We start from the raw sequence: 57671 nt of genomic DNA, 5'->3' as shown, positions 1-57671 counted from the left end.
ATAAAGCACAAACTGGGTGAATATTTTATCCGTGAGGGCAAATCACTGACACGGGACTCTCTGGTATCTGTTTCGCGGGTTGAGATGTCTCCGGATTTGCAATATGCCAGTATTTATGTCAGCATCTATCCCGAAACTGCTGAGGGAGAGAGTGTTTTTAGGGAGATTCGGGAAAATACCAAGCAAATTCGCATGTTTTTAGCCCGGAATATCCGTCTCAGACTGGTACCGGAATTGAAAATATTTAAAGATGACTCCATGGAATATGCCGACAGAATTAATAAAATATTGCGAGATCTGGGAGAATAATATCAAAGGTATGACGGTCCCGATCCATAAACCTGCCGGATGGACATCTTTTGATGTGGTAAAAAAATTGAGAAAAGTAACAGGCTTTAAAAAAGTCGGACATGGTGGCACACTGGACCCCTTTGCATCAGGACTTTTGATTGTGGGCTTCGGGACACACACAAAAAAATTAAATACCTTTTTAAAGGCGGATAAGGTCTACGAAGTACTGATCCGGACAGGAGTGGAATCGGATACCATGGACAAAACCGGGACAGTTCGCCGGATTCAGCATTCTGCAGATTTAAATGAAGACATTTTGCGACAAGCCATCCAATCCTTTACAGGACCACAAAAGCAGGTTCCGCCGATGTATTCTGCAAAAAAAGTGGATGGGGTGCCCTTATACATAAGAGCCAGAAAAGGGGAAGTTGTTGAAAGAAAACCTCTTCCCATAGAAATATATGCAATAGACCTTCTGGATTTTACGGAGGATACATTCCGGATCCGGGTTTCCTGTTCCAGTGGGACATATATTCGGGTCTTGGCATATGATCTGGGTAAGGCCCTTGGAACTGGTGCTCTGGCTGAAGAGCTGATACGGCTTAGAATTGGTGACATAACTCTGGAACAGAGTCTGACAATTGAGGATTTTATCGAACAGTGGAAATTATTAGCAGCTTAGATAACTTACCCGGAAATCCGGAAGCATATATGACGATTGGGACTTTTGACGGATTTCATCTGGGGCATCAGGAAGTGATATCCCGTCTTGTGGAAAGGGCCCGTGACGCACAGGTGAAAAGCATCCTCTTAACCTTTGCCCCTCATCCCAGAGAGATTGTTCAGAACCCGTCACGTGAACCGGTCCGCTTTATTAACAGCCTGGAAGAACGAATTCAAAATCTTGCGATTACAGGAATCGATTATATTGTGATACAGCCTTTCAATCAGTATATGGCCAATCTGGAAGGCGAAGTTTTTCTGGAACGTTATATTTTGAAACGCATTCGCCTTAAAGGCTTTATAATTGGAGAAAGTCACACATTCGGAAAAAACCGGAAATGCACGGCATGGCGCCTGAAAGCGCTGGGAGAAGAGAAATACGGTTTTGATGTGGAAATTATTTCCCGTGTAAGTGACGGTGATTTTATTATAAATTCAACTAATATCCGACGTCTGATTGCCACCGGAAAAATGGAGTCGGCTAAAAAATACATGAATAAACCCTTTCACATGAAAGGACGTGTTATTTCGGGTGAAAAAAGGGGGAGAACACTCAGTTTTCCTACCTTGAATATTCTTCCTTCATCACCAAAAAAGATCATTCCGAAAGAAGGTGTCTACTGTGTGAAAGTCCATATTCAGAGAAAAACCTTCAGAGGGATGTGCAATATCGGTTACAGGCCTACCTTTGAAGGGAATCATCTCACTATCGAAGTCCATGTGATCGACCAGAAACTGAATAATCTTTATGGCCGTACACTGGATATGGAGTTTTTTCATTACATCCGTGAAGAAATGAAGTTTAACAGCGCAGATGAATTGAAAAAACAGTTGGAAAAAGATAAAAATTATTGTAAAAAATTAAAGTTGGAGGACTGATGTCAACGTTATCATCGGAAAAAAAGAAAGAAATCATTCAGGAATTTGGAAAAAATGAGCAGGACACCGGAAGTCCTGAAGTCCAGATTGCCATGCTAACAAAACGCATTCGGGATCTGACGGAACATGTCAAAATTCATAAGAAGGATCATCACAATCGGCGCGGTCTTCAGAAGCTTGTGGGACAGCGGCGCGGTTTGTTGAACTATCTTATGAAGAATGACTTCAACCGTTACAGAGACATTATTAAGAAGTTAGGTTTGCGTAAATAATTAGGAGTTTATTTTGATTGTAAAAGAACGAGAATTTCAGGGAATTAAAATCAGTCTTCAAACCGGCAAAGTTGCAAAACAAGCCCACGGGGCTGTCCTTGCCACAGCCGGCGAGACAGTAGTCCTTGCCACCGTTGTCTCACAAAAAGAGATACGGGAAGGTGCTGATTTTATTCCTCTGATGGTGGAATACCGGGAAAAATTCTATGCCAGTGGTAAAATCCCCGGTGGTTTTATTAAACGGGAAGGTCGCCCGTCTGACCGCGAAATTCTGTCTGCAAGGATAGTTGATCGTCAGATCAGACCCTTGCTTCCCCAAACCTGGTTTTATGAAACCCAGGTTGTTATTAATGTGTTATCCTATGACCAGGTGAATCAGGCTGATGTCCTGGCTGCCGTGGCTGCTTCTGCGGCCCTGACGATTTCCGATATCCCTTTTGCAGGTCCCGTTGCCTCGGTCCGGGTTGGACGCGTGGACGGGAAATATATCATCAATCCCTCGCTTGAAGAGATTGAAAAAGGGGATATGGATCTCTTTGTTGCCGGCTTGAAAGATTCCATCATCATGGTGGAAGGCGAAAGCAAAGAAATCAGTGAAAAGGATTTTCTCGAAGCGATCCGGCTTGCTCAGGAAGCCATCAACGAGCTGATTGACCTTCAGCTGGAACTGGCGGACGAGATCAAACCGGTCAAAAGAGAAGCCCCTGTTTTTGAAAAACTGGAAAACCTGAAACAGATTATCAGGGATAAAATCACCACGGAAATTGATGAACTCATCAGCATCCTGCCGAAACAGGAACGGGTCAATTTTGAACAGGAATTGGTAGCTAAAATTGCCGGTGAACTGGAGGAAGAGTATCCGGACAGCAAAAATGTAGTTGCAGGAGAAATCCACGACCTGATCAAGGATAAAATCCGGAAAAAGATTCTGAAAGAGGGTGTTCGGATTGATGGACGGAAGACAAATGAAATTCGTCCCATCTCCTCGGAAATTACTTTTCTGCCCCGTGCCCACGGTTCTGCGCTCTTTACCCGGGGGGAAACCCAGGCGCTCGTAGTAACCACCTTGGGATCAAAACAGGATGTGCAAATCCTGGATAATATTGACGGGGAGGGGGAGAAGCACTACATGCTTCAGTATAATTTCCCGCCCTTTTGCACCGGTGAAGCCAAAATGATCCGGGGTACCAGCCGGCGTGAAATCGGTCATGGGAATCTCGCGGAACGAGCATTGAAAAATGTGATTCCATCCCATGATGAATTTCCCTATACCATCCGTGTCGTCAGTGATATTCTTGAGTCGAACGGATCATCTTCCATGGCAACTGTCTGTGGTGGCTGCCTTTCCCTTATGGATGCAGGCGTACCCATCAAAAAGATGGTAAGCGGCATTGCGATGGGACTTATTACAGAAGAAGATGATTTTGCCGTATTATCCGATATCCTTGGTGAAGAAGATCATTATGGAGATATGGACTTCAAAGTTGCGGGTACCGATGACGGAATTACAGCCATTCAGATGGATCTGAAAATTCAGGGACTCTCCTACGATAAGATGGAAAAGGCCCTGTTACAGGCCCGTGAAGGCAGGGTTTATATCCTGAATAAAATGCGGGAAACCATTACCGAACCCAAAAAAGAGCTGAGTGTATGGGCGCCCAGAATTACAACGCTCCATATTCCCATTGATAAAATCGGGGCAGTGATTGGTCCCGGCGGAAAAGTGATTCGGGAAATCATTGCCGATACCGGTGTGGAAATCGATATTGAGGATGATGGAACCGTCAACATCTTCACACACGACAGCAAAGCATCCGATGAAGCTGAAAAACGGATTCTGGCCCTTGTAGAAGAGCCGGAAGTAGGTAAGGTTTACAAAAATGCCACCGTAACCCGCCTGATGGATTTTGGTGCGTTTGTTGAGTTTCTTCCTGGAAAGGAAGGACTTGTACACATTTCGGAACTGAAATGGGAACGGGTTGAAAAGGTCAGTGATGTCCTCAAAGTGGGCGATAAAACAGATGTTATCCTGTTTGAAATAGACAGACAAGGTCGGTTGAACCTCAGTATTAAGCGTTTGACTGACCCTCCTGAACAATATCGTCATTACGACCGAAATAAAAAGTCCCACGACTCCAAGCCGGGACATTACCGGAGAAATGACCGAAATAAACATCACTAAATCCGTTCTGAAAAACGGCCTGACAATTATAACAGAAAACGTCCCCGGTGTTTCTTCAACCGCCGTGGGCGTTTTTGTTAAAGCGGGATCAATTCATGAGCGATACGAAAAATCAGGTATCGCTCATTTAATTGAACATCTTGTATTTAAAGGATCTAAAAAGCGTTCTTCCTTTAATATTGTAGATGCCATAGAATCGAAGGGCGGGATTCTGAATGCCTACACGGAGAAAGATTTAACCACGTTTGTAGCCAGGGTTTTGCCAAGGGATGTGCTTTCTGCTTTGGATATCCTGTGTGATATGATACTGAATCCTGAATTTTCAGAAACTCATATCCGGCAGGAAAAGAGTGTGATTCTGGAGGAAATTAACGATTTCATGGATACACCCCAGGATTATGCCAATGAATCATTTATCCGGAAACTCTATCCTGATTCCAGTTTTGGCACCTATATTCTGGGAGATAGAAAGAGCATATCCAGAATCACGCCGGATGACATTCGTTCTTTTCATCGCCGGTATTATCGTCCGGCAAACATGGTGATTGTGGTATCCGGGGCTTTGAATCCCGGGGATATTGTTCCATTTTTAAATAAACACTGCGGAGGATCTTCAACAACAGAGAATGATGAGGATGAGAAAACGGTACCGGCAGTCATATCCCGTGGATTCGAATGGGAGGAAAAGGATGATATCGGACAATCACACCTGATTTACGGATGCCACTTTCCGGTGAAGGACCGTTACCAGAAGTACTCTTTTCTTCTGATTCAATTGATGCTTTCAGGTGGTATGTCATCACGTCTTTTTCAACATATTCGTGAAAAATTCGGGTTTGTTTATACCATTGAGTCCTTTCTGGATATATTTTCAGGATGCGGTGTTTTTGGAGTATATGCCGGTACAGACACAACTAAACGTTATTATGTGCGGGATTTAATTCAGCAGGAAATCATGAATATCCGTGCCGGATCAGTTACGGAATCGGAGTTGACACGTATCCGGATGCAATTTGAGGGACAACTGATCATCAGCCTGGAGAATCCGGAAAACAGGATGGAACGGATTGCCAGGCATTTTATAAGTTATGGAAATTATCTGACGCCGGTGGAAACCATGCAGTTGATTCAAAATATCCAGACAGATGACCTGATCCGAATGGCTCAAGAATTACAGGTTTTTAAAGATTACAATACGTATTTTCTCGTCCCCAGAAACTAAGTAAGAAAAAAGTATTTTCTTGATACAACCTGCAAGGCATATTTTAGGTAAAATATTCAATATTATTGATTCTCAGCTATTTAATTCGTACGTTTAAAGAAAAGGTTGATACGGAAATGGCTCTTCCAAAAATGAAAAAACTCTATTATTCCATTAGTGAAGTTAGTCGCATCACTGATGTAACCCAACCCACACTTCGATACTGGGAAAATGAATTTTCATTTTTGCAACCTGGAAAAAACAGTGCAGGAAACCGGATTTATAAAGAATCTGATATCAAATTAATATTTTTAATTAAACAACTGCTTTATGTACAAAAGCTGACGATCAACGGAGCTATAGATTATATTCAGGAACTTCATGATAAAAATATCCTGAATGAAACCCTGGATACATTCTATCCCAAAAAAAACACCGTTGAAAAAAAAGAAACTGTCCCCGATATGAATCCGTCCCGGTCAGATAATTCTGTCAAACCTCAGGAATCTGACATCAGACAAAATTTAGGTATAGTTAATCTTCTGATTAAAATCAAAGAAGAAATTGACACCCTCAATCATGAACTGGAAAAAATACAGCAGAAATTGGATTGATTTTAAAGAGAAAAAACTCTATTATAACAAACTTTCGGAGCGTAGCGCAGCCCGGTAGCGCACTTGAATGGGGTTCAAGGGGTCGTAGGTTCAAATCCTATCGCTCCGACTGAAGAGAAAAGGGGATATCCCCCTTTTTTTTTATCACACATTCACAGTTTTTTAAGGAAGTTTAAAAACTAAAAATATATAGTTAAACGAAAAAATAGTTGACAAATAGAAAAGTAAAATAATAGATTTAGGAAGAATGTGAAATAATACACTATATTAATTAATAAAAAGGAGGAAGTCTATGGGGGTTAGACGTCATAATGCGGAAAAAATGGAAGAGCCGATTTGTTCACCGGATGCTCTGAAGAAATTATCTTCAACCTTCAAGGTTTTAGGGCATCCTGCACGAATCAAGATCTTCCGGGTCCTGGACGGGAAAGAGTACAGCGTTTCTGAGATTCAGAATCTCATTGGGGAAGTCCAGCCTGTCACATCCCAGCATCTTAAGATCATGGCAGATCATGAGTTGCTTTTGTGCCGCAGGAATGGAACCCATGTTCTGTATTCCCAGAATACTTCCGAATTCAACCGGAAATTATCTTCCCACATTGTTCGCGAATTAATGAGCGAAAAAGCACAGGACTATTAATTGCCGCAGGGAGGGGGTTATACCCCTCCCATTTTCTTATTATTTTCGAAATTATCATATCAAGTTTCTTGTTGCTTAATATATAGTTTATGTTTACAATTCATCATGAATGATCTTTTCCATAAACTTGAAAATATCATTGAAACATATTCATTAAATAACACGGTACTTTGTCTTCACACATCGTTCAGCAGATTATCCCGACTTATTCCGAATCCGGATATATTCATCGATATTTTTAATGCATACGGCTCTACACTCATCGTTCCTGCACACAGCTATGCGAACCGTGTATTTTATATTCCAAAATTGGATATCCGGCAAAATGGTGATGACATACAACCGGAAAACACCAACTCACCGCAACCATTTACTGGGGTAATTGATCCGGAAGATATAAGCCCGGAGATGGGAATTATCGCCCGGCGGATTGCTGAACGGGATACGTCATATATCGGATTTCATCCTGAGAATGCCTTTGCAGGCTTTGGTCCTGAAGCGAAGAGAATTATTAGGGCCCAAACACCCTGGAATGTTTATGCTCCTTATGATATTCTTATGGATAACAAGCAGGCAAAAATTGTGCTGATAGATGTTGATTTAAGCAAGGCAACCCCTGTCCATTACGCTGAAATGAAGGCAGGCAGAAATTTGTTCATCCGGTGGTATAAAGACATCAATCACAAAGTGAAACCGATGCGGGTGGGAGGCTGTTCCGATGGTTTTGAACGCTGCAGACCTTATCTGAAAGACCTTGAAAGCCTGTGCCATACTGATTCTGCAACTTGGAGGATTTATCCCTTCCGACCTTTTATTGACCGGCTAACGGATATTATTCGTGATAAACCGGAGGTAACCCGGTGTGGAAAATCGGAATGCAGCCGTTGCCGGAATATGATATCCGGCGGTCCCTATTTTTCATTTCCACCACTCAGCCTGTCTCTCTGACTGACGAGAAGAAGGAAAATCATTCTTTTTGTAAGTCGGGAAAGGCGATGGGAATCACTTCTTCAAAGTAATCCACAAAATGAACCTTATCAATGCCTTCCGTGATTTTAGGATTCAGGTCTTCATAATCAGGACGGTTTTCAGATGGCAGAATCAGTTCCCGGATTCCCACCCGTCTGGCTGCAATGGTTTTTTCCTTAACGCCGCCAATAGGCAGGATCTTACCAGTCAGAGAAAGTTCTCCTGTCATGGCAATATCCCGCCTGACAGCTTTATTTAAAGCCAGGGAATAAAGGGCTAAAGCCATGGTAATCCCGGCGGAGGGACCATCTTTGGGAGTGGCTCCGGCAGGGACATGGAGATGAATGTGATTTTCACGGAAGAAAGTTTTGACGGATTTTTCGTGGTGATGTTTGTCTATATAAGATCTCACATAGGAATAAGCGATATGGGAGGATTCCTGCATGACTTTCCCCAATTGACCGGTCTGTTGGAATCCTGCGGATTTGCTCATGACAGATGAGGCCTCCACGTAGAGGGTTGTTCCACCCAGAGGGGTCCAGGCCAGCCCCAGAACAATACCAGGCTTTTGTCTTGTATAAAGTTGTTCTGTCTTATAAATCGGCTTTCCAAGAAATTCTTCAAGGTTTTTCTGATTTACCCGAACTTTATGTATCCCTTTTTCTGTCTGCAGGAGCGTGGTTTGTCGCATAATTTTTTTTATTTGATTTTCCAGATTTCTCACACCGGCTTCCCGGGCGTATTGACCGGCAATCCGTTTAATGGCTCCGTCACTGATAGAAACATCTTTCGTAAGCAAACCGTGTTCTTTCCGTTGTTTTGGAATGAGAAATTTCTTGGCGATTTCCACTTTATCTTCCAGGATATATCCCGGCAGTTTGATGATCTCCATTCGGTCCAGCAACGGAGATGGGATGGTGTCAAGCTGATTGGCTGTGGTAATGAAAAGGATGTTGGATAAATCGTACCGGACATCCAGGTAATGATCCAGGAAAGACTGATTTTGTTCAGGATCCAAAACTTCCAGTAGGGCAGAAGCCGGATCTCCCTGATAACTGATGCCGATCTTATCGATTTCATCCAGCATAATAACAGGATTGGAGGTTCCGGTGCGTTTCAGGCTCTGAATGATTTTTCCCGGCATGGCCCCGATATAGGTACGTCTGTGTCCCTTAATTTCCGCTTCGTCCCGCATTCCTCCTACACTGAATCGGTAAAATTTCCGGTTCAAAGCATTGGCGATGGAACGACCCACAGAGGTTTTACCCACGCCGGGAGGGCCGACCAGGCACAGAATAGATCCTGCAACACGACCCCTTTTTATGATGGTGCTGATGACTTCCAAAATGCGTTGTTTTACATCTTCAAGGCCAAAATGCTCCTTGTCTAAAATCTCCCGTGCTTTTTTAATATCCATATTATCCCGGCTGTAAAGACCCCAGGGCAGTTCTGTAAGGGTAGTAAGATATGTACGGGTTACGTGAAATTCTGCCGAAGCAGGCTCCAGAATGCGAAGCTTGTCCAATTCCTCCTGAATTACCTGAAGGGTTTCTGCCGGCAGTGTCAGAGATTTTATTTTTTTTTCAATTTTTTCAATTTCTGCCGTCTTGTCGTCTTTCTCCAGGCCGAGCTCTTTCTTAATGGCTTTCAGTTGCTCTCTCAGAAAAAACTCTTTTTGCTGTCTGTTGATTTTCTCATCAATCTGTTTCTGTATTTTTTCCTGAAGCTGAGCCAGTTCAATTTCTTTTCGCAAAAGCAGAAGGAGTTTTTCCGCTCGTCGGTTTAAATCATAGGTTTCAAGAATTTCCTGCAGTTCCGATGCGTCTGCCGACAACATCTGGGCAATCAAATCCATAACCAGCCCCGGTTTTTCATAACTGATTTGTGACAGGACTATCTTGAGTTGTTCTTTCATTAACGGATTTAAAGAGATGAGTTCTTTCACATTTGTCATGACAGACAGTGTATAAGCCTTAAGGGTATCCGATAATTCGCTATCGTCATCCCGAATGGGAGTTACAGTCCACCGGGTGAAGTCGGGATGACGTATCTCACGGACCTTTTTAAAACGGGAAATGGCCTGGACGATTAAATGGGCCGAATCATCCGCGATATGGATGATTTTAATGATTTTTAGAATAGATCCGGTTTCATGAAGACGGAATACCCCGTTTTTTTGTTGTTCACTATTTTTAACAAGGGAAACTCCAAGAAAATTACTGTCTTTCTCGATGGCATAGCGAATTTCCTCTGCATGAGATTCCCCGTTGAAAGTAATGGGAAGGGTAATGCCGGGAAAAACCGGGCGGCTGTAAAGCGGTAATATGTTCAGATTATCCGGAATGATATCCGAAACAAGGAGCAACCCCTGCTTATCCTTATCAGGAGGTGTGTTGATATCGAATTCTTTCATTGAATTTTCCTACATTTATTCAAGTATTCCTTTGATTAAAATAAAGCATAATTTGTGACAGATATATCGTTTCATCATGCCGTTTTTTTGTTTTTTTTCAAAAGATAACTTACAAACAGAACCAGCGCGCCCAAGAGGATAATCACAGGACCTGCGGATAGGTCCAGATAGAACGACAGGATGATTCCACTTTGGGTCAGGAGGATGCCGAACAGGACGGAAAAGAGAAGTACAAGCTTAAAATCATTGAAGAAAATCATGCTCAACAGCGGGGGAATTGTTAATAAGGCAATGACGAGAATAATCCCCACGACCTGAATCAGTGTTACAATCGTCAACCCTGTCAAAACGAAGAGAATCATCCGGAAAAGGCGGACAGGGATATCCTGAAGCTGTGAAAATTCTTCATCAAATGCGATGGACAAAAAATATTTAAAGAAGCCAAAAATAATCACCAGAACTGTAACCGTCAAAACCGACATCCAAACCAGATCCTGTGAACGGACCATTAAAATATTACCAAAAAGATAAGACATCAAATTAGGGGTATAGGATTTGGACGAGAGACTGATCATTAAAATACCTGCTGCCATTCCTACAGACCATAAAATACCGATATAGGCATCCTGTGAATTTATTTTTGAAGGTTTGTAATAACCGAGTATCAGAGAGGCAAGGACAGCGACAGTATAAGCTCCTAAAATGGGACTGAGTCCAAGCATGAAGAAAAGTCCAATACCACCAAAGGCAGCATGACTGATTCCTCCGCTGATAAATACAAGACGCTTTGTTACCACAAAGGTACCCATAACACCACACATAAGGCTGGCCAGGAAACCGGCAATCATGGCGTTTTTCATGAAATCATATGCAAAAATATCAAGTCCCATCATTCATGTCCGTTATGTGATTTTAGAACACGGTGTGGTACTCCGTGAGCGATGAGGTCAACAGGACATCCATAAACTTTTTCCAGCGTTTCCTCTGATACTTTTCCTACATCATGGATATAAAGTTCTTGGTTTATACAGGCAATATGTTTCACTTCCTGAGCAATGGCCGACGCATCATGAGTGACCATGACAATGGGGATACGTTTGTTCAATTCATGAATTACAGACTGGAAAATCTGTCTGGATTCAGAATCGATGGATGCTGTCGGTTCATCAAAAAGTAAAATGCCCGGATTCCCGATGATAGCCCGGGCAATAAGAACCCGTTGCATTTGCCCGCCTGAAAGTTCGCTGACCGGCTTGTTCAGGAGGGAATCCAGTTTTAATTGCTTTGCCAGCTCAATAGGTTCTCTGTCCGAATAGCCCCGGGACGGGCGTAAAAAGCAGTATTTCTTCAAATTCCCCATTTTTATCACATCTAAAACCCGGAGGGGAACATTCTGATCGAAGTTGGAAAACTGGGGAACATACCCGATTTTTTTCTTCAATGAAGAGGGGTAATAGATAATTTTACCCTTGGCAGGGGTCAGCAGACCCGCTATCAGCCTTAAGAGAGTTGTTTTCCCTCCGCCATTCGGACCAATAATCACCAAATAATCATGAGATGTAATATTGAAGCTGATATTTTTCAAGATCAGATTATTCTGATGATATCCGAAAGAGACATTGCGAATTTCAATGACAGTATTTGTATTTTTCATCAAGGTTTTACCAGAATTGTCGTCATCGTTCTGATGCTTTCCAGCCAGTCATAAGCCAATGGATCTGCTTCCACCAGTCCGGCCCCCGTTTCGTGAGCCAGCGCTTCAGCACTCTTTTGATTAAATCCTTTCTGTACAATAATCTTTTTATGATCATGGTCGTGAACCTGGCGGGCAATTCGCATTAAATGTCCAGGCCCCGGTTCGTGTCCCTGAGATTCTATAGCAATCTGTGTCAGATTAAAATCCCGGGAAAAATATCCCCAGGAAGGATGATAGATGAAGAATTCCTTTATCTGTCTTTCCCGGATCAGATTCTGTATGCTGTCCTGAAGTGCAGTGATCCTCTCCGAGAGATATTTTGCATTTTCACTGAACAGGAGGGAGTCCTCCGGATAAAATTCATTGAGAAAACGTGTTAAATCATCCAGAATTTTTGTCATCAGGATAGGAGACATCCAAAGATGGGGGTCGTGATCATCTGTGGGGTAAGATACTTTCCGGGCTTCCTGATACAAATTAAAAACAGGGATTTCCTTATTACTGTTTACATGAGGGAATATGTGTTTTGCTTCAAAAAGAAAGGCAGGATGCCCGATAAGGAAAAAGGCATCAGACCGGTTCACTCGCATCATTTGTGAAGGTTTGGGAGAATATACGGCCGGAGACTGGCCATTTGGGATCAGAATATTCACATCAAAACGGTCCGTACCCGCAATTTGGTGAATAAAGAATGCCTGTGGAGGAATACTGACAGTAATAACAGGGATTTCACCATATACCGTAGATATCCACATTAACAGAAGGAATACAATACCGGGAATCATTGTCTTTTTCATAGCATTTTTGTGATTGATCTGCTGTTCATTCGTTACAGAATTTAGTACATTTTAAAAATGAATAAAAAGATATGAGGCTTACAATAAAAAAAATTTTTGGGTTTGTTATCTTTTGTTTACTCTGGATTGACTTTTTGCAGGCATCTGTTTTGCTGATTCCGATGGATAATACCCAAACAAACCATTTGAAAGCATACGGCATTATGTATTGGGTCCTGGAAATGGGCAGGGAAGGGGATTGGTTGCTGAATTACCGGGGAGGTTCTTTCAGGACGGAAGATATCCCGTCAATCAGGGAAGAGTGTGTCATCAGGGGGGTTCGGTATGAAATTTTAAGTGATGGCCAAAACAAGCACATGGAACAGGAGATTGAAAACGAAAACATGGATATCATCAAACTGGAGGTAGCGCCCAAAATCGCTGTCTATACCCCACCCAATACCATGCCCTGGGATGATGCGGTCACCCTGGCCCTTACGTATGCTGAGATACCCTATGATAAGCTGTATGATTCGGAAATATTACAGGGGCGGCTGGCAGATTATGACTGGCTGCATCTGCATCATGAGGATTTCACGGGCCAATACGGAAAATTTTACCGTTCATATAAGAATGCCGCCTGGTATATTCAGGAAGTCCAGACTCAGGAACGTATTGCGGCGGACCTGGGTTTTTCCAAAGTGTCGGATTTGAAACTGGCTGTGGCGGAAAAAATTCGCAGTTATGTTCTGGAGGGAGGATTTTTATTTGCCATGTGTGCAGCGACGGACAGTTATGAAATTGCCCTGGCAGCTCATAGAACGGATATTGTCCCGCCGGTCTTCGATGGAGACGGGGTTGATGAAAATTATGAAGGGAAACTGGATTTTGATTATACTTTTGCTTTTGAAAATTTCACCATCATCACGGACCCGAATATCTACGAATTTTCAAATATTGATATTCCGCCGGGATATGATCCCTATGCCATCAACATGAATACGGATTATTTCTCTCTTTTTGAGTTTTCAGCCAAATGGGATCCTGTTCCCACTATGCTCACCCAGAATCATGAATCCCTGATTCGGGGATTTATGGGACAGACCAGCAATTTCAACCGGGATCTGATAAAAAAGCATGTGCTTGTGATGGGAGATACACCGGAAACCAAACGTGTCAAATACATCCACGGGAATGCGGGTAAGGGAACATTTACCTATTTAGGAGGACACGACCCGGCAGATTACCGCCATTTTGTGGGAGATCCGCCTACAAATCTTGATCTGTATAAGAATGATCCCGGATACCGGCTTATTTTAAATAACATTTTATTTCCCGCAGCAAAGAAAGAGAAACGAAAAACTTAATATCTTATTCCTTGAATTTGATTTTCATAAGAGTTATTATTAAACACATGAATAATAAACATACAATATTCTCAAGAGGAGAAAATGCAGCCATGATGGGTGAAAATATTGATTTCATTCGGTACTTTCAATATGGCTCATGTTTGATAAGTATAATCTATAAACAATCCAAAGAAGAAGGAGAAGTCTCATGAGAAAATTGCTATTTCTCTTGTTGGCTTTTGTCGTTGTTGGATATGCGGCAGAAGCTAACCTCGAAGGAGACGTGTTGCTTCTTCCGAAACCCATGCAGGATGCGGATTTTGCATTATCTATTGATGATGGTTTTACTATTGGAGATAATGCCGGATCCCAGGTCCGCGATTTATGGGTCGGAAGTGATATCAACGGAAACGGCGTATACGAAGTCATTTTGGCGACGTACGACGGTGGCGGTGGTAAAGCATACGTCTATGAGGTCATAGCAGATAATACGGTTCAACTCATTGGCGAATCTGATGCCTTTGCCCTGGGTGCAGGGACTGTCAGAGATGCCAAATGGGGTGACCTGGACGGAAACGGCGCCAATGAATTGCTTGTGAATGTAAACGGCACTAACCCTGCTATAGCAGGTATTTGGGTGTACGAATGGGATTCCACCGGTGATTCGCTTCTTTCCGGTTTTCATATCCAGGTTGATGACATTACAGGAAACCGCTGGTTATCAGAAAGTATGTATGTTGAAGATGTGGACCGGGATGGTGTACAGGAATTACTCGTTGGTAATAACGGTACAAGTACTTTCGACAATGTTTACATTGGTTCGATCACTTCAGGTACTTTTGCTGCCGGTGATGCGGTTTTTACTGTTGAGTTTGAGCATGGAAAAACCAGTGAATCCCTGGGTTTTGGCGGCTCAGCTTACGGTCCTGTCGTCGGTGATATGGATGGCGATGGAAATCTCGAGGCTCTTTTTTCCGTCTGGGATCACGGGGCACTATTCATCGTGGAAGCCAACGGACCGGATACCTATACCCCCCAAGCCTACGTGCAGACCGACCTGGATCGGAGAGATGATTTTGCTTTTTATGATTTCCGGGTTGCCGATCTGGATGAAGACGGCCGTGACGAAGTCTATGTGTCTCTCTATGACGCAGGAGCTTTTAATGTTGTGACCTGTCCGGAAGGGACCGATTTGTCAGCCCTGGTGGACACGATTAATGTTCATCGTATAGGACTGATGGGTTCCAGTGGCGGATTCGGGCAGAGTTTTGGTGATCTTGACGGCAATGGTCGCATGAACTACTATTCTGCCAACGGCGGATCCACCATTTACAACTGGGAATTCAAAGGTGGCGATCCCACCGATTCCACGAACTGGGTTGAGGTTGAACCCATAACCAACGAAAATTTTGACGGTATTATGCCTCTCCAATATGCCAATGATCTGGACGGAGACGGATACAATGAAATTTTTGTGGGTAACATGGGGACATCAACCCCAGCGCTGGCAGTCGCCATTGAGTTTATACCTCCCAATGTTTACTTCTCGGAATATATTGAGGGAAGCGGCTATAACAAAGCACTGGAAATTTACAATAACACGAATGAAGTAATATGTCTGGATGATTTTGCTTTCCCGAATGTCAGTAATGCTCCGACGACTCCCGGTGAGCATGAATATTGGAACACCTTCCCCGATGGAGCTACAATTGCTCCCGGAGACGTCTATGTTATTGCTCATCCAGATGCAGACCCTGCCATCCTGGCTGTTGCAGATATGACGCATAACTATCTGAGTAATGGTGATGATGGATTTGCACTGGCATACGGGACGGAAGACAGCTATGTTGTGCTGGACAGAATCGGAGACTGGGAAGCAGATCCGGGCGATGGCTGGGATGTTGCCGGCGTGACAAATGCTACAAAAGACCATACACTGGTTCGTAAAGAGACTGTTACAACGGGTAATCCGGACTGGACAAGCTCTGCCGGGACCGATGCCGATGATTCCGAGTGGATTGTGTATCCGAAAGATACATTCCGCTATCTGGGATCACGTGTCTGGGTCGCTCCGGCCCCAATCGCTTTGACCACCAGATGGGAAATTGGAGCCGATACTTATTCATTTTTTGCTAATGATAATAATACGCGCGGCATGGCTATGGCGCCCGACGGATCAAAAATCTATGTCCCAAGCAGAACCGGAGGAGCCAATATTTATATTTTGGATCCTGCAACCGGTGATTCACTGGGCAAGCTGGATATGACGGGTGTTACCGACGGATATTATGGCATTGTTTTGACCAATGTTGCAGTTGATACAACTGGTATAATATACGCGTGTAACCTGGCAAACGGCGGAGATTTTAAAATCTATCGCTGGGCCGATGAAACATCTGCGCCAACTGTAGCTTTTCAGGGTGCAGTAACAAATCGGATCGGTGATTCTTTCGGAATCAAAGGATCTGCTGAAAATACCGTTATTTATGCCAGTGGTGCAGCAAATACCGTCATTGAAGTTTTTACAACAAGCGATGGTATTAATTATACACTGGGGACACCCATTCCCGTTGCTGCCGGTACGGCTGACGGAGGTATAGCTCCTACGCCGGACGGTAATCTCTGGGTTAATGGCTCCGGAGAAGCTGCTTCTTTGATTACTTCTACCGGCACAGTCCTCGGAACACTGTCTTCGGCTGTTGTATCTTCAGCATATCATCATATTAATTATCTTGAACTCTCTACCGGCGAAAAACTGGTCGCCCTTGCAGGTGGTAATGTTGACGGAATATCTAACCAGGTTCAGGTTTGGGAAGTATCGGTTGTGAGCGATCCTTACCTGTATGCAAGTGGCTCGTTAACCGGTTCATGGAATGCCAATCTGAATGCAACTGCCGCAGCGTATATGTATGAAGAAACTGAAGGTGATTTGCATATTGCCCATATGGTCAGCAATAATGGAATTGCTTACTATACTGTTAAAAACACTCCGGTTGTACCGGGACAGTATGACATTGCCGAAGACTTCAATGATGATTCGGATATCGCCAACTGGCGCTCCGACAACAGTGGCTGGACCAGCAGGGCATACGTTGATAGCATGCTGTTCCTGAGAGATGGAGGTTGGACTTTTGATGCCCGCCGTGACGTGAAAGCAGAAGTGAATACCTTCTTTAAAGCTACGGCAACGGTGAAAACCATTGGTTCTTTCAGTCAGTATGACAATCAGTACCTCTATTTCGGTGTTGATGGACTTGGCGATCAGACATATCAGGTTTCCTGTGTGTCTGACGATGAATTCACAACATTCACTGTGATTGGTTATGCTGTCAATGCATCCGGGACTCTCTTTATTGCCGGACAGGGTGGTGGTGGAGCCGATACGGTCTATGTGGATTCTTATACATTCACAAATGATTTTATACCGGAATTGGATCAGATCTCCACGATTGCCGAGGCAAAAGCCATACCGGACGGAGAGATGGCGGCTACAAAGGGTGTTGTCACCTGTGCTACAATCGGTGCGCCGATTTTTATTCAGGATGATAATGCCGGAATCTCATTGTATGACTGGGATTTCATCAATGACGGCATCGTCAAGGAAGGCGATGAAATTCTGGTGATTGGTGAACGTTCCACATATAAGGGACTGGTTCAGATTCAGAGCACGAATGAAAATTACATTGTTCTCAGTGAGAATAATCCTGTAGAACCGATGCTCATTACCGTTCCCGATCTGGACAGCCGTCAGTATCAGGGCATGTTGATCAAACTGGAGGATGTGGATACAACCGCCGGTTTTGCCTGGCCTGAAGAAGGCAGTGATGCTACCATTACCCTGATGGATGCGGACAGCAATGAATTTGCTTTACGTATCGATAAAGATGGTAACATTGACGGTTCACCGGAACCCAATCAATGGCCGTTGGATCTGATTGGTGTTGTCGGCGAGTATAATGTACCGCAGGTTATGCCGCGTTACAGAGAAGATTTCATTGACAATCAGGCTCCGGCTCCTTTCTTTGTCCTGAATCCGGTAGACGGTGATACGATTACCTCTCTGGATGATCCGGCCTTTGTCGATGTAACCATAGATGGAAAGACTGTTAAAACATTGTTCTTCAACTGGACTGAAGCGACGGACACCGATGCAGGTGACACCGTTACTTATGAAATCATAATTTCACCGGACGGTCCGGAAGAAGCAATGATTACAATAGATACACTCTACTATCTGCCCATACCCGAAGACAGACCCTGGGATATGAACGGAACGTATGAAGCGTATGTAAAAGCTGTCGATGTACTCGGTAACACTACCATCAGTGACACTGTGACGGTGACATTTGAATTCAAGGCACCACCGGAAGTCAAATTTGACGATGTGGTCCTTGTTGACGGCGTACCAACATACTATGCCGAATTCAATATGCCCATTGTGATGAATGTTGCCAATTACAAACTGATTGACTGGGATTCAGGAACGGCAATCGATCCGACATCTATGGATTCCATTGCTCCCAATGCAATCATGCTGAATGCCAACCTGGCAGAGGATCATTTAGTATCCTTGGCTTACAATGGTGTTGCCGCAGCGGCTGATGATGCTGCCGAACCTATGACAATCAGCGATACAACTGACGCGAATGAAGTTCTGATTCCCTTCAGTGAAAACCATCCTGAAGATACTGAACATATCATTGAAACCTTTGAAGCCAATACAGGTACATTCTGGGCACCGACAGGTTCAGGATCAACCTATGGTATTCTGACAACGTCTACCTTCGCCGTTTCCGACGAAGAAGCCTTCAGAGGTGAAAAATCCGGTAAGTTGACTCTGCTTGATGATCCTGATAAGGATGGCGGCTGGTATGTAAGACTCTATCATCAGTTGAAGTACACAGCCCGGGCAGATGCCAAAATCATGCTCATGGTCAAAGGGACAAATGCCAATGTTGATATCCGCCTTTCTGTTAAGGATACAGGATATGAACAGGGGCCGTGGCAAACCGTCACACTGTCTGAAGATGATTGGCAGATCGTCACATTTGACCTGCTCAATGATGAAGCTGAAGGCTGGATTACCGGTAATGGTGAAATCGAAGGAAAGACAGTCCTGATTGAAGGAATTCACATGAGATGCAGTGAAGATACGGATGTCACACTCTATGTGGATGAATTCATGGAACGTCGGCTTATTGATGTTTCTTTCAATGTCAATATGAAGAAATATGTTGAAGCCGGTGATTTCAGTATTGAGAATGATTTTGTCGACATTGCCGGGTCTTTCAATAATTGGGAAGGAACAAAGATGAATGATCCCAATGCCGATACGATTTATACGGCTGTCATTCCATTGAAACAGTTCTCAACCCATGAATTCAAGTTCCGTATCAACGGAAACTGGGATACATCCGAATTTCCGGGCGGCGGCCCCAATCGGGTATATACAGTCGGTGATTCCGTGAATAATGTCGTGACCTACTGGTACAACAACGAAGTCTACGTTGGTATTGTAGATAACCTCATTCCCGATGTATATGAACTGGGTCAGAACTATCCGAACCCCTTCAATCCCACAACAACCATTCCGCTGGCTCTGCCGGAAGCCGGAATGGTGAAACTGGTCCTGTATGATATCTCAGGCCGCATGGTGAAAGAAATCTACAGTGGTGAACTGGATGCCGGTTACCATGATTTCAATTTCCATATCGGCAACCTCGCCAGCGGTATCTATATCTACCGCGTGAAGGTCAATGATTATCAAAAGGCCCATAAGATGACAATCCTGAAATAATTCTTGAATAAACAGGATTAAAAAAAGGGCGGGAAACCGCCCTTTTTTAATTATGAATTTTGAGTTCTGAATTCTGAATTGAATTTTTGAATGTAGAATTTGGTGATTTGAATATATGTGATAAATGATATAATCTTGCGTTTTTCTTATGGTGCTAACGTTTATGAAGCTCAATGTGCTGCATCCAGAAAAGACTTTAATAACAAATTAACGATAGCTTTAAAAGAAGCGAATGAAACACATTACTGGCTTAAACTTATAAATGAATCTCAATATTTACTCAAACTCAATATAAAAAAGAGATACCAACAAAACACCCAACAAAATTCAATAATTTAATAACTCAATTCAGAATCCAGGATTCAGAACTCAGAATTCTAAAAATGTATTGCCTGCTCCAAAATTCCTCTCGCCGCTTCCATCACAGCCTCCGATAGGGTAGGATGGGCATGGATCATGGTGGCGATGTCTTCAGGTAGCAGTTCGGCTTTACGGGCAAGAAGCACCTCATGAATGAGTTCAGTGGCATTTTTGCCGGCAATATGGGCACCCAGAATTTCATGGGTTTTTTCATGACAGACAAATTTTACCAGACCTTCAGGTTCTTCGACTGCCACGGCTTTACCGGCACCTCTGTAAGGGAAGGCAAAAACTTTCACCGGAAGTCCTGCTTCTTTTGCTTTGACTTCCGTATATCCAAAGCTTGCAACCTGCGGCTCTGTATAAACCGCTCCGGGAATGAGTGTGGGATCAATCCGTTTTTCATCTTCCTTTCCCGCCATGTGTTCAACGGCAATTTCACCTTCTTTGGAGGCCACATGAGCCAGGAAGGGCGTGTTAATTACATCTCCAATGGCATAAATGCCGGGGACCGATGTCTCGTAGTAATCACCGGTTTCAATGAATCCCTTATAGGTTTTAATTCCAAGCTTTTCTAATCCCAAATTTTCCGAATTGGGAGTTCTGCCAACAGCTACCAGTATTTTTTCGGTTTCAACGTCCTCTATTTCGCCATCCTTATGTTCCAGTTTGATCTTGTACGCATTTTTTTGTTTATCTGAAATAGATGCTTTTGTGGATGTGTATACTTTCACTTTATTCTTTTTAAAAGCCTTCAGAAGAACGTCCGATACGTCTTTATCTTCCATAGGCAGGATCGAATCCAACATTTCAACAAGATGGACCTGAACCCCAAAAGAGCTCAGGATATATGCAAATTCCACACCGATGGCTCCGGCACCCACAATGAGTATACTTTTTGGAAGTGATTTTAAGCTCAATGCTCCTGTTGATGAGAGTATTCCTTCTTCGTCAAATTCCAAACCGGGGATCACTTTTGGACGTGAACCTGTTGCTATCAGGATATTTCCGGCTGTGTATTTTTCTTTGCCAACCGTGATTTCATGTTTATTGCTTATTTCAGCAGTACCCTTTATCAGTTCTATGGAATTTTTCTTCAGCAGAAACTCAACGCCTTTTGACAGCTTTGTGGCAGCAAGACGCGATTTCTTGTAGACTTTTTCATAATCCAATGCGCTGGCATCAATCCTGACCCCCATTTTTACCAGATCTTTCAGATATGTGAATTTTTGAGCCTGTGATATGAGGGATTTAGAAGGGATGCATCCCCAGTTCAGGCACACACCGCCAGGACTTTCTTTTTCAATCACAGCCGTTTTCATACCCAGTTGAGATGCCCGAATGGCTGCAACATAACCGCCGGGACCGGAACCGATAATCAAAAGATCATAGTTGTAATCTGTCATGGTGTATCCTCAATTTTCTTGAAATTATACCTCTTATGAGTTGAGAGCAAGCCTTAGGTTAAGGCCGGAGCAGGATTTTCGATGAATGCTTTCAGGGTTTTCATGAAATCTGCCCCTATCCCGCCGTCAATAACCCTGTGATCACAGGATAGTGTCATGGGGTGAGACTGAGTTTGAGAATGAATGGGCTTCGTTCTGGTTAGATAATTAGAGCCCCATTTTTACTCATCCTTTCTTGTTTTCGTTTTCACTGATTCCTGTTCTTTAGGATCCATAGAATTTCTGTCTTTTCCGATTTCATCGTCATACATTTTAAGCATTAAGAGTTCATAATAACAAAATTGTTACAAGAACAGGACGGTGTGATATGAGAGATATTTTTCTGGAAGGTAAGAAAGTCATTCTGACACCCATGGAAGAGGAAGATGCAGAATTTATTCGGAAGATGGAGAATGATCCGGAGGTCCGGTATGCCCTGTTTCTCTACAAACCGTTAACACGTGAATCTGCCGAAAAAAAAGTACGGGAGATGATATCTTCGCCCGACATTTTCATGTTTATGATCATGGACAAAGAGAACCGGCAAATTATTGGACAATCAGGACTCGTTCGTGTTGATTTTGTCAGCCGGTCAGCAATATTTTTTATTGCCATTCATCATAAAGCAAGCCGTTCAAAAGGATTTGGCACGGAATCCACACGGCTTATTGTAGATTATGCCTTTCAGACTCTTAATTTGAACCGAATCCAACTTCATGTCAACTCAGAAAATACTCCTGCCATCCATATTTATAAAAAGCTTGGTTTTCAGATTGAAGGAACCATGCGCCAGGCAATGTATCATGGCGGGAAATATTGTGATTTTTATGTTATGGGAAAAATACGAGAGAGTGGAGAACACTAAGTCGTGAGTGAAGTGCCTGCTGATGCGGATTTTAGAGTCTAAGTTGGGATATATGTAATTTTTCCGGATGATGTCCTCATTTTTAAAGTACATCGTTTATTTTTTGTGATTTAAACAAAATAATGTTTTCACTTTGAATTAAATATATTTCATCAAGATCAGTCTCGATTTTTTCACACGGAAAAACTCATAACTTTCAATGCCAACTCAATACTTTCTCTTCAGTTTCAACCCTTTTCCATATTGATCAACATCAGCTTCATGGCTGTTCCACCTCCGTATTGCCCGGGACTTCCATCTGCTTTGACAACGCGGTGACAGGGAATAATAAAGGGTAAAGGATTGTTTTTCATGGCGCTGCCTGCGGCACGGGCTGCATGGGGATAACCGGACATTGACGCTAATTCCCCATAACTCACAGTATGACCGTATTTAATGCGGTTGTACAGTGTTTGGTAAACTTTTTGCTGAAAGTGTGTTCCGCTTAGTTGAAAAGGAAAAGAAAATACCTTCCGTTTTCCGTCAAAATACTCCCTTAATTCCCGTTCAGCCCAACCAAGAACGGGATTCATTTCATGGACGGGGTCCGGCAGATTATTTATTCGAACAAAATTTTCCAGAGCATTTTTACGAGATGTAATAAACAATATTTTCTCATCAGAAGCGAGAATGGAATGCTCGGGGATGCTCCTGTGTAAATAGGTATTAATGAGGAAACAACGCTTCTCTTCCGACATGGATATATTTCCTGTATTTAAAATAATCGATCAGAAAAATCCCAAGGAAAACAAGAATCATACCGATATAAGACTGGATATTTAAGGTTTCGTTGTAAAACAATACCCCGATAATCAGTGATACAATGGGTGTCAGATAAGCAGAAAGGGAAAGTTTTGTAAGCTGGACATGCCGCATCAGCCAGAAAAAGGCGATCAGTGTATAACAGGAAGCAAAGACGGATAAATAGCTCAGAACAAGCCAGAAACGAAAATCCGACGGAAGATGAAGTGGTGATTCAACAACAAAGGAGGTCAACAATAACAGGATACCCCCCAGAAACATCCCAAGGGAATTTAATACAAATACATTGAGATGAATGCTGTTTTTGCGGATAAGAACACTGGGAATAGCGGCAAATACAACGGAAAAAACCATAGTGAAAAAGGCAATTGATGAAATACGTGCTTCGAGGATAAGGGGATCGAAAAAGAGAATGAAAACACCCAGAAATGAAAGCAGCGTCCCTGCGATTTTCAGAAGTCCGGCTTTTTCTTCCTTTAAAAGGAGAAAACTTAGAATGAGCACCATCACAGGATAAAGGCTGAAAATAATGGAACAAAGACTGGAAGGCAAAAACTGCTGACTCCAAAAGACAAGGGCGTTGGATAACGCAACCAGGGAAAGCCCATAATACAGAATTGACAAATAATCCTTTTTTGTCAGGCTGATTTTTCTAAGCTGGTGAAGGGCAACAGGAAAAATCAGGACTCCCGCTAACAGGTATCGTAGTCCGGCTATATAGAAGGGTTTAGCAGTATCAAATGTTTCGGCATAATTTTCCAGTAAAAAACGGACTGATGCCCAGCTGCTTCCCCAGATCAGGACATTCAGAAGGAAAAGAAAGTAGTATAGAGGTTTTCTTTTATCTTTCATAAAAAAAGGCTCCGGGAACCGGAGCCTGTATAGTTGGATAAGGTATTATTTCTTTTTCATTTCTTTTTGTCTCACCTTTTTATCCCAGATGATGAGAAGGGGAGAAGCCACAAATGAAGAGGAATAGGTACCGACAATTATGCCGATCAACATGGCAATTGAGAAACCAAACAAAACTTCACCTCCGAAAAGGACAAGAATCAGCACCACAAGGAATGTGGTTAGTGAGGTAATAACCGTCCGAGACAAACTTTCGTTAATACTCAGGTTGATTACATCGGGGAAGGCCTTATTTTTATGGGTCAGCCTGTTCTCGCGAATTCTGTCATAAACGACAATGGTATCATTTAAAGAATATCCCACAATTGTCAGAAATGCTGCCAGAACCGGCATGGAAATTTCCCATTGGAAAAGAGAGAAAAGTCCCAGTGTAATTAATACATCATGAAACAGGGCCAGGACTGCACCGATGGCAAATTTCATCTCAAACCGAATGCTGATATAGACCAGAATAAGAAATAATGCCGCAAAGATAGCGCCAATGGCTTTTCGCCGTAACTCTTCACCGATTTTTGGTCCCACAATTTCGGCTCTGCGAACCTCAAACTTCTTTTCCTGAAGGTCTTTTTGGATGATTTCCTGAATTTCATCACCGGTACCAATACTCAACACGCGGATCATGTATTCATTGGGACCGCTGCGTTGAATCTGAGGTGTTCCCAGTTCGGGGTTTTTCAGAAGTGAACGAATCTCACCGGCCGTGATGGGTTCTTCAAATTTCATCTGAATCAGTGTTCCACCCCGGAAATCAATCCCATAATTCAAGCCCTGAAATATAAAGCTCAGGAGCCCTGCAAGGATGAGCAATCCGGAAATCCAGTACGCATAAACGCGTTTTCCGACAATGTTGTAATGTGTGTTGACAAATATCTGAAACAAGGTATGACTCCTTTCCTTATATACTCAGTTTTTTCAGTGTCCGCCCGTGGGTAACGGTTGTGAGAATTGTCTTGGAAATAAAGTAACCGGAAATAAAGTTGAAAACAATTCCCCAGAACAGAACCACAGCAAAGCCCCGGATAGGACCGGTACCGAACTGCCAAAGCACGAGTGCGGCAATCAGGGTTGTCAGGTTTGCATCCAGAATGGTTATGATGGCCCTTGAATAGCCGTTATCCACAGAAGCTTTCACGGTTTTCCCTTTTCTTAATTCCTCCCGGATTCTTTCAAAAATAAGCACGTTGGCATCCACAGCCATACCCACAGTCAATACCAGGCCGGCTATTCCCGGAAGGGTCAGGGTTGCCCGCAGAAGGGCAAGGATCGAAAGGACAAAAATGATATTGAGAACCAGTGTTACAAAAGCCACAATTCCTGATCCGCGGTAATATATAGCCATGAACAAGACAACAAGAAGGAGACCAAATAATGCACTCATGGTACCTTTCCGGATTGAATCAGCACCCAAAGAAGGACCGATAGTCCTTTTTTCAATGATATCCACTGGTGCGGGTAAGGCTCCGGCTTTCAGGCAGATTTCAATATCCTTGGCTTCTTCAATGTTTGCAAGTCCTTCGATGACGGTTCTTCCACCGGAAATTCGATCCCGGATAACCGGTGCAATCTGAACTTTGTCATCCAGAACAATTGCAATCCGTTTACCCACATTGGCACCTGTCATTCTGGACCATGTTTTGGCACCTTCACTGTTCATGCTGACATTTACAATGGGTTGGCCCATGTTGGAACCATTCATGCCACCCAGCCTCGCCTGGGCATCCGTTACAACTGCTCCGGTCAAGCCGGGATCACGGTTAACAAAATAAAGCCTGTAAAATTTTTTTTGTGTCCCATCCTGAGTTGTGAATGTCTCGGGGGCATTGGACCACAAGATACGGATATCGGCAGGGAGGACCCTTTGAACTTCAGGATTTTGTAAAACCCGATTAACGGCATAGTAATTTTCAGCGGGAACACCGATATCATTGCCGAGGTTTCTTAAAAGCGCACTGAAAGGTCTGTCTTTAAAAATCTTTTCATCAACAAGTGCAGTTGAATCCCCTTTGGTGTCAGTCTGATTCTCTGTCAATCCGAATAATTCCTCTACAGAGACTTCCTTATTCTGACTTACCCTGTCTTCAACGGTTGTTGAATCCGTTAAGGTCTCAGGTTCTACTTTTTTCATAACGGCATCAATCCGTGATATGGCATCCTGAACCACTTCGGGATCTTTTAAGAGGATGAATTCCAGCTGGGCTGTACTTTGAATCAGGTTAGTTGCCCTTTCAGGATCGGTCACACCAGCCAGTTCGACAATGATTCGCCGGTCACCCTGGCGCTGAATCGTAGGCTCACTTACACCGAATTGATCCACACGATTCCGGATGATTTCTTCTGCCCGAAGCACTGCATCAGCGGCTTCTTTACGGAGAGACGCAATGATTTGTGAATTTTCATCGCCCCTGCCGGGAAAATGTCTGGCCAGACGGAAATTTTGAGCATTGGCCATTTCTTCCAGAATGTCAAAATAATCACGGTCGGTCTGTGCTGTGAAAATTTCTTCCACTTGGTTCATGAACTGATAGTAAGACTGACTTTTATTTTGGGCAATATTTTGTGTCAGTTTGGATACATTGACTTCCAAAACAAGGTGCATCCCACCCTGAAGATCCAGACCTCTACGGATTATCCGGTTCTGAATGGGTTCCAGATCGCCTTGCATGCGGAGTTCTTCTTTCCGCTCTTCAGACATTGTTTCATAGCGCAAAGTTGGAAGCAGCTGCCAGGCAGCCCAGACAAGAAGAACACCAATGATGACATAGTTTAACACGAATTTTTTCTGCATTCTGTATTTTACCTCCTAAGTGCCGCAGGGACTTTGTTTCGTTTAAAGCAAGCAAATTTAACCTGACACAGGGTGAAATTCAATCCCAAAAGATATATTGGGAAAAGGCCATTTAGCTCATATACATTCAGGATTCAAATTTAGTCAGGACGGACAAAACGGTATCTATATCCTTTTCAGTATGTTCAGCTGATATCTGGAAACGGATTTCTTCATCCCCCTTGGGAACTACAGGAAAATTGAGTCCCGTTGCCAACACCCCCTCTTGATGAAGCCAGCGGGTCAAGCGTACGGTTTTTTCCGTATCACGAACCATGAGAGGTACAATAGGATGGGGGCCGGGAATGGTTTCGTAACCGGCTCCGGTGATGCCGGATTCAAAACGGCGGGTTAATTCACCCAGATGTTTGAGAATTTTTATCCCTTCTGGTGAATCAACAATATTCAGGGCAGCTTCTGCTGCGGCTGCCTCAGGAACAGTGATGGGATTTGAGTATATGTACATGGGTGCGGTTTCGCGAAGGTAACGGATCAGAGTTTCGTCACCTGCCACATAACCACCGTTTACACCAAATGCCTTCCCCAGTGTTCCAATGAGAATGTCTACTTTGCTTCCGGTGTATTCTTCCGTTCCCCGACCGGTGTCCCCAAAAGCACCTACACCATGGGAATCATCCATAATGCTGATTACACCTTCTTCAAAATGATCATTATACGAATGACAAAGGGAAACCAGTTCATTTAAAGGTGCATAGTCCCCGCGCATACTGAAAATGCCATCCGTCACAACCAATACCCGTTTTCCTTTTCCAACAGATGCTTTCAGTTTGCTTAGCAGATCATCCATGTCATTATGGCGGTAAATGTATTTTTCTGCCGGGCGGGAAAGACGAATTGCATTGATGATACAGTTATGATTCAGTTCATCACTAATGACAATAGTATCAGAAGTTATAAGTGGATAAATGACTCCCATACTGGTGACATAAGCCGAACTGAATATCATGGCTGCCTGTTTTCGGTGAAATTGTGCAATCCGGTTTTCCAATGATATATGGTGTTTGAAAGTACCGCTGATAAATCGGACAGCACCCGGCCCGCTCCCAAAAGTCCTGGCAGCTTTTTCTTCAGCTTCTATTACTTTTGGATGGCGGGACAGTCCCAGATACGAGTTGGAATTCATCCGTATAAAGGGTCTGTTTTCATCCCCCTGGATAAAATACCGGGTTCCATGACCGTTTTTCCCCTCTTCAACCCGGTGAATGACCATCTCATGTCCCTTTACCGTTCCCTTTTTTTCAAGATCATCAATGATAGCTTGTAAAGGATATTCATATTTTTTCATGATGGTGTCTCCTCATGATGTCATCGCTTTTTTTTTAAGTGTTACGAGCATATCTTCCGTCATTTTGGGAAGATCATATTCATGTTTCCAGTTCCATTCCTGACGGGCGGCACTGTCGTCCATATTATCCGGCCAACTGTCGGCAATAGCCTGTTTTTCCGGATCCGGTTTGTATTCCACCCTAAAATCCGGAATGTGTTTTTGGATTTCTGCACTTAATTGACGTGGGTTAAAACTCATAGCCGAAACATTGTAGGCGTTGCGATGCACCAGCTTGTCCGGATCAGCTTCCATGACTTCAATGGCAGCCCTGACAGCGTCGGGCATATACATCATGTCAAAGTAGGTGTCCTCTTTCAGGTAGCAGGTGTACCGACCCTCTTCTAAAGCTTTATAGAAAATCTCAACAGCATAATCCGTGGTACCGCCACCCGGCTGGGTAACATTTGAAATAATCCCCGGATAGCGAAGTCCCCGGACATCTACACCATACTTTTTAAAATAATAATCCCCTAACATTTCACCACACACTTTGGTGATGCCATAAATGGTCGTTGGCCTCATGAGGGTATCCTGAGGCGTGTTTTTTTTCGGCGTAGAGGGACCGAAAGCGCCAATTGAGCTGGGGATAAAAACCGATAAATGAAGTTCACGGGCAATTTCAAGAACATTCATCAGGCTGCCCAGATTGATGTTCCAGGCCATAAGCGGTTTGTGTTCTCCTACAGCGGATAAAAGAGCCACCAAATGATATATCCGTGTTATTTTGTACTTTATAATAATCTCAACTAAACGGTGTTCATCCATGCAATCCAGAACTTCAAAAGGGCCTTCATTCAGAACATGTTCACAAATATCAGATTTAATGTCTGATGCAACAACATGCTCAGCTCCATACACTTTTCGTAAGGCCGGTGTTAACTCCGAGCCGATTTGACCACCGGAACCGATAACCAGAATTCGCGTCTTTTTCATGCTTCTCTCCCAAAATAGTATGATCAAATTCTAATGCGGACAGGCTTGTTTTATGCTAATCCTCACTTTCTTTCATGGTTAAAATCATTGTATTAAATTTAAGAGGATACGACTAAGAATCAAAAGGGACAATTAATCATAGGCTCCTGAATTGAACATAACTTTCTGAATTGACTAATGTTCAATCTATCAGTAACTTCACAAGCTTAAAAGGTGAGTATCGGATATGAAATTTTCAATGTCTTTGTACTCAAGTTTTTTTCAGATTACAAAGCAAAAACATGACAAAATTTTTCTCACTCATGGTGAACAAAATGATACATACCATGATGTTCTGGATAAATCCCTGCAAATTGCAGGATATTTGCTGGATTCCGGTGTAAAAAAGAGGTCCCGTATTGCACTCATGCTTCCTTCTTCACCGGAGTTCTTCTATATCGTACTGGCTTTATCCCGTCTGGAATGCACGGTTGTCCCTGTAGATCCACATTTTAAAGCTTTGGCTCTCAGACATGTTTTGAGTGATGCCGATATTCCGGTGATCATCTACCACAAGGATTATGAAAATAGTGTGGCGGATGCTATCGACATTCTCGATAATATTAAAACCACAGTAGCTGTTGGTGGTAAAGGAGACCTTTCAGATACTTATATAGACTTGTCATTGAAACATGCACTCTATGGCGGCCCCTTCAATCCGGACAGCCGGCAGGAAGCCGTTATATTTTTCAGTTCCGGTACCAGCGGACCTTCCAAAGGAGGTATTTTCAATAACCGCCAGCTGCTGATGAATGCTCAGTCCTTCAACGAAACCATGATTCTCCATGAAAACGAAACCCTGTGTGCCCAGTTTCCCCTTCATCATTTTTGGGGATTCACTACTATTCTCGTTTGTTCTTTGATAAATGGAAACCGGGTAATATTGAATCAAACAACCAATTTGCCTGAGACACCGGGAGATTCCAAAGGGATGATCCTGATCGGTGATACGAATTATTTTGAAATACTGTCGGAATCTGTCCGGGAACTCCCACGCGGGTATCTGTACGGGATCACTGCAGGAGGACACCTGAAACCGGATGTCCAATCATGGTTTTATGAAAAATGTCATTTTCCCATCTTCAGGGGCTACGGCCTGATAGAAGCCGGTCCTGTGATTTTGATCAATAACGATGAAAGCAAACTCCGTTCAATCGGAATTCCCCTCCATAATGTGTCCGTTTCAATCCGCCATGGAGATACTGTCGTTCCTGATCAGAAAATCGGTGAATTATGTATTCGGAAAGAATCGGTTGTATCCGGGTTTACTTCAGGACAGGATAAACTAAGTGATGCACTGAACAAGGGGTGGTTTCATACAGGGGATCTCTGTTATCAGGATATGGACGGTTATATTTATTTTGTGGACCGTATTGAAAACCGCATCCGGATTAATGGATTTGACATGTTTCCTGAAAGTGCAGAAAATATTCTCAGAAAACATCCCAATATCCGGGAAGCGGTTATTGTGGGTATACCTTTTGACAACCGCGGGAATGAGAAGGCTGTTGCTTATGTCGTTCCGGAAAAACTGAGTCAGGCAGATCCGGAAGCTCTGAAAGAATACCTGGCGGGAAAAATCCCCCGGTATCAAATTCCCTCGGATTTCATTTTTTTAGATCATTTACCTGTGGGAGCTACAGGGAAAATCGCCCGACAGACTATCCGCAGAAATGCCATACACCATAACAATAAAATGAATAATTTATCTTCAAAACCGGAGGACGATTGATGAAAACATTCGATACGAAGCATGTTCGGAACTTTTCTTTAATAGGACATTCCGCCAGCGGTAAAACCATTTTGTCTGATGCACTTTTACTTTTGGCCGGTGAAATCAACCGGATCGGATCCATTGAAGAGGGGAGTACCACTTCAGATTATTCCAGTGATGAAATAGAACGCCAAATATCTATTAAAACATCTTTTATGCATTTTGAAAAGAATGGTGTAAAATGCAATATTCTGGATACGCCGGGCTATATGGATTTTGCCGGAGAAGTAATCAGTGCTGCGAAAGTGGTTGAAAATGCCATGGTTCTGGTCAATGCTACATCCGGTATTGAAGTGGGGACCGAATTTGCATGGAATTATGTCAATGATTACAAGACAACAGCCATGATTGTTATGTCTATGCTTGATAAGGAACATACGCAATTCGATACAATTACTGACAGTGTTCGTGATCGTTTTTCCAACCGGATCTATCCTATACAGTATCCTGTTAACCCCGGCCCTGCCTTTGACAGCATTATCGACCTGTTGAAAAGAAAAATGCTGGTTTTTGATAAGAACGGCGTTTATACGGAAGAAGAAATCCCGGCAGATTTAAAGGACACTTTCGACACACGTTATGAAGAACTGGTGGAAATGATTGCAGAATCGGATGATGTCCTGCTGGAAAAGTTTTTTGAATCCGGTGAATTGACAGAAGAGGAGCTGAAGGATGGGCTTCGGCGTGCTATTCTTGAGCGGAATTTCTTTCCCCTTGTTTGTGTTTCGTCTGAAAAAAAAGTGGGCATTTCACGCATGATGGAAATTATGGTGGATTATTATCCTGACCCGTCACAAAATAAAGAATGGAAGGTGAAAAAATCCGGTGATAGTGATCCCGAACCCATTACAATTGATGAAAAAGGAGTTACGGCAGTTTTTATTTATAAAACCGTCCATGAACAGCATGTGGGGGATATTTCCTACTTCAAGGTTATCAGCGGAAACCTGAAAGTGGGGGATGAATTAAAAAATCCGGCAACCAATACATCCGAACGTTTCGGAAACCTTTATATTTTGAACGGAAAACACCGGAAAGAGGTTTCGGAAATCAAGGCCGGTGATATTGGTATTGCTGTCAAATTGAAAAATACCATGACCAATCATACGCTGGTGGATTCCAAAGAGCCCTGGCAGTTTGTGGGGATTAAATATCCCGAACCTGTAATTCGTGTTGCTGTGGAAGCAGCTGCAAAAGGCGATGAAGAGAAAATCGGGACAGGCCTGGCACAGGTTCAGGCTGAGGATCCGACCTTTCATTATGTCGTGGATTCCGAATTGAAGCAGACGATTGTCTCTGGTATGGGAGAAATTCATCTGGATATATCCCTGAAGAAAATTGCCCAGCGATTCAACGTGGAAATTGTCCAGGTTCAACCGAAAATACCGTATCGTGAAACCATTCGAAAAACAACCACAGCCCGTTATCGCCATAAAAAACAGTCCGGTGGTGCAGGACAGTTTGGTGAAGTGGAACTCCGAATTGAACCCTTGCCCCGGGGGACAGGCATTGAATTTGCCAGTGAGCTTGTGGGAATGAATGTGGACCGGTCTTTTGTACCGTCTATTGAAAAAGGTGTCCGTCAGGCTTGCGAAGCCGGCCCCCTTTCCGGAAATAAGGTCATTGATGTGAAAGCGGTTGTCTTTGACGGAAAACAGCACCCGGTAGATTCAAAGGATATCGCTTTCCAGATTGCGGCCCGTGGTGCTTTTCGGGACGCTTTTACGAAAGCAGATCCTATTTTGCTGGAACCTATTTATGAGATCGAAATCACCATTCCCGAAGAATACATGGGCGATGTCATGGGAGATATCTCCGCCCGCCGTGGCAAGGTCCTCGGTATGGATTCTGACGGACACTTCCAGATCATTAAGGCGGAAGTACCTTTGGCCAATCTCTATAAATATTCCAATACCCTTCGCTCTCTCTGTCAGGGCCGTGGATATCACCGCAGAAAATTCAGTCACTATGAATATGTTCCCAGGGAAATTCAGGAAAAAATTGTCGAAGAATACCTGAAAGAACGGGAAGAAGGACATTAAATATGGATTATCTCTGGGCTCCCTGGCGGATTGAATATATCCGTCGGGATAAATCCGGGAAAGATCGTTGTATTTTCTGTCAGAAGCCAGCTGAGGACGATGATGAGGAAAACCTGATTGTCTACCGCGGGCAATACACCTTTGTCCTGATGAATCTCTTTCCATATAACAACGGACATCTGATGATTGCCCCTTACCGGCATACATCGGATTACCTGTCCCTGACGGATGATGAAAACCGTGAAATAACAGAACTCACCAAAATCTCCCTCCGTGTGCTCGACGCCTGTCTGACTCCCCAGGGATATAATATCGGCATAAATCTTGGCAGTGTAAGCGGAGCCGGAATAGCAGATCACCTCCATCAGCATATTGTTCCCCGGTGGCTTGGGGATACGAATTTTATGCCGATCATTGGCCATACCAAGGTTATGATGGACGGACTGAAAGAGACATGGAAAGAACTTCATGACACCTTCATTAAGATGAAAGATGCCCGGAAATCTGAATGACAGTTTCCCGTATATTTTTCTTTTCATTTTGATCTGATATTCATAAGAGTTCAGATGTATTAAGAAACAATTGAGGATTCATGATGTCTATCAAAGCTATTAAAGGGACAAAGGACATACTCCCATGGGAATCGCCGCTCTGGCATCATGTGGAAACGGTGTGTCGGGAAGTTTTTTCCTCTGCTTTCTATCAGGAAATCAGAACCCCGGTATTTGAAAAAACTGAACTATTTGCCCGGGGTATCGGCGAATTTTCTGATATCGTCAGCAAAGAAATGTATACGTTTCAGGATAAAGGGGGAGAATGGCTGACCCTTCGGCCCGAATACACTGCATCCGTCATCCGTTCCTACATTCAGCATCATTATGAACAACAATCTCCGTTACATAAATTGTGGTATGTTGGTCCACTGTTCAGACAGGAACGTCCCCAGGCTGGCCGGCTCCGGCAGTTTCACCAGTTCGGGATCGAACTCATTGGCTCTGAATATCCTGAAGCAGATGCTGAAGTGATTACACTTGCCTGTGAGATATACCAAAAAGTGGGGCTCCGGGAATGGGAGCTACATATCAACAGTATCGGCAATACTAAAGATCGCCTTAGATATATTCAGTTACTGGCAGAATCCCTGAAGCCCCATTTTGACGCATTCTGTCCTGTTTGCCGTAAACGGTTTGATATAAATATTCTCAGGCTTTTTGACTGTAAAAATAAATCCTGCCAGAAACTTCTGGATGACCATGCACCGAAAATCAACGATCACCTTTCCCCTGAAGACAACGCTCATTTTGAACAGGTCTGTAAATTGCTGGATGTCCAGGGAATAACATACACCATCAATCCGAAACTGGTGCGGGGACTGGATTATTATACCCGTACAACGTTTGAAATCAAAGGAAAACAGTTGGGAGCCCAGGATGCCCTCTGTGGTGGCGGACGCTATGACAATCTTGTGGAGGAGCTGGGAGGAAAATCAACTCCGGCTGTCGGATTTGCAGCAGGTGTCGAACGGTTGATTCTGGCGCTGGAAGCCGAAAAGATAGCAGATGTGCCGGCATCACGTCCGGATCTTTACATTGCAACCCTTGATGTTGAGTCCTATCAGGGTATTCTGAAAACGTGTACCGCACTCAGGCATCAGGGATTTGTCATAGAAACGGATTTGCTCCGTCGAAGTGTGAAAGCCATGATGCGGGATGCCAATAAAAAACAGGCACAGTATGTCACTGTAATCGGCCCCGAAGAACTGGAATCAGGGACTCTCACATTGAAAAATCTGCAAACAGGCGAAACCAGTCAGATCGCATGGAATGAGCTCGGGAAAGCCCTTGGAAAAGAAAGCCATACCCTTTAAATACAAGTTGGAATATTCTGTACTTCTTTTTGTGCGGTTTTTAGCCAATGCCCTGCCCGCTCACATCTCCGAGTGGATTGGCAGGCGAATAGGTGATCTGTCATGGTATTTTTTTCCCTATCGGTTTCAGGTGATGATGTACAATATGGATGTTGTATTTCCTGAGAAATCGTATGAGGAAAAACTTCATCTGGCCCATCAGGTTTACCGTTTTTTTGGAGAAATGGCTGTTCAGTTTTTCAGTCAGAACAAGAAGAAGAACAAAAAAAGGATTTTATCAGCAGAGATTCGGGGACGGGAATATCTTGACAAGGCCCTGGGAAAAGGGAAAGGTGTTATCCTGACGGCTCTGCATTTCGGAAATTGGGAGTATGTTGCTTCCTGGTTAAATATGAGCGGGATAACGACAACGGGAATATATAAACCCATGAAAAATCCTCTGAGTGATGATTTTTTTCTCAAATTGCGTCTCGATATGGGGGACGCAATGCATATGATTTCTACACGGCAGGGCATGAAAGCGTATGAAAAAGCCCTTGAAAATAACCACGTTCTCGCTGTAGCTGTAGACCAGAATGCCCATGAAAAGGGAGTCAAAATCCCCTTTTTTAACCGGATGACGTCCATTGCAAAAGGAACGGCCGTCCTCAAATTCAGAACGGGTGCAGAAATTTTAGGTGTGGCACCCCTGTATCAGAAAGGGAAATTTTGTATCCATTTTTTTCCGGTTAACGATGAATCCATACCTGTTCTAAATGAAGAGACCATCGGCCGGACCATGAAAACTGTCATGAAAACATTTGAACCCTGGATAGTGAAGTATCCCCGACAATGGATGTGGTTCCATAAATTATGGGGCAAACCGGATAAGGTCTATAAACGAACAGTTAAAGAAATACTCCGGTATTAATGTCTTATGTATTCAGGCAGAACTAAACATTCGTCTGCTTTATTGTTGAATATCCTCCTGTGGATCCCCGTCATTTATATCGCATTTTTGAATCATCGGATATTGAATAGTCCCATGATTTTTATTCAATGGTTTGTCCTTGTCCTTTTATTTGGTACGCTCATTGCATTTTATCACATTAACAGTTTAAAAAGGGGTGATGACCCTGTACGGAAAAATATCATTGTAATTATTAATTTGTTTTCAGCTCTCTTTTTTGTATGGGTTTCCCTGTTTCAGGGAGATTATTTTTTCTATATAGGCTTTGCTTTGTTTTTACTTGTCTTCTATTTTGTTGTTTATTTTTATAAACTAACCTTCAGAAAAATATTAATATATGGTCTGAGTTCTCTGCTCATTTTGTTGCTCAGTCTTCCGGCTTATCTTTATCTTTTTCAGAGATCGGCAAATTCTGTCTTTCTGGTTAATTATATTCTTTTAAACCTCTCATTTATAATGATTGCCTTATTTATTCTGGCAGAAAGGTACCTCTTCTATAAGCAGGAAAACCACTTGATTTACGATAAAAAAGGTTCCCAAAGCGAGAAAAAAGAGATTCAGGATAGCATAACCCCATCTTTTTATCATCATTTAAACTCTCTTTTTTTAAAAATGACCAATCCTTCTCTTTTGGGAAATTATCCTGAAATGATTTACCAACTCCTCGAATTGACAGGTCGTTGTTGTAAGGCGGACAGAGCATATATATTTCAGTTTTCAAAAGATGGGAAATACATTATAAACACTTATGAATGGTGTGATAAGGGAATTGAACCTCAGATAAAAAAACTACAGCATCTGCCGATAGCCGATTATCCCTGGTGGCTTAATCAGCTTCAGAAAAAAGAGGTTATATATTTTCAATCTCTCGATGAATTACCGGTTGAAGCAATCCATGAGAAAGAAATTTTGGAAATGCAGGATATTTCCGGGGCGTTGGTTTCCGGAATCTTTCGAAACCAGGTTATGATGGGTTTTGTTGGATTGGATTATGTAAAAGAGAACCATAAACCTGAATCTGCGTATATTCCTGTCATTAAGTTAATTGCAGGTATGCTTTCATGTATATATAATCGGCTTCAAATGACTTTTGCCCTCTATTCGGAAGATGAAAACGGATTTGCGTTGCCTGAAAGTAAGACTTTTCATCAGGAGATTCTGGCCCGCAAATTTTATGCCGCTGTCATGAAGATTCCTATCCTGGCTGTGGATAATCAGATGAGGATTATAACCATGAATTTAAAAACACGGGAAGATTTCTATGGCGCCCGGAAATTAAACCCGGATAAAGATATAAAGGACTTCCTGTTTATCAGTGAAGAAGACAGATCCGCATATAAAATGAATTTGCAAAAGGCTTTATCATCCGATGAGATATTCTCTGTACTGTCTGATAAACCCTGCCGGATAGGAGACGCTTACTATTTTGTGTATTATTTTAAAATATCGGATGACTCCAGCAGGACAACGGCTTTGATTCTGTATTTTGTTGAAATGACAGCCCAATATATGAAGCGATTAAATCTTATTAAATCCCTGGAAGAAAAAGAGCTTCTTTTGAGTGAAATACATCACCGTGTGAAAAACAATATGCAAATCATGGCAAACTTAATGGATTTGAAGGCTATGGTTATTAACGAGCAGAATGCACTGTCTGTGTTCTATGATACCCGTGACAGATTGAAAAGTCTGGCACTTCTTCATGAGAAACTCTATGAAAGCCAGGATTCGGGAAAGGTTAAACTGCATACATATCTCAAAGAGCTGGCTGAAAATATTATTTTTGCCATTTCCGGTGATAAAAACATCAGTTTCGATATGTTTAAATCCGATCCGGTGGAAGTCACTTTTGATAAGGCAATTACCCTGGGCATGCTCATGAACGAAATTATAGTCAACAGCATGAAACACGGGTTCCATAACATGAATGGAGGCTTAATTACTATTGGCTTATCGAAAGAACATGGAGAGCTTATCCTTGATATAGCTGATAATGGTACCGGCTTTGACGCCACATCTGTTTTAAAAGATTCCCAAACCCTGGGATTGAATTTAATAACTGGTTTTATTCGTGAGTTGAACGGCAGCTATGAGCTTCATTCGGATTCGGGTGTGCAATATAAAATCCGCATTCCTCATTCCTAGGATGGCTTATCCAAAAATGCAATAAACAAATCATTCAGGTTGATACCCGTGTAGCCGGTTTTTATCAAACTGTGGAATGATTTAAAAAAAGGGTATGTGTTATTATTTTTAAGAGCTTTTTCTCCTTGTACCACGGTATTCTCACAAAGCATCTGACGTGTAATAAAAGCTCCGGCTGCATCGGTGGGACCGTCTATACCGTCAGAACCAACACAGGCCACGCCCCAGGTATAAGGTGTTTTGTATAATTCCAGTCCTGCTTTTAATGCCACTTCCATGTTACGTCCGCCAATACCGCTTCCGCGGACAGTCACCGACGTTTCTCCTCCGCCGATATAAAAAACGGGAAATGTTTCAACCGCTAATACGATATAATCGGCAATACGTTTTCCACACATTGAAGCCTCGCCGGAAAGGGAAAAGGGGAGAAGCCGGGATTGCTTTCCTCTTTTGTGTATAACTTTCCTGCATTGATCAATCAGCGTTTGGTTGTTTGAAATAAGTGTACTGGTAACATGACTGAAATCTGTATTCTCTTTTTGTTTTTTTATTCCCTTGAGAAGGTTTGTATCAAGACCATACGCTGATAATATTGTCTGTGCATCTTCAAATGTACTCGTATCGGGTGTTACCGGACCTGAAGCAATCAGCTCAAGGTTATCTCCCATGACATCAGACATGATGAGAGCTTTAATTTCACGGGGATACAGTAAGCGTGCAAGTTTCCCACCTTTTACGGCAGACATCTGTTTTCGGACGGTATTGAGTGCCTGAATGTCTGCCCCTTTTTCCATGAGAGCTTTCGTAATGATGGATATGTCCCTTATACACAATCCGGGTTGCGGGATTTCAAACAAGGCTGAACCCCCGCCCGATAACAGCAATACAATCTGTCCGTTCCCCGGAATGCTTTTCAGAATTCGTTCGAGTACATGTTCCGAGGTACTTAATGTTTTTTCTCCCGGATAAGGGTGTTCTCCCGGATAAATCGTTAAATCATTTCTGTAATTTTCCGGGATATATTCCGGAGAGGTGATAACACAGTTTATATCAGGAGATACAGAAATATGATTCATGAAAACTTCTGCCATGGAAACTGCGGCTTTACCGATGGATATTAGGGCATAGGGAGGACGGATGAAAAGATTTTTCAGATATGGCGGGAGGATTTTTTCCGGGTGGCAATTCCGGATGCTTTCGTGGATGATATTCTCCAAATCATGTGCTATATTTCTACTGCTTTTTATCATCCGTTTTCTCCAAATATTTCAAATGAATCATAAGGAGTGATATTGATAAAGTTTGAAAACATTTATGTGAAAAAAAAGGATAAAGTTATTTTAAATCATATCTCCGGAGAAATTCGTGAGGGTGACAGGATTCTCATTACCGGTCCCTCAGGAAGTGGAAAAACGACATTCCTGAAAACACTCCTCTTTTTTGATTATCCCGAAACAGCAGAAATCAGTTTTCAGAACCGGAAAGTGAGTAAAAAAGACATTCATCAATACAGATCCGTATTTGGTTATATTGGACAAAATCCGCCGGCATTCACCGGTAAAACCTCTTCTCTGATGCGGTTTATGGTGAGAAATATAGAAGATAAGCATAAGCAGTTGATGGAGCTGATGGATTTTTTCTCCCTGGATGATAAGTTACTGGACAGCTCTTTCCTGTCCTTGTCCAACGGTGAAAAACAACGGATTAACATCATTATTTCATTGCTTTTAAACCGGAATATCTACTTGCTGGACGAAATTACATCAAATCTCGATCCTGAAAATGTCCAAAAAACCATCCGGTGCTTTTCCCGTGAGGATCTCACATGCCTTGTGGTGAGTCACCAGGAAGAGTGGCAGACCTTTGCAACACGCCGGTGGAATCTCAACGGAACTTTAAAGGAGGTGAACACATGAATACACAGGGAACCTTTGATATTCCCATTATGAATATTGTCATGTATAGTTCCATCCTGTTTGTTCCCCTTTTAATTTTCATCTGGTTGGATCTTAAAGTGTATAAAGATTTATTCATTTCAATTACCCGGATGATTCTCCAGTTGATTTTCATCGGTCTTTATCTGAAATACCTTTTCATTTATGATCAGATCTGGCTGAATCTTTCCTGGGTTCTTATCATGATCCTTGCGGCGAATTTTACTATTCTGAAAAACAGCGGCATGCTGAACAAACGCATTTATCTGACCATAATTCCCGTTTATTTTGTTATTGTTTTCCTGGTCTTTCTTACGTTTTTAATCCCTCTGGGATATGAAAACCTCCGTTCAGCCCGGTATATGATTCCTTTGATCGGCATGATTCTGGGGAATATCCTGAGCAGTAACATCATCGGCTTACAGCGTTTTTATGAAGATCTTATCCATCATGAAGATGATTACATTCAGTATATCCTGGCCGGTGCCGGTTTTATCGAAGCCATTAAACCCTTTGCACGGCATGCACTAAAAACGTCAATTATGCCTAAACTCGGGGTGATGGCTACCATGGGACTTGTATCGATTCCCGGAATGATGACAGGGCAGATTCTGGGCGGTGTTCCTCCGGTTGCTGCCATTAAATATCAAATCGTTATTATGATCGGTATCTTTTCTTCTGCCACTTTATCTGTCATTTGTTCAATCCTGGTGTCTGCTATTTTAAATTTTGATGCCTATGGAAGAATTCGCAAGGATGTGAGAGATCTTCTATGAGTGAGTATATTAAAAACTATGAGGCTAAAAGAGATCTGATATTGAATATTTTACATTCAGGAGGTATTATTGCCTATCCTACGGATACGATTTTTGGTCTGGGCGTTGATGCTTTAAATCCAAAAGCCGTTGAAATCCTGTATGACCTGAAACAAAGACCTAACAAACTCCCTTTCAGTATTTTGTTTCCACGTGTGGAAAATATTCTTGAGATTACTAATTTATCCGAAAAATGCAGCCGTTTTTTGACCGATGTGTTCCCCGGACCTGTAACAGCCGTGTTGCCATTAAAAAACCCTCATTATTTTTCATCAGGATTTTTGTCGGACGAATACGCCGGATTCCGTATTCCGGAACATCCCTTTTGTCAATGGCTCTCGCAAAATTACGGGAATCCGGTGATTACCACATCGGCAAATCCCTCCGGTACGGCTCCCTTATTGACTCTCCATGAAATAGAAAAGGTGTATCGGAAAAAAATTGACCTTTATATCGACGATCCTGCTGACGGTTTTTCCCGTTCCAATTTACCCAGCACGGTTTTTAAAATAACCCGCGAAGGAAACATGGACATTCTCCGCGAAGGACAAATCCCGGGAAAGAAGCTGCTGGAAAGGTTTTATGAAATATCAGGAGATCAGTAGTATTTTTCAATGACAGAATCAAAATATTTTTTTTCATTGGGATTGATATCCCTGTATAAAGGCATAAATGAGGTGTCTTCCAAGGCAGACACGAAATACTCGACGTCTTTATAATGACTTTCGATAAAATCATTGGTGAATTTGTCTTTATTCCGGATACGTATAATTTCCTGTATCAGCAAGAGAGATTCCTTCAATTTGCTTAACGCAAGTTCCTTTTTTTGGTCTTCTATTGCCCAGAAAGCCTCGCTCAGAAAAAAACGGGCTTTTCTTAGCCTGTAATTCCGGGTAATAGCTTCAAAGTCAGAAATCCGGTTGCGCCAACCGGAGCTCCAGCGGCCGGACTGGCTTCTTTGGATAATCTGGTTGGCTTTTTCAAAAATCGCATTCCCTCCTAAAAGTTCAATAGCATCAAGTTCCGTACCGACTATCAGATATCCATAGTAATCTATGATGCCTGTTAATGGATTGAATATTCCCGTTGAACGGTACAGGGAAGCACCGCTTGAATATTCAAATTTCCACTGGGGATCGTAATACCGCTGATCATAATCATTGGTAAAAAATGCCTCGCAGGTGTACACCCGGTCTGTCCCGCTTTCATCAATGCTCCGGATAAATATGGATATCCGGTAGGGTATCTGAAAATCATAGGTTTCATCCGAAAAGGATTCTGTTTGGATATATTGGATAATTTGTTGCTTAAGTTCTTCTATTTCAGGAAGATAAGAGGATTCGATTCTTTCTGAATCCATACTGACATTCGGGATTAAAACCTGACCCGAGAGAAAAACAGGGATAAGTAAAATAAATTTAAGAATTTTATTTATTGCCATGGATATCTCCTTATTTAATCATACTTGAATTTAGTCGGGTTGTCCATCTTTGTAAAGATATAATCACGCTTGTTCCCTTAGGGATTATCCCGTATTTTTCACAAAATTTCAGGGGAGAGATGGACCTTATTCTTGGAATATCGGCGTATTATCATGACAGTGCCGCTGCGATTATCAAAGGTGATACGATACTTGCGGCCGCCCAGGAAGAACGGTTTACCCGGATTAAACACGATTCCTCATTTCCTGAACATGCCATCCGCTATTGCCTGAATGAAGCAGGTGTTTCACCTTCGGATCTCAAGGCAGTCGCTTTTTATGATAAACCCTTTTTGAAATTTGAACGAATTCTGGATACATATTTGCACTATGCCCCTCGGGGGCTCTTTTCTTTTACCAAAGCGATTCCTGTGTGGATAAAACAAAAAATCTGGATAAAATCCCTGATTCATGATCAGCTGCCCGGTTTTAAGGGGGAATTATTATTTACCCGCCACCATCAGGCCCATGCAGCGTCTGCCTTTTTCCCTTCTCCTTTTGACAAAGCTGCGATTGTCACTGTCGATGGGGTAGGGGAGTGGACAACAACCAGTATTGGTGAAGGTCATGGTCATTCCATCCGAATGATGCAGGAAATCCATTTTCCCCATTCTCTGGGACTCCTGTATTCGGCATTTACATACTATTGTGGCTTTAAGGTGAATTCCGGAGAATACAAATTGATGGGACTTGCCCCATACGGCCGCCCGGTTTATACAAGTATCATTAAAGAACACCTGATTGATATCAGGCCGGATGGCTCCTTTGGTATGAATATGTCCTATTTTAACTATGTTTCAGGTCTTACCATGGTAAACCGGCGTTTTGAAAAATTATTCGGCTTTCCACGCCGTAAACCGGAGGAACCGGTCACCCAGCCTTATATGGATCTTGCAAGGTCCGTTCAGGAAATTACCAATGAAGTGATGATAAAGATTGCCCGGTATGCTAAAACACTGACAGGACTGGACACTCTTTGTATGGCCGGCGGTGTGGCCCTTAATTGTGTAGCAAACAGCCGGATACTTAAATCCGGACTCTTTTCGGATATCTGGATTCAACCGGCTGCCGGTGATGCCGGCGGGGCTTTGGGTGCTGCTTTGTCAACATATTATGAGTATTACAATAATCCCCGGTCTGTTGCTGATCCGGATTTACAACAGGGCAGCCTGCTGGGTCCTGTTTACAATCACGAAGAGATTGAAATCTTTCTGAAATCCCACAATATCCGTTACAAGACGTATGATAAAGAATCACTCGTGGACATAACAGCAGAATATCTGAATCAACAAAAAGTTGTAGGCTGGTTTCAGGGGCGAATGGAATTTGGTCCGCGTGCCCTGGGAAACCGGAGTATCCTGGCCGATCCAAGATCTCCAAAAATGCAAAAACAACTGAATCTGAAAATAAAGTTCCGTGAATCTTTCAGACCCTTTGCTCCGTCAGTTTTGGAAGAGTTCTCTAAGAATTATTTTGACCTCAATACGAAAAGTCCTTATATGTTGCTTACTGCCGACGTTCTCGAGAATCAACGGTTGAAAATCCATGAAGAGAAGGAAGGACTGGAAAAATTACACATGAAACGTTCCAATATTCCGGCTGTAACGCATGTGGATTATTCTGCCCGCCTTCAAACCGTGAACCGGAAAACAAATTCTCTCTTTTACAGTCTGATTTCTTCTTTCTATCGCCTTACCGGTTGCCCTCTTCTGGTTAATACGTCCTTCAATGTGAGAGGTGAACCCATTGTCAACAGCCCCAAAGATGCCTTTAGCTGTTTTATGAATACAGAAATGGATATCCTTGTAATGGAAGATTGTATAATTTTAAAAGAAGAACAATTCCATCTGAATCATAAGGACTGGAAAACCTTTTTTGGAAAAGATTAGATGATTATTCCCTTTCACACCATCCGAACAAAAACCTCCCGGCAGTTTGTTCTGATACTTCTGGGTTTTCTGATTGTTTATCAGGTCATTTCACTCTTTAAAGGAAATGATCCCAATCCGGTGTTGCTGATAACGACAGGCTCCCTGGCCCTTCTTTTCCTTTTACCTGCAGTTGTTATCCGGAGTCTCTTCTGGGTTGTTACGGTCATCACGGGTATTCTGGGAACGGTTTTAACATTCCTGCTCTTAAGTCTTATTTTTTTTCTTCTTATCTTTCCTTTGGGATTCTTTCGCCGGATACTCGGAAGAAGTCCGCTGGATGACAGGTTTAAAAAAGGAAATCAAACATATTGGCGTCCTGTTCATGAACAAAACAATGATATGACAAAGCAGTATTAAGGATGAGCCCATGAGTAAATGGATGATTATCAAAGAATTTTTTCAATATGCAAAAGACAATAAACGATACCTCATTTTCCCCATCGTCATTATTCTGCTACTGTTGGGGGTGATTATAATTTTTTCGCAGGGAAGTGCTCTGGCTCCCTTTATTTATGCACTGTTTTGAGGATGGAATGTCGCTGAAAAAATGGAAAAAAATGTTCTTTTCAATCCTGCTGATTCTGACAGGTATTTCCCTCTTTGCCTTGACGGAATGGGTTCTTCACATTTTTCATCTGGGAGAAGAGTATGCACTCGTTGAAGAAGTGGAGATTTATCATAAACCATACTACAGGATTAACCGGAAATTTCCGGAAAAATATTTCAGAAATCGTAAGACTGCACCGGAATTCAGAGATGAACTTATTCCCCGATATAAAGAAACTGCCGAAAAAAGGATACTTGTTTTAGGGGGCAGCACTGCCTTTGGTTTTCCCTATTCTTACAACATTACGTTTCCGGATATGCTGGAAGGGCTGTTGAACAGGGGGGATCCTGATCATGTTTGGAATGTAATCAATCTGGCGACCTCTGCCATCAACAGCTATTCCGTTTCCGATATTTTGCAACACAGTTCGGTTCTTGAACCGGATGCTCTCATCCTGTATATGGGTCACAATGAATTTTATGGAGCTTTTGGCAGTGCATCGTCCGAACGTGGTTTTACTTCTTACATTCTGACCCATCTGATTATGAAACTCCGGCAGACATATCTTTTTCAAGCCCTGTTGAAAGGGGTGAACCGCGCTCTGCCGGATGAAACGACAGAGGGTTCGCTCATGGCCAGGGTTGTGCGTGAACGCCAGATTCCTTATGGCTCACCACTCTATTTAAAAACCCGTTTGAATTATATCAAAAATCTGCATCGGATTTGCAAAACAGCGGAAAAAATGGGTATTCCCGTTTATATTGGAACACTTACAAGTAATGAACGGTCTCAGGTTCCTTTTGCATCAGATTTTCAGGATGAAGCATTAGACCAGGTTTCCCTCTATAAAGAATTTACTTTTTTTAGGGATCGCCATGACACAACTGGCGTGGAAATGTGGCTTAAAGATATGGAACTCTGGGAACCTCAATCAGCTCTGTTGGCCTATTGCAAAGGAAAATACCATGAGTGGCAGGGCAGGACGGACAGCGCCTCCTATTATTATGTTTTAGCCAGAGACCTGGATGTTCTCCGGTTCAGGGCCGGATCAGACTGGAATGTTGCAATTCGCCAGTTTGCCCGGGAAAATGACTGGATATGCGTCCCTGTTGATGAAGCCTTTCATGAGGATTCCGCTCCCCATGCCCCGGGGGAAAACCTCTTTCATGAACATGTCCATCCGAAGGAGAATGGATATATGCTGATGGCTGAAACTTTTTATAAAAGCCTGGAAAGTTCAGGATTTTATCAGACAAAAATTCCTTACAACGTAATTAAATCTGATTTCGAAGCCCACTATCCACTGACCCCCTTTGAATTAACAGTTGGCGAACTGACAATAAAAAAACTCATGTCCAGATGGCCCTTTGTTTCTGATAATCAGTCATTTACATTCAAACCTTCAAACACGACAGAACACTATGCCTGGGAATATTTGAATGGTAATATCAGTTGGGGGAAGGCTAATCAGTCACTGATTGATTACCATTTAAACAGGAAGGAAACCGGATTGGCAATTCGGTATGTGAACAGCATCAGAGCCGTTTTATCCTATGAAGCGGGTCCGGTGATACAACTTGTTCACATCCTGCTGGATGAAAACCGGCCGGATGAAGCCCTGCAGGTTTTAAAAAAGACAGATGAAAGACTGGATGATCCTTATCTCTGGTTTCTTGAAGGATCGGTTTATATGAATCGCTTTGAATATGATTTTGCTATTTATGCCTTGAATAGAACCCGGCGAATCGTTTTGAGGAATCAGTCCATCTTTCCTCATGAAAAGATAGCTCAACTTTATCATCTTCTGTCAAAAGCTCTTATCATCACCGGAAGAATGGATGAGGTGGAAGTCGTAAAAAAAGAGGCTGAGCAGAAGTTTCAACTTAACATTGATTTGGATTCTTTAAAAAATGGTTCGTAATACGGAAAGAAAAAAAAGGTTTCTGTTCCATTTCATTTTTGGAATCCTGATTATTGCCCTTTTTTTCATGGTTGAAGTGGGATTGCGTTTAGCGGGATATGGCCATTCTTACAGGATCTGTATCGAAAAGGAATTTAACGGGCATACTTATTTGGCAATAAATTCCGACGCCGGGAGAAAATACTTTTTCAAAGAGGTGGCACCTGGTGTGTCCACAGATATGTTTCTTAAAGACAAACCGGAGAACACATACCGGGTCTTCGTCCTGGGCGGATCAACCAGTGCAGGATACCCCTGGGAATACAATTTTTCCTTTTCCAATATTCTTAAAGAGCATTTGTCCCATTATAAACCGGCATCTCACATTGAGATGGTTAATTTTTCCATGCCGGCAGTGAACAGCTATGCCGTTCTGGATATTTTCCGACAAATATCCGATTACAAACCTGACCTGGTCATTGTTTATACCGGGCATAATGAATTTTACGGAAGTATGGGTGCCGGAGAAGGCGGGACTTCCGTTATGCTGAAAAGGCTTGTCCTTATTCTCAGGGATCTGCGGTTTTATCAGCTAATGGAGAAGAGTGTTGGAAATTTGTTTTCCAGGCAAAAGGGAGAGGATACCTCAAATCTCATGCACCGTCTTGCCGGTGAACGGGTTGTGGAACCTGAAAGTCGCATCTGCTCAGCGGTAGCGCGTCAATACCGTAAAAATCTCAATGCTTTGTGCCGGCATGCAAAAAGACATCATATCAATCTTTTACTGATGAGACCTGTCAGCAATGTGACGGGGATTCCTCCCTTTGCATCATGGGATATGGCGGATCGGGAGAATATTCAAAAAGTGATTGACAGCGTAACATCCGGGATTCGTCATGGTGAGTATTCCGCTGCTTCCGTTGAATTGAAAAAACAGCTTGAAATAACACCCCATCATGCCCGTTTACACTATCTTCTGGGTCAATGCATGTTATCTCTCCGGCAGGAAGATATGGCGATGGAGCATTTTAAACGAGCCCGTGATCTGGATATTTATCCGTTCAGGATGCCTGGAACCCTGGACAGTATCCTTATTCAGACAGCATCCAAATGGTCGGTACCGCTGTTTGATACAGAGCAGGTCCTGGCTTTGGAAAAAGCCCGGAATTACCCCCGTTATTTCTGTGATCACCTGCATTTTTCCATGGAAGGATTAAAAAGGGTCGGTGAATCCCTGGCGGAATATTTGCTGAAAAGACCGGTTCAACTCCTGGATGAGATGGACCATTTTACGCGGCTGGATTCCCTGCTCGGTGAAATCCGCCTGGATATTTTATTGAGGACATGGCCATATACGGATGATTTTCACGTAAACCGCCCTCGTTTCAGCCCTGAAAATGCATATGACCGGATTGTGATGAGGGTATGGGAAAATTCTCTGAGCTGGGAGGAAGGACATGTATACGCCGCCCGCCTGCAGGAAAAAGAGGGAAAACTGGATGCCGCCATCCGGGAGTATCAGGCATTGTGGCATTTGATGCCTTTTAATGAAGCCCCTCTCGTGGAATCAGCCCGTCTTGCCATACAGCTTCAAAATTGGAAAAACGCTGCCGAGTGGAGCAAGACGGCACTGGATATCTATTTCAATGCCAGGGCTTTATTGTATCGCATCCAGGCTGAAGCCGCTTTGGGGCATGTGGGTACAATCGTATCGCTTATGAATTCCTATCAAAACCAGGTATTGAAGAGCAATCCTGAAATCAGGGGCATTTTATACTATTTTGAAGGATGGGCTTATGCCAACCAGCAGGAGTACGGAAAGGCACTCAATTCATTGGATAAAGCACTGGATTTATTACCGGGATATCGGCAGGCTTTGAATCTCAAGCATGATATTCAGGCTGTTTTTCAATAAATTCAATAGTAGCAATTAAAATAATTACAGAGGTATCTGTCATGAAAAAAGAAAATCAGGGATCCATGATGGCCATCGGTCTTTCAAAGGAATTGCCTCCGGATCCGGTTTTTGATCCGTCCATCCGCCGTGCTCCGGATCGGGGTTTCAGGCTGAATGAAAAAGAAACACGCCAGGCACTGAAGAATGCCCTTCGGTATATACCACGCGAACTTCATGAAACTTTAGCCCCGGAGTTTTTACATGAATTGAAAACACGGGGACGGATTTACGGGTATAGGTATAAACCGACAGAGCGCCTTTGGGGCAGACCTGTAGATTCCTATAAGGGAATTCTTCCTGCCAGGGCTTTGCAGGTGAATATCGATAACAATCTGGATCCTGATGTGGCACTCTATCCTTATGAACTGGTAACCTATGGGGAGACGGGACAAATTTTCCAAAACTGGATGCAGTACCGTCTGGTAAAACAATATCTGGAAATCATGAGGGAAGACCAGACGCTCGTTGTAAGCAGCGGACACCCGGTTGGACTCTTTCCGTCCCATGAAAACGCCCCCCGGGTTATCTCTACTAACGGTCTCCTTGTGGGTGCCTGGGATAATCCGGAAAATTTCCACAAATGCGCCGCCCTGGGAGTGAGTAATTACGGTCAGATGACCGCCGGAGGCTGGATGTATATCGGTCCACAGGGAATAGTCCACGGAACGTATATTACGCTGCTGAATGCAGGCAGAAAATACCTTGGAATTCCTGAGAATAAAGATCTGGCAGGTGTTCTTTTCATTTCTTCCGGATTAGGCGGAATGAGTGGTGCCCAGGCAAAAGCTGTCGAAATTGCCGGAGGAGTCGGCATAATCGCTGAAGTGGATCAATCAAGAATTAAGACCCGCTATGACCAGGGGTGGGTCTCCGAAATCAGCGATGATTTGAATAAAGTTGTTGAATCAGCGTTAAAGTATAAGAAAAAGAAACAAGCTGTCTCCATTGCTTATTATGGCAATGTGGTGGATTTACTGGAATATTGCGCAGGAAATAATGTCCCTGTCGAACTGTTGTCCGACCAGACATCCTGCCACGCCGTCTATGAGGGAGGATATACACCTGCCGGCATGAGTTTTGAAGAGGGCAGGGAACTTCTAAAATCAAATCCTTCCCGATTTAGAGAAAAAGTGAATGTTTCCCTGAAACGCCACTTTGAGTGTATTCAAAGACTCGTTCAAAAAGGTGCTCATTTTTGGGATTACGGAAACAGCTTCATGGCGAGCATTTTCGAAGCAGGTGAGGTAAGAGTAGCCAAAAACGGTAAAGATGTATCAGAGGGCTTTATTTGGCCCTCATACGTGGAAGATATCATGGGTCCCGTCTGCTTTGATCGGGGATTTGGTCCTTTCCGCTGGGTCTGTCTGAGCCGGAAAGATGAAGATTTGCGGAAAACGGACCAGGCGGCTTTGTCTTGTATAGATCCTTCAAAGAGTTCACTTCACAGGGATAATTATCACTGGATTGATACGGCGGATCAAAACAATCTGGTTGTTGGGACAAAAGCCAGAATTTTATATGCAGATGAAGAGGGCCGGATTAAGATTGCCCTGAAATTCAATGATCTGGTTCGCAAAGGAGAAATCGGCCCTGTTTTGCTGGGACGGGATCATCATGATGTTTCCGGGACCGATTCGCCTTTTCGGGAGACAGCTAACATTTACGACGGCAGCCGCATCACCGCCGATATGTCTGTCCAGTGTTTTGGGGGAAATATTGCCAGGGGCATGACCCTTGTCGTCTTATCAAATGGTGGCGGTGTGGGGATTGGTCGTGCCAGTAACGGCGGGAACGGTATTTTACTGGATGGCAGCGACAAAGCAGACCGGGTTATAAAATCCGGACTCTCCTGGGATGTGATGGGCGGGGTGGCCCGCCGGAGCTGGTCTGGCAATGAACCGGCAATAAAAACAGCCCGAATATGGAATGAAAACCATACAGACGGACACATTACCATGCCCTATAAGGCAGATGATGCATTATTGACAGAAATTATGGACAGAAACCCGGAGCACTAACCACGGGTTAAGAAATCAAAAATATTTCCCAGAGCCGTCGTTTCCGATTTGTAGAGCTCAGTGTATCTGCAGCGTGTACAGCTTACGGCAACAAATTTTTTGTTCTGTACATCGAAAATTTTACTGAATCCTCCGCCGGTTGTCCGAATTTGATCCACCTCATAATCCGTATTACCGCATTTGGGACACGTGTAGTTTAATCGGGTTTGATTATTCATTGTTACCTTTCTTTATGTGTGAAATGGTTTTTAAGATATAATTTAATAAAGCATTCCGTTCTTGGGTGCCGGGGATGGATTCAAAGGGAATCCCCAGTGCAATAACTGAATAATCACCATGATACAGAGATCCGGCACTGATATTATTATCTGTGTAACGGAACAGAGTTTTGGCAGCAAGGTCTTTGACGGGTTCAATTCCGTCCGGGGATTCCACGGCATACAGGGTATCATTCAATTCTGAAACATAGGTAAAGACGGACGGGGTATCTGAAGAGCTTTCCACTGCACGAATTTCTCCGCTTCTTGAGGCATAGTTTGTGCGCCATGTAAATTTGAGAATTTCTTCACAGAATTTCTGATCCTCGGGGTATGCCATGGCATCGGTCCCGATATAAGCGCCACTGACAAAAATTATCCCATTTTTTTGCCTTGAATAGTCTGTCAACAGCCTTTTCAATGCAGGAGTCCACACACGGTACCGCGGTTTCCGGTACTCCTTGACTCCGGGCGTGGTTTTTTGTTCGCCATTTATCACATCAAGGAGTGAATAGGGGGAGACTGAAAATGAAGAATCCTGTAATACACCGGTCTGACAGGAAGCAAAAGAATATCCTTGCGCCAGAAGTGCCTGTCCGTGAATTGCCGTATAATCAAAGGTATTACCGGCGATTATCTTTGTTTCATAATCTGCAAAACTGGCCCCGTGTCCGGGATTATCATCATCCAGCCATTTCACATTCCTGTTAAATTCATACTGAGATCCCACATAACTCACATCCCGTCCCCAGGGGACACCCTGGTCCAGAAAATCGGCAAAACCGGCAATGGGATTTTTTTCAAGTGTTGCCGGGGCACTGACCCGGTCGAAATTGTATATCACAAGAGCTGTGTCTGTTCCTTCGGATATACCTGCAGATAAAACCACAGATGGAAAACTTTCTCCGCCGCTGTTCACTGCCGTCACCCTGAAACTGTGAACCGTATTTTTTTCGATTGATGGGATAGTCAGAAAAGGATCACTGCATATACGCGGTGCTCCGAAAGTCCCGTTGTTTGTCCGGGTGTAAACCAGATAATATTCAGGATCTGCAGAAGGCTCCAGCGGATCACTGACTCCGCGCCAGCTCAGTTTCAGATCATTACCCTGAAGCAGGACAGCAAAATCCTTAACAGGAAGGGGTTGGACCGTATAGGCGCGGTTTTGGGATGTAGCCAGGAATTTCAGGATTGCCTTGTAAATCGCCCGTGAAACATCAAAGCGGAAGTATGGATCCAGCCCGAATTTCATATCCAAAAAGTTATGATGGGATAAGAGCTCCAGAAGCCCGGCCGGAACGTTGGGCTTCCAGGCTTCGTTGTATTTCCGGTCCCACAACCCGCGACGGTTCCATATCGGGTCATACAAACGTTGCAAATCGTCGACGATCTGTGTCTGTAAAATATCGGCAAAATCCCGGCTTGCAATGCGATTCACTCCATTCGGAAATAAAAGAGTATCATTCAGGCCCTTTGAGCTGTAAATCATCAACGTTCCGATAACCGTATCATTTTTGGCTGATCCGGCATCAGTGTGAAAAGCGAGGGACAAATCCACAGGGATATTCAGGCCTTTCAGATTTTTTCGGGCTGAATCAGCATACGTTCCCCCCAGGTAATTCACCCAGGCTCCCCGGCACTGATAATCATCGTTATAATCCAGCGTATCATCATTCAGATTATAAACCAATGTGTCGGGAAATCCGGCATATTGGAGGTAATAACGGGCTCCTTCAACAAAACGTGGACGATGACTTATCCGGCCGTTCCGGGAGACATTCCCCATCCCCCCGCCAAGCCGTACCGCATCAGCCGAAATGACTTTACCGGGAAATTTGCAGAAATTTGTTAACACAACAGAACCCGATTCCGGGTTTAATCCCTCATAAAAATGATATGTCCCGGCATAAACCCATGTGTGATACCCCATCTTCTGATTCGCCAGTATGCGGGTTTTCCCTCCGGCATGGCGCACAATGTATTCGGCGTCGTTTACAGCATCAGATGTATCCGCCCAGGAAAGGTACAGGGCATAATCGCCGGTTTCGGGGATGTCCGGTACATATAATATGGAATCGGAGACCACCGTATCAGAAAGCATAAAGGACCATTTTCCCGAAAGAAAAGGATTTTCGCCTTTTTCATAGGGAGGATTTCCCATGGAGAAACCGGGGGATCCTCCATGATGGATCCTTTGACTGTATTTTACATAAGAGTTCCCGGTTGATGTATCATCATCTACAATGACTTCGTAAGTTTGTATATTCCTCTCACGGGGAAAAAGAACGGTACCGCCGGCATTCTCCAGCATTGGGGCCAGAAAGGGAAGGGTATATGCCATGGGATAGATATCTTCCACAATCTGGAATACACGGGCTCTTTGCCATTCCCAGCGATCCAGACTGTTTTCATAATACCAGCCGTGACTGTGCCACAGGGCGATGTGAGAACCGTATAAGCCATTGTAAGGACGGACCGGATGATCGGGATAGCGGATCAGGGGAACAGGAGGAACTTTTTTCGGTTTTGCCATGCGGGCTTTGTCGTAATTTGCCGTATCCCGGCGGAAATAATTTGGTACGAGTTCATACAATTCATAACCGTTGCTGTAAATCATGACTTTTGAATCCCTGAAACGCCAACCGGCGGATCTGAGAATTTGTGACCGCAACCAGTTCACCTCATCTTCACGGTAGGGTTTGAAAGCAAAAGCACTGTTCATATAAAGTTCAATCGTATTCTTTTCCTCAAGATATGACAGCGAATCCAAATGGGCATAAAGGGGAATCAACCTGTGGACGGGGTCTTTTCGAATACCATCGAGATAATCACTGATTCGGGTGTACAATCGATACACCGTGCCGTTATCCGGATGGATCGGTGCTTTTTTCGAGGGGAAAATTGTTAAAGTAGCACAGGATGTCAGGGACAGAAATAATACAATCAGGTAAAGTTTTTTCATTTTCTTCAGGGCCTCATTTCTCTTGAGAAGGTTTCGTACTTGTGGAATCCGGATTCAGCTCCTTCGGTTGGAACAGGGTTTGTTCAAGGATATCCCGGTAGTTGATAATTCTTTCTACGTAACGGACCGGCTCCATGCCCCTCGCATAACCAAATGTCAGTTTTGGGTAATATTTTGGCTGATTCAAAAGGGGAAGGACCGATTTCAGATCATGCCAGGAATCGGGATTTTTTCCCAGCTCTGTTGCCAGTCTGCGGGCATCCGTCAAATGACCAAATCCTACATTATAAGCCGCAAGGGCAAAAAGATACCGGTCATTAGGCTGGACAGACAAAGGAATTCGGTCGATCAATCCTGCCAGATAACGGGCGCCTCCGAAGATACTTTGTTTCGGATCCAGACGGTTTGACACATCGACAGCCTTAGCCGTCGTTTGGGTGAGCATCATGAGTCCCCGGACCCCGGTAGGACTGGTAGCCTGGGAATTCCAGTGGGATTCCTGATAGGATTGGGCCGCCAGGAGAGTCCACGGGATGTTGTATTTTTCGCCTGCTTCTTCAAACCATTTCCGGTACAGAGGCAGGCGGGTTTCTATACGCCAGTGAAATGTCCGGATATCAAAATAATCGAATAACTCATAATACCCAAAATATTTTGCTACAAGCTCATCCAGATATCCGCTCTTTTTTATTCTTTTAAACCATTTTTCTGCATATAGCTTCAAATCATACCCGTTTCTGCGAAAAATCCAGGCAACATCTTCCGCTTCGCTGACCGGAAACAATGGAATCAGTTCCGGAAAATATCGGCGGTAGAGGGAAATGATTTTGTCATCACAAATCGTGACATCGATCTCTCCCAGCCAGACCTTTTCCAGAATCTGTTCGGTGGATAAAACGGTTGTAGTATCCCATTCCAATCCGGGGTACTCTTTTTTCAGCCGTTTTAAATTCTCCTCAAAGCTTGTCCCTGCTACAATAACCGGTTTAAACTGAAGTAATTCTTCCATGGAACGGGGAAGAATCCCGAAACGTTTTCCCACAACATACTGAGTTACTTCATAATATGTCGGTCCAAACAAGTATTGGTTCAATCTCTCCCGTGTGCGGGTCATTCCTGCAGCAGCGATGTCGCCTTCTCCATTCTGAATAGCTTGCAGGACTTCGTTGATATTATGCTTGATCCGGAACTCCATTTCAACACCGAGGGACCGGGCAAATAACGTTGCCAGTTCATATTCCATTCCCTTTGGACCGTCTGTTCCGTAATAATAGGTGGAAGAGGTATTGGTCGTGAGTACAATGATTTTTTTTCGTTTGCGGATGGTTTTCAGACTGGACAGAAAAAGACTGTCCAATACAATTCCCACCGTCACGAGAAATAAAAAACAGACCGAGATGATGAGGATCAGGCGATGTTGTAGTGTGTGATTTCCACTTTTTTTTGTATAATTGTTCAAGTTGGGTATATTTTTTCTGTGATTATACCTGCTTCAAATGAATATGTCAACATTAAGTCCCTGAAATTGAATGGATGAAACAAAAATTACACTCCATCGCTGGCAGGAACATGCAGCCCGGCGAGTAATAAAAAACATACGTTTTAAGGTGTTTGTTGAAGAACAGAAGGTTCCCGCGGAAGAAGAACTGGACCGTTTTGACCCCGTTTCACTTCACATTCTGCTTTACTTGAAAACCGGAGATGGATTTTATAAACCGGTGGCAACCGGCCGATTGATTCCCGATGGACATATTGGCAGAATTGCCGTGTTGAAAACCTATCGGGGACGGGGTTTCGGTCTCCTCATGATGGAAGTGCTGGAAAAAAAGGCCATGGAGAAGGGGCTCAAGAGTGTGGAACTGGATGCCCAGGTGCAGGCGCTTCCTTTTTATGAGAAAGCCGGCTACACTCCCTTTGGCAATGTTTTTATGGATGCGGGGATCCGGCATAAAAAAATGAAAAAAATCCTGAATAACCGTAACGACGAAATGTAAAAATGATGACAGAACAAAAAAAAGTCTTACACCTCATCACAGTGCTCATACTTTTTACGGCCTGCACACCGGATTTGAATGAAAAGACTCTGCAATTGACTTTACAGGATTGGACCCGGAATTACCGTAATGAACAGATTCGTAAAACGGATGTCTGGCAACTTTATTGCTCTGATAATTTTCCTGTTCAGAAGGATACGGCACACACACTCATCGAAAGGGGGGAGCTGCCGATAAAAACTGTTCCGTTGTTATCGTCTGAAAAACCGGGGACCTGGTTTTTGCAGGCGGAGGATTCCCTGGCAGCTGCTTTGACACATTTTATCTTCAACGGCGATACGGCAATGATTGGAGACCAATCAGTAGATATTCACGGACGTTTCCTTTTTACCCTGATTCCTTCAGGAGTAAAAGATGGGTATCATGAAGTTGTTGTTGCCGGGAATAATGCTGATCCGAAGGCACTGGCGGATTTTATTAACAAGGTTTCTCTGTTTCCCGAACCCTGGTTTGTTTATGATCGCAGAGTGATCATTCTGCCGGACTTGAAACAGGGGCAAAATCACAAATCAGTCGATTATCCCATCTTTCCTGAATCATCCGTATATGCGGATTGGATGCGAAAAATCAGGCAATCATCTGTCCCCGACGTTGTCGCAGAGGCTTTTGAAGCCTTTGTTACCCGTAATCCCATGCCTTTAATCGTTGATTCCCTGGCGACTTTTTTCTGGTTCGAACCGTCGGATGATAAACCGGTTTACCTGTTATCTGATAAAACCGGTTGGGACACATCCCCTAAAAGCCGGATGAAGCAGATTCCAAAAACCCATATCCATTTTTATCAAACAATTCTTCACCGGGAAGCCCGTATTGAATACCTGTATCGGATGGGAAATCAAGTTGAAAGGGATTATCTTAATCCGCGTTATACAGGAAACGGCTACTTTTCCCATTCCGTGCTGACGATGCCGGACCGGAGTCCTGCTTTTGAAATCACAAAACCACCCCTTGCATTTCAATCTGCTATCGATGAGTTTATATCAGATAATGGCAACAGAATTCGCCTGATTCTTCCTCCGGGATATCATCAGGCTTCATCCCGCTACAGAACCCTTTATATCCTCAATTCATATCAGAATATTTTCATCATCCGGACACTCATGGAAAATCTGATGCTCAGCGGAGCAATTCCTCCTGCCATCGTTGTTTTTCCAGGAAAAGAACCCTTGAAAGAACTGGTTTATATGGTGGATGAACGGTACAGAAGTTTGAAAAAACCGGAGTACCGAATGCTTTGTGCCTGGAGCGGCGAAACAGACAGGATGATTATCGATAACACCCTGTGGAAGAATTATCTGCTCTTTTCTCCCCTGGATATGCCCGTTTTCCCGGACGACAAAAACCCCGATTTTACCTTATTCATCTCTACAGGATTATATGACCTGAATGAAGCGGATATAACGACAAGAGCTTTGAAAGCCGGATACCCCGATAATTCTGTTGTGCATTATTTTCCCGGAGGACATCATCCGGAAGAGTGGTACAGAGCACTTATCCGTGAGTTGAAGAGAATGATGTAAGCGAGCAGTGGGTAGCCGACTGTCCACTGCCGACTAAATAGTGACGAGTAGCGAGTAGCGAGTTGACCATCCCTGAATAGTGTTGACAGAAATTACTCTCAATTAACTCATATTAAAGATAGAACAGACAGGACCATCAGGTATGCGTGAAGGGATATAGAATGTTCCGGAATTGGGTCGTTTTGTTAAG

The 57671-nt window shown here is 43.3% G+C and carries 46 protein-coding genes and 1 tRNA gene (1 of these 47 running past the window's edge); 30 read left to right on the top strand and 17 right to left on the bottom strand.

The genetic code is table 11. The features are described from left to right. From rbfA to J7K63_04760, 10 genes are all read left to right on the top strand, one after another. Positions 1-309: the 3' portion of a 30S ribosome-binding factor RbfA gene (gene rbfA, locus J7K63_04805; protein ID MCD6234342.1), read on the top strand. Its footprint begins 39 nt before the window's first position; only the last 309 of its 348 coding nucleotides appear in the window; its start codon lies beyond the left edge, outside the window; it ends in the stop codon at positions 307-309. 10 nt (positions 310-319) lie between these two features. After that, a complete protein-coding gene (truB, locus tag J7K63_04800; GenBank protein MCD6234341.1) occupies positions 320-973 on the top strand; it encodes a tRNA pseudouridine(55) synthase TruB in 654 nt (217 codons plus the stop codon). A 29-nt stretch (positions 974-1002) separates the two neighbouring features. Beyond that, on the top strand, positions 1003-1893 hold the full coding sequence (locus J7K63_04795; protein ID MCD6234340.1) for a bifunctional riboflavin kinase/FAD synthetase: 891 nt from the start codon (positions 1003-1005) through the stop codon (positions 1891-1893). Next, positions 1893-2165, top strand: a complete 273-nt coding sequence (gene rpsO, locus J7K63_04790) for a 30S ribosomal protein S15 (GenBank protein ID MCD6234339.1) — start codon at positions 1893-1895, stop codon at positions 2163-2165. The genes J7K63_04795 and rpsO overlap by 1 nt, the downstream gene beginning before the upstream one ends. Before the next feature lie 13 nt (positions 2166-2178). Beyond that, positions 2179-4347 (top strand): polyribonucleotide nucleotidyltransferase, encoded by a 2169-nt coding sequence (pnp, locus tag J7K63_04785; GenBank protein ID MCD6234338.1) that lies wholly within the window; start codon positions 2179-2181, stop codon positions 4345-4347. Continuing rightward, positions 4325-5569, top strand: a complete 1245-nt coding sequence (locus J7K63_04780; protein MCD6234337.1) for an insulinase family protein — start codon at positions 4325-4327, stop codon at positions 5567-5569. Before pnp ends, J7K63_04780 begins: the two co-directional genes overlap by 23 nt. A 116-nt stretch (positions 5570-5685) precedes the next feature. Continuing rightward, positions 5686-6162, top strand: coding sequence for a MerR family transcriptional regulator (locus J7K63_04775; GenBank protein MCD6234336.1), 477 nt, complete (start codon positions 5686-5688; stop codon positions 6160-6162). A gap of 35 nt (positions 6163-6197) precedes the next feature. Beyond that, positions 6198-6271 (top strand) — tRNA-Pro (locus J7K63_04770). 183 nt (positions 6272-6454) lie between these two features. Then, positions 6455-6802, top strand: a complete 348-nt coding sequence (locus J7K63_04765; GenBank protein MCD6234335.1) for a winged helix-turn-helix transcriptional regulator — start codon at positions 6455-6457, stop codon at positions 6800-6802. A gap of 105 nt (positions 6803-6907) precedes the next feature. Beyond that, complete coding sequence (locus tag J7K63_04760; protein ID MCD6234334.1) at positions 6908-7750, top strand: AAC(3) family N-acetyltransferase; 843 nt, start codon at positions 6908-6910, stop codon at positions 7748-7750. A gap of 19 nt (positions 7751-7769) precedes the next feature. Here J7K63_04760 and lon read toward each other — a convergent pair whose 3' ends face one another. The 4 genes from lon to J7K63_04740 all read right to left on the bottom strand — a co-directional run bounded on the left by lon (position 7770) and on the right by J7K63_04740 (position 12677). Next, a complete protein-coding gene (gene lon, locus J7K63_04755) occupies positions 7770-10184 on the bottom strand; it encodes an endopeptidase La (protein ID MCD6234333.1) in 2415 nt (804 codons plus the stop codon). 74 nt (positions 10185-10258) lie between these two features. Continuing rightward, positions 10259-11077: a metal ABC transporter permease gene (locus tag J7K63_04750; GenBank protein ID MCD6234332.1), complete on the bottom strand. Its 819-nt coding sequence runs from the start codon at positions 11075-11077 to the stop codon at positions 10259-10261. Continuing rightward, positions 11074-11838, bottom strand: a complete 765-nt coding sequence (locus J7K63_04745; GenBank protein MCD6234331.1) for a metal ABC transporter ATP-binding protein — start codon at positions 11836-11838, stop codon at positions 11074-11076. Before J7K63_04745 ends, J7K63_04750 begins: the two co-directional genes overlap by 4 nt. Continuing rightward, the gene (locus tag J7K63_04740) at positions 11838-12677 is read right to left on the bottom strand and encodes a zinc ABC transporter substrate-binding protein (protein MCD6234330.1); all 840 of its coding nucleotides are present in this window, start codon (positions 12675-12677) and stop codon (positions 11838-11840) included. Before J7K63_04740 ends, J7K63_04745 begins: the two co-directional genes overlap by 1 nt. Positions 12678-12760: 83 nt before the next feature. On the opposite strand from J7K63_04740, the gene J7K63_04735 reads away from it, so the two are divergent. The 3 genes from J7K63_04735 to J7K63_04725 all read left to right on the top strand — a co-directional run bounded on the left by J7K63_04735 (position 12761) and on the right by J7K63_04725 (position 20141). After that, positions 12761-14023 (top strand): asparagine synthetase B, encoded by a 1263-nt coding sequence (locus J7K63_04735; protein MCD6234329.1) that lies wholly within the window; start codon positions 12761-12763, stop codon positions 14021-14023. A 190-nt stretch (positions 14024-14213) separates the two neighbouring features. Continuing rightward, entirely contained in the window at positions 14214-19802 is a 5589-nt protein-coding gene (locus tag J7K63_04730) for a T9SS type A sorting domain-containing protein (protein ID MCD6234328.1), read from the top strand. Between the two features lie 111 nt (positions 19803-19913). After that, positions 19914-20141 (top strand): four helix bundle protein, encoded by a 228-nt coding sequence (locus J7K63_04725; protein ID MCD6234327.1) that lies wholly within the window; start codon positions 19914-19916, stop codon positions 20139-20141. 38 nt (positions 20142-20179) lie between these two features. Here the strand turns inward: J7K63_04725 and lpdA are convergent, their stop codons facing one another. Together lpdA and J7K63_04715 are read right to left on the bottom strand one after the other, a co-directional pair. Next, positions 20180-21568, bottom strand: a complete 1389-nt coding sequence (lpdA, locus tag J7K63_04720; GenBank protein MCD6234326.1) for a dihydrolipoyl dehydrogenase — start codon at positions 21566-21568, stop codon at positions 20180-20182. 53 nt (positions 21569-21621) lie between these two features. Next, positions 21622-21726, bottom strand: coding sequence for a 2-oxo acid dehydrogenase subunit E2 (locus J7K63_04715; GenBank protein ID MCD6234325.1), 105 nt, complete (start codon positions 21724-21726; stop codon positions 21622-21624). Between the two features lie 209 nt (positions 21727-21935). On the opposite strand from J7K63_04715, the gene J7K63_04710 reads away from it, so the two are divergent. Next, a complete protein-coding gene (locus J7K63_04710) occupies positions 21936-22472 on the top strand; it encodes a GNAT family N-acetyltransferase (protein ID MCD6234324.1) in 537 nt (178 codons plus the stop codon). Between the two features lie 227 nt (positions 22473-22699). Here J7K63_04710 and J7K63_04705 read toward each other — a convergent pair whose 3' ends face one another. The 6 genes from J7K63_04705 to J7K63_04680 form a co-directional block, all read right to left on the bottom strand. After that, entirely contained in the window at positions 22700-23209 is a 510-nt protein-coding gene (locus J7K63_04705) for a methylated-DNA--[protein]-cysteine S-methyltransferase (GenBank protein MCD6234323.1), read from the bottom strand. Beyond that, entirely contained in the window at positions 23178-24125 is a 948-nt protein-coding gene (locus J7K63_04700) for a DMT family transporter (protein ID MCD6234322.1), read from the bottom strand. Before J7K63_04700 ends, J7K63_04705 begins: the two co-directional genes overlap by 32 nt. Positions 24126-24170: 45 nt before the next feature. Further along, entirely contained in the window at positions 24171-25064 is an 894-nt protein-coding gene (secF, locus tag J7K63_04695; protein MCD6234321.1) for a protein translocase subunit SecF, read from the bottom strand. A gap of 16 nt (positions 25065-25080) precedes the next feature. Continuing rightward, on the bottom strand, positions 25081-26970 hold the full coding sequence (gene secD, locus J7K63_04690; protein MCD6234320.1) for a protein translocase subunit SecD: 1890 nt from the start codon (positions 26968-26970) through the stop codon (positions 25081-25083). Between the two features lie 127 nt (positions 26971-27097). Further along, the gene (locus J7K63_04685; protein MCD6234319.1) at positions 27098-28315 is read right to left on the bottom strand and encodes an aminotransferase class I/II-fold pyridoxal phosphate-dependent enzyme; all 1218 of its coding nucleotides are present in this window, start codon (positions 28313-28315) and stop codon (positions 27098-27100) included. Between the two features lie 12 nt (positions 28316-28327). Beyond that, complete coding sequence (locus J7K63_04680) at positions 28328-29290, bottom strand: L-threonine 3-dehydrogenase (protein MCD6234318.1); 963 nt, start codon at positions 29288-29290, stop codon at positions 28328-28330. Positions 29291-29528: 238 nt separating this feature from the next. On the opposite strand from J7K63_04680, the gene J7K63_04675 reads away from it, so the two are divergent. From J7K63_04675 to J7K63_04650, 6 genes are all read left to right on the top strand, one after another. Next, on the top strand, positions 29529-31061 hold the full coding sequence (locus tag J7K63_04675; protein ID MCD6234317.1) for an acyl--CoA ligase: 1533 nt from the start codon (positions 29529-29531) through the stop codon (positions 31059-31061). After that, positions 31061-33145, top strand: coding sequence for an elongation factor G (locus J7K63_04670; protein ID MCD6234316.1), 2085 nt, complete (start codon positions 31061-31063; stop codon positions 33143-33145). The genes J7K63_04675 and J7K63_04670 overlap by 1 nt, the downstream gene beginning before the upstream one ends. Positions 33146-33147: 2 nt before the next feature. Continuing rightward, positions 33148-33657: an HIT domain-containing protein gene (locus J7K63_04665; protein ID MCD6234315.1), complete on the top strand. Its 510-nt coding sequence runs from the start codon at positions 33148-33150 to the stop codon at positions 33655-33657. Between the two features lie 83 nt (positions 33658-33740). Next, positions 33741-35012: a histidine--tRNA ligase gene (locus J7K63_04660; protein ID MCD6234314.1), complete on the top strand. Its 1272-nt coding sequence runs from the start codon at positions 33741-33743 to the stop codon at positions 35010-35012. Then, positions 34987-35922 carry a hypothetical protein gene (locus J7K63_04655; protein ID MCD6234313.1) on the top strand — a complete coding sequence of 312 codons (936 nt, stop codon included), beginning with the start codon at positions 34987-34989 and terminating at the stop codon, positions 35920-35922. Before J7K63_04660 ends, J7K63_04655 begins: the two co-directional genes overlap by 26 nt. Before the next feature lie 552 nt (positions 35923-36474). Continuing rightward, positions 36475-38106, top strand: a complete 1632-nt coding sequence (locus J7K63_04650; GenBank protein MCD6234312.1) for a hypothetical protein — start codon at positions 36475-36477, stop codon at positions 38104-38106. Here the strand turns inward: J7K63_04650 and J7K63_04645 are convergent. After that, complete coding sequence (locus J7K63_04645) at positions 38103-39356, bottom strand: DUF4147 domain-containing protein (GenBank protein ID MCD6234311.1); 1254 nt, start codon at positions 39354-39356, stop codon at positions 38103-38105. The two genes, J7K63_04650 and J7K63_04645, sit on opposite strands and share 4 nt — an antisense overlap. Before the next feature lie 42 nt (positions 39357-39398). Here J7K63_04645 and J7K63_04640 point away from each other — a divergent pair, with 42 nt between their 5' ends. The 3 genes from J7K63_04640 to J7K63_04630 are packed head-to-tail and all read left to right on the top strand — an operon-like array spanning position 39399 to position 41460. Continuing rightward, positions 39399-40022, top strand: a complete 624-nt coding sequence (locus J7K63_04640) for an ATP-binding cassette domain-containing protein (GenBank protein ID MCD6234310.1) — start codon at positions 39399-39401, stop codon at positions 40020-40022. Continuing rightward, positions 40019-40816 (top strand): ABC transporter permease, encoded by a 798-nt coding sequence (locus tag J7K63_04635; protein ID MCD6234309.1) that lies wholly within the window; start codon positions 40019-40021, stop codon positions 40814-40816. Before J7K63_04640 ends, J7K63_04635 begins: the two co-directional genes overlap by 4 nt. Next, positions 40813-41460 (top strand): threonylcarbamoyl-AMP synthase, encoded by a 648-nt coding sequence (locus J7K63_04630; protein MCD6234308.1) that lies wholly within the window; start codon positions 40813-40815, stop codon positions 41458-41460. Before J7K63_04635 ends, J7K63_04630 begins: the two co-directional genes overlap by 4 nt. Here J7K63_04630 and J7K63_04625 read toward each other — a convergent pair. Next, positions 41454-42296, bottom strand: coding sequence for a DUF4835 family protein (locus J7K63_04625; GenBank protein MCD6234307.1), 843 nt, complete (start codon positions 42294-42296; stop codon positions 41454-41456). The two genes, J7K63_04630 and J7K63_04625, sit on opposite strands and share 7 nt — an antisense overlap. 119 nt (positions 42297-42415) lie before the next feature. Here J7K63_04625 and J7K63_04620 point away from each other — a divergent pair, with 119 nt between their 5' ends. From J7K63_04620 to J7K63_04600, 5 genes are all read left to right on the top strand, one after another. Continuing rightward, the gene (locus J7K63_04620; protein ID MCD6234306.1) at positions 42416-44224 is read left to right on the top strand and encodes a carbamoyltransferase; all 1809 of its coding nucleotides are present in this window, start codon (positions 42416-42418) and stop codon (positions 44222-44224) included. Continuing rightward, positions 44225-44623 (top strand): hypothetical protein, encoded by a 399-nt coding sequence (locus J7K63_04615; protein ID MCD6234305.1) that lies wholly within the window; start codon positions 44225-44227, stop codon positions 44621-44623. It begins immediately after the preceding gene. 176 nt (positions 44624-44799) lie between these two features. After that, positions 44800-46734 carry an SGNH/GDSL hydrolase family protein gene (locus J7K63_04610; protein ID MCD6234304.1) on the top strand — a complete coding sequence of 645 codons (1935 nt, stop codon included), beginning with the start codon at positions 44800-44802 and terminating at the stop codon, positions 46732-46734. After that, on the top strand, positions 46724-48628 hold the full coding sequence (locus J7K63_04605) for a hypothetical protein (GenBank protein ID MCD6234303.1): 1905 nt from the start codon (positions 46724-46726) through the stop codon (positions 48626-48628). Before J7K63_04610 ends, J7K63_04605 begins: the two co-directional genes overlap by 11 nt. A 68-nt stretch (positions 48629-48696) precedes the next feature. Next, positions 48697-50688 carry a urocanate hydratase gene (locus J7K63_04600; protein ID MCD6234302.1) on the top strand — a complete coding sequence of 664 codons (1992 nt, stop codon included), beginning with the start codon at positions 48697-48699 and terminating at the stop codon, positions 50686-50688. Here the strand turns inward: J7K63_04600 and J7K63_04595 are convergent. Genes J7K63_04595 through mltF form a run of 3 tightly spaced genes read right to left on the bottom strand, consistent with a single transcriptional unit; the run spans position 50685 to position 55366 of the window. Further along, positions 50685-50906, bottom strand: coding sequence for a zinc ribbon domain-containing protein (locus J7K63_04595; GenBank protein MCD6234301.1), 222 nt, complete (start codon positions 50904-50906; stop codon positions 50685-50687). The genes J7K63_04600 and J7K63_04595 overlap by 4 nt on opposite strands. Then, a complete protein-coding gene (locus J7K63_04590) occupies positions 50899-53907 on the bottom strand; it encodes a hypothetical protein (GenBank protein ID MCD6234300.1) in 3009 nt (1002 codons plus the stop codon). The genes J7K63_04595 and J7K63_04590 overlap by 8 nt, the downstream gene beginning before the upstream one ends. Before the next feature lie 13 nt (positions 53908-53920). Further along, positions 53921-55366 (bottom strand): membrane-bound lytic murein transglycosylase MltF, encoded by a 1446-nt coding sequence (mltF, locus tag J7K63_04585; protein ID MCD6234299.1) that lies wholly within the window; start codon positions 55364-55366, stop codon positions 53921-53923. 70 nt (positions 55367-55436) lie between these two features. Here mltF and J7K63_04580 point away from each other — a divergent pair, with 70 nt between their 5' ends. Both J7K63_04580 and J7K63_04575 read left to right on the top strand, forming a co-directional pair. Further along, positions 55437-55901 carry a GNAT family N-acetyltransferase gene (locus J7K63_04580; protein ID MCD6234298.1) on the top strand — a complete coding sequence of 155 codons (465 nt, stop codon included), beginning with the start codon at positions 55437-55439 and terminating at the stop codon, positions 55899-55901. A gap of 5 nt (positions 55902-55906) precedes the next feature. Then, positions 55907-57481, top strand: a complete 1575-nt coding sequence (locus J7K63_04575; protein ID MCD6234297.1) for a hypothetical protein — start codon at positions 55907-55909, stop codon at positions 57479-57481. Positions 57482-57671: the final 190 nt, after the last annotated feature.

The sequence above is a fragment of the Candidatus Neomarinimicrobiota bacterium genome, from assembly GCA_021157965.1.
Taxonomy (GTDB): Bacteria; Fidelibacterota; Fidelibacteria; order Fidelibacterales; family Fidelibacteraceae; genus Fidelibacter.
The sequence above is the reverse complement of the archived record's forward strand: the minus strand, read 5'-3'. Positions and strand labels throughout refer to the sequence as shown.

Bases quoted from the DNA above. Each gene is read 5' to 3' on its own strand.
- J7K63_04580 (MCD6234298.1), top strand. From the start codon at position 55,437: ATGGATGAAACAAAAATTACACTCCATCGCTGGCAGGAACATGCAGCC.
- J7K63_04600 (MCD6234302.1), top strand. From the start codon at position 48,697: ATGGCCATCGGTCTTTCAAAGGAATTGCCTCCGGATCCGGTTTTTGAT.
- truB (MCD6234341.1), top strand. From the start codon at position 320: ATGACGGTCCCGATCCATAAACCTGCCGGATGGACATCTTTTGATGTG.
- J7K63_04635 (MCD6234309.1), top strand. From the start codon at position 40,019: ATGAATACACAGGGAACCTTTGATATTCCCATTATGAATATTGTCATG.
- J7K63_04595 (MCD6234301.1), bottom strand. From the start codon at position 50,906: ATGAATAATCAAACCCGATTAAACTACACGTGTCCCAAATGCGGTAAT.
- J7K63_04685 (MCD6234319.1), bottom strand. From the start codon at position 28,315: ATGAAAAAATATGAATATCCTTTACAAGCTATCATTGATGATCTTGAA.
- J7K63_04645 (MCD6234311.1), bottom strand. From the start codon at position 39,356: ATGATAAAAAGCAGTAGAAATATAGCACATGATTTGGAGAATATCATC.
- J7K63_04620 (MCD6234306.1), top strand. From the start codon at position 42,416: ATGGACCTTATTCTTGGAATATCGGCGTATTATCATGACAGTGCCGCT.
- J7K63_04780 (MCD6234337.1), top strand. From the start codon at position 4,325: ATGACCGAAATAAACATCACTAAATCCGTTCTGAAAAACGGCCTGACA.
- J7K63_04630 (MCD6234308.1), top strand. From the start codon at position 40,813: ATGAGTGAGTATATTAAAAACTATGAGGCTAAAAGAGATCTGATATTG.
- J7K63_04715 (MCD6234325.1), bottom strand. From the start codon at position 21,726: ATGACACTATCCTGTGATCACAGGGTTATTGACGGCGGGATAGGGGCA.
- J7K63_04745 (MCD6234331.1), bottom strand. From the start codon at position 11,838: ATGAAAAATACAAATACTGTCATTGAAATTCGCAATGTCTCTTTCGGA.
- J7K63_04760 (MCD6234334.1), top strand. From the start codon at position 6,908: ATGAATGATCTTTTCCATAAACTTGAAAATATCATTGAAACATATTCA.
- J7K63_04615 (MCD6234305.1), top strand. From the start codon at position 44,225: ATGATTATTCCCTTTCACACCATCCGAACAAAAACCTCCCGGCAGTTT.
- J7K63_04680 (MCD6234318.1), bottom strand. From the start codon at position 29,290: ATGAAAAAGACGCGAATTCTGGTTATCGGTTCCGGTGGTCAAATCGGC.
- J7K63_04775 (MCD6234336.1), top strand. From the start codon at position 5,686: ATGGCTCTTCCAAAAATGAAAAAACTCTATTATTCCATTAGTGAAGTT.
- J7K63_04675 (MCD6234317.1), top strand. From the start codon at position 29,529: ATGTCTTTGTACTCAAGTTTTTTTCAGATTACAAAGCAAAAACATGAC.
- J7K63_04575 (MCD6234297.1), top strand. From the start codon at position 55,907: ATGACAGAACAAAAAAAAGTCTTACACCTCATCACAGTGCTCATACTT.
- J7K63_04660 (MCD6234314.1), top strand. From the start codon at position 33,741: ATGTCTATCAAAGCTATTAAAGGGACAAAGGACATACTCCCATGGGAA.
- J7K63_04765 (MCD6234335.1), top strand. From the start codon at position 6,455: ATGGGGGTTAGACGTCATAATGCGGAAAAAATGGAAGAGCCGATTTGT.
- lpdA (MCD6234326.1), bottom strand. From the start codon at position 21,568: ATGACAGATTACAACTATGATCTTTTGATTATCGGTTCCGGTCCCGGC.
- J7K63_04700 (MCD6234322.1), bottom strand. From the start codon at position 24,125: ATGAAAGATAAAAGAAAACCTCTATACTACTTTCTTTTCCTTCTGAAT.
- rpsO (MCD6234339.1), top strand. From the start codon at position 1,893: ATGTCAACGTTATCATCGGAAAAAAAGAAAGAAATCATTCAGGAATTT.
- J7K63_04705 (MCD6234323.1), bottom strand. From the start codon at position 23,209: ATGTCGGAAGAGAAGCGTTGTTTCCTCATTAATACCTATTTACACAGG.
- J7K63_04730 (MCD6234328.1), top strand. From the start codon at position 14,214: ATGAGAAAATTGCTATTTCTCTTGTTGGCTTTTGTCGTTGTTGGATAT.
- lon (MCD6234333.1), bottom strand. From the start codon at position 10,184: ATGAAAGAATTCGATATCAACACACCTCCTGATAAGGATAAGCAGGGG.
- J7K63_04670 (MCD6234316.1), top strand. From the start codon at position 31,061: ATGAAAACATTCGATACGAAGCATGTTCGGAACTTTTCTTTAATAGGA.
- secD (MCD6234320.1), bottom strand. From the start codon at position 26,970: ATGCAGAAAAAATTCGTGTTAAACTATGTCATCATTGGTGTTCTTCTT.
- J7K63_04750 (MCD6234332.1), bottom strand. From the start codon at position 11,077: ATGATGGGACTTGATATTTTTGCATATGATTTCATGAAAAACGCCATG.
- J7K63_04795 (MCD6234340.1), top strand. From the start codon at position 1,003: ATGACGATTGGGACTTTTGACGGATTTCATCTGGGGCATCAGGAAGTG.
- J7K63_04625 (MCD6234307.1), bottom strand. From the start codon at position 42,296: ATGGCAATAAATAAAATTCTTAAATTTATTTTACTTATCCCTGTTTTT.
- J7K63_04665 (MCD6234315.1), top strand. From the start codon at position 33,148: ATGGATTATCTCTGGGCTCCCTGGCGGATTGAATATATCCGTCGGGAT.
- J7K63_04590 (MCD6234300.1), bottom strand. From the start codon at position 53,907: ATGAAAAAACTTTACCTGATTGTATTATTTCTGTCCCTGACATCCTGT.
- J7K63_04740 (MCD6234330.1), bottom strand. From the start codon at position 12,677: ATGAAAAAGACAATGATTCCCGGTATTGTATTCCTTCTGTTAATGTGG.
- J7K63_04610 (MCD6234304.1), top strand. From the start codon at position 44,800: ATGTCGCTGAAAAAATGGAAAAAAATGTTCTTTTCAATCCTGCTGATT.
- J7K63_04605 (MCD6234303.1), top strand. From the start codon at position 46,724: ATGGTTCGTAATACGGAAAGAAAAAAAAGGTTTCTGTTCCATTTCATT.
- J7K63_04710 (MCD6234324.1), top strand. From the start codon at position 21,936: ATGAGAGATATTTTTCTGGAAGGTAAGAAAGTCATTCTGACACCCATG.